Source organism: Pseudomonas sp. yb_2 (genome assembly GCF_043103905.1).
Taxonomy (GTDB): Bacteria; Pseudomonadota; Gammaproteobacteria; order Pseudomonadales; family Pseudomonadaceae; genus Aquipseudomonas; species Aquipseudomonas alloputida.
In genome coordinates this window covers 56731-111312 of the sequence record NZ_JBICKH010000024.1, presented here as the reverse complement: position 1 = coordinate 111312, position 54582 = coordinate 56731, and the positions used below count along the sequence as shown (strand labels likewise).

Annotated in this window: 58 protein-coding genes (2 of these 58 cut by a window edge); 25 read left to right on the top strand and 33 right to left on the bottom strand. The window is 62.0% G+C overall.

Features of this window, described 5'->3' with window-relative positions:
* A protein-coding gene (locus ACF8FB_RS05100) for a BON domain-containing protein (RefSeq protein ID WP_010951529.1) crosses the window boundary here: on the bottom strand, positions 1–161 show its start. It extends 661 nt beyond the left edge of the window; 161 of the gene's 822 nt are visible here — the first part of the coding sequence; its start codon is at positions 159–161; its stop codon lies off the left edge, out of view.
* A gap of 210 nt (positions 162–371) precedes the next feature.
* Here ACF8FB_RS05100 and algB point away from each other — a divergent pair, with 210 nt between their 5' ends.
* Complete coding sequence (gene algB, locus ACF8FB_RS05095; protein WP_010951528.1) at positions 372–1718, top strand: sigma-54-dependent response regulator transcription factor AlgB; 1347 nt, start codon at positions 372–374, stop codon at positions 1716–1718.
* Entirely contained in the window at positions 1715–3496 is a 1782-nt protein-coding gene (locus ACF8FB_RS05090; RefSeq protein ID WP_010951527.1) for a KinB sensor domain-containing domain, read from the top strand. Before algB ends, ACF8FB_RS05090 begins: the two co-directional genes overlap by 4 nt.
* A 14-nt stretch (positions 3497–3510) precedes the next feature.
* On the opposite strand, the gene ACF8FB_RS05085 is transcribed toward ACF8FB_RS05090, so the two are convergent.
* The 7 genes from ACF8FB_RS05085 to ACF8FB_RS05055 all read right to left on the bottom strand — a co-directional run bounded on the left by ACF8FB_RS05085 (position 3511) and on the right by ACF8FB_RS05055 (position 10743).
* Complete coding sequence (locus tag ACF8FB_RS05085) at positions 3511–5109, bottom strand: EAL domain-containing protein (RefSeq protein WP_019437393.1); 1599 nt, start codon at positions 5107–5109, stop codon at positions 3511–3513.
* A 204-nt stretch (positions 5110–5313) separates the two neighbouring features.
* A complete protein-coding gene (locus ACF8FB_RS05080) occupies positions 5314–6102 on the bottom strand; it encodes an N-acetylmuramoyl-L-alanine amidase (RefSeq protein WP_010951525.1) in 789 nt (262 codons plus the stop codon).
* Positions 6103–6175: 73 nt separating this feature from the next.
* Positions 6176–8113 (bottom strand): GGDEF domain-containing protein, encoded by a 1938-nt coding sequence (locus ACF8FB_RS05075; protein WP_010951524.1) that lies wholly within the window; start codon positions 8111–8113, stop codon positions 6176–6178.
* A gap of 27 nt (positions 8114–8140) precedes the next feature.
* Positions 8141–8995, bottom strand: coding sequence for an endonuclease/exonuclease/phosphatase family protein (locus ACF8FB_RS05070; protein WP_003252985.1), 855 nt, complete (start codon positions 8993–8995; stop codon positions 8141–8143).
* 12 nt (positions 8996–9007) lie between these two features.
* On the bottom strand, positions 9008–9640 hold the full coding sequence (gene dsbA, locus ACF8FB_RS05065; RefSeq protein WP_010951523.1) for a thiol:disulfide interchange protein DsbA: 633 nt from the start codon (positions 9638–9640) through the stop codon (positions 9008–9010).
* Positions 9641–9791: 151 nt separating this feature from the next.
* Entirely contained in the window at positions 9792–10409 is a 618-nt protein-coding gene (locus ACF8FB_RS05060; RefSeq protein ID WP_003252989.1) for a cytochrome c, read from the bottom strand.
* Positions 10410–10440: 31 nt separating this feature from the next.
* Positions 10441–10743 carry a cytochrome c5 family protein gene (locus ACF8FB_RS05055; protein WP_003252992.1) on the bottom strand — a complete coding sequence of 101 codons (303 nt, stop codon included), beginning with the start codon at positions 10741–10743 and terminating at the stop codon, positions 10441–10443.
* A gap of 201 nt (positions 10744–10944) precedes the next feature.
* Here ACF8FB_RS05055 and yihA point away from each other — a divergent pair, with 201 nt between their 5' ends.
* A complete protein-coding gene (gene yihA, locus ACF8FB_RS05050; protein WP_010951522.1) occupies positions 10945–11577 on the top strand; it encodes a ribosome biogenesis GTP-binding protein YihA/YsxC in 633 nt (210 codons plus the stop codon).
* A gap of 370 nt (positions 11578–11947) precedes the next feature.
* On the opposite strand, the gene polA is transcribed toward yihA, so the two are convergent.
* Entirely contained in the window at positions 11948–14695 is a 2748-nt protein-coding gene (polA, locus tag ACF8FB_RS05045) for a DNA polymerase I (protein ID WP_392511090.1), read from the bottom strand.
* Between the two features lie 75 nt (positions 14696–14770).
* Between polA and ACF8FB_RS05040 the strand changes: the two genes are divergently transcribed.
* Positions 14771–15058, top strand: a complete 288-nt coding sequence (locus ACF8FB_RS05040; RefSeq protein ID WP_010951520.1) for a DUF2782 domain-containing protein — start codon at positions 14771–14773, stop codon at positions 15056–15058.
* A 69-nt stretch (positions 15059–15127) separates the two neighbouring features.
* Entirely contained in the window at positions 15128–16078 is a 951-nt protein-coding gene (locus ACF8FB_RS05035) for a homoserine kinase (RefSeq protein ID WP_392511089.1), read from the top strand.
* 112 nt (positions 16079–16190) lie between these two features.
* Here ACF8FB_RS05035 and ACF8FB_RS05030 read toward each other — a convergent pair whose 3' ends face one another.
* Positions 16191–17099 (bottom strand): zinc ABC transporter substrate-binding protein, encoded by a 909-nt coding sequence (locus ACF8FB_RS05030; protein ID WP_392511088.1) that lies wholly within the window; start codon positions 17097–17099, stop codon positions 16191–16193.
* A 66-nt stretch (positions 17100–17165) separates the two neighbouring features.
* Here ACF8FB_RS05030 and zur point away from each other — a divergent pair, with 66 nt between their 5' ends.
* The 4 genes from zur (at position 17166) to ACF8FB_RS05010 (ending at position 20030) form a co-directional block, all read left to right on the top strand.
* On the top strand, positions 17166–17651 hold the full coding sequence (zur, locus tag ACF8FB_RS05025; protein WP_003253002.1) for a zinc uptake transcriptional repressor Zur: 486 nt from the start codon (positions 17166–17168) through the stop codon (positions 17649–17651).
* Entirely contained in the window at positions 17648–18421 is a 774-nt protein-coding gene (gene znuC / locus ACF8FB_RS05020) for a zinc ABC transporter ATP-binding protein ZnuC (protein ID WP_003253004.1), read from the top strand. The genes zur and znuC overlap by 4 nt, the downstream gene beginning before the upstream one ends.
* Complete coding sequence (znuB, locus tag ACF8FB_RS05015; RefSeq protein ID WP_392509774.1) at positions 18414–19196, top strand: zinc ABC transporter permease subunit ZnuB; 783 nt, start codon at positions 18414–18416, stop codon at positions 19194–19196. Before znuC ends, znuB begins: the two co-directional genes overlap by 8 nt.
* Positions 19197–19322: 126 nt before the next feature.
* The gene (locus ACF8FB_RS05010; protein ID WP_011953148.1) at positions 19323–20030 is read left to right on the top strand and encodes a PA5502 family lipoprotein; all 708 of its coding nucleotides are present in this window, start codon (positions 19323–19325) and stop codon (positions 20028–20030) included.
* A 60-nt stretch (positions 20031–20090) separates the two neighbouring features.
* Here ACF8FB_RS05010 and katE read toward each other — a convergent pair whose 3' ends face one another.
* Positions 20091–22226 (bottom strand): catalase HPII, encoded by a 2136-nt coding sequence (gene katE, locus ACF8FB_RS05005; RefSeq protein ID WP_392509773.1) that lies wholly within the window; start codon positions 22224–22226, stop codon positions 20091–20093.
* A 227-nt stretch (positions 22227–22453) separates the two neighbouring features.
* Here katE and ACF8FB_RS05000 point away from each other — a divergent pair, with 227 nt between their 5' ends.
* From ACF8FB_RS05000 to ACF8FB_RS04990, 3 genes are all read left to right on the top strand, one after another.
* Entirely contained in the window at positions 22454–23461 is a 1008-nt protein-coding gene (locus ACF8FB_RS05000) for a methionine ABC transporter ATP-binding protein (RefSeq protein ID WP_003253013.1), read from the top strand.
* A complete protein-coding gene (locus tag ACF8FB_RS04995; protein WP_010951513.1) occupies positions 23461–24132 on the top strand; it encodes a methionine ABC transporter permease in 672 nt (223 codons plus the stop codon). Before ACF8FB_RS05000 ends, ACF8FB_RS04995 begins: the two co-directional genes overlap by 1 nt.
* 64 nt (positions 24133–24196) lie before the next feature.
* Positions 24197–24967, top strand: coding sequence for a MetQ/NlpA family ABC transporter substrate-binding protein (locus tag ACF8FB_RS04990; RefSeq protein WP_010951512.1), 771 nt, complete (start codon positions 24197–24199; stop codon positions 24965–24967).
* Between the two features lie 93 nt (positions 24968–25060).
* On the opposite strand, the gene ACF8FB_RS04985 is transcribed toward ACF8FB_RS04990, so the two are convergent.
* Genes ACF8FB_RS04985 through ACF8FB_RS04965 form a run of 5 tightly spaced genes read right to left on the bottom strand, consistent with a single transcriptional unit; the run spans position 25061 to position 28944 of the window.
* Positions 25061–25693: an SCO family protein gene (locus ACF8FB_RS04985; RefSeq protein WP_014861528.1), complete on the bottom strand. Its 633-nt coding sequence runs from the start codon at positions 25691–25693 to the stop codon at positions 25061–25063.
* Positions 25690–26583, bottom strand: a complete 894-nt coding sequence (gene cyoE / locus ACF8FB_RS04980; protein ID WP_392511087.1) for a heme o synthase — start codon at positions 26581–26583, stop codon at positions 25690–25692. The genes ACF8FB_RS04985 and cyoE overlap by 4 nt, the downstream gene beginning before the upstream one ends.
* The gene (locus ACF8FB_RS04975; protein ID WP_104960545.1) at positions 26568–27647 is read right to left on the bottom strand and encodes a heme A synthase; all 1080 of its coding nucleotides are present in this window, start codon (positions 27645–27647) and stop codon (positions 26568–26570) included. The genes cyoE and ACF8FB_RS04975 overlap by 16 nt, the downstream gene beginning before the upstream one ends.
* 9 nt (positions 27648–27656) lie before the next feature.
* On the bottom strand, positions 27657–28238 hold the full coding sequence (locus tag ACF8FB_RS04970) for a hypothetical protein (protein WP_392511086.1): 582 nt from the start codon (positions 28236–28238) through the stop codon (positions 27657–27659).
* Positions 28207–28944, bottom strand: coding sequence for an SURF1 family protein (locus tag ACF8FB_RS04965; RefSeq protein WP_392511085.1), 738 nt, complete (start codon positions 28942–28944; stop codon positions 28207–28209). Before ACF8FB_RS04965 ends, ACF8FB_RS04970 begins: the two co-directional genes overlap by 32 nt.
* 51 nt (positions 28945–28995) lie before the next feature.
* Here ACF8FB_RS04965 and ACF8FB_RS04960 point away from each other — a divergent pair, with 51 nt between their 5' ends.
* Complete coding sequence (locus ACF8FB_RS04960; RefSeq protein ID WP_176683003.1) at positions 28996–29199, top strand: twin transmembrane helix small protein; 204 nt, start codon at positions 28996–28998, stop codon at positions 29197–29199.
* Positions 29200–29231: 32 nt separating this feature from the next.
* On the opposite strand, the gene ACF8FB_RS04955 is transcribed toward ACF8FB_RS04960, so the two are convergent.
* From ACF8FB_RS04955 to coxB, 4 genes are read right to left on the bottom strand one after another with little or no spacing between them, the layout of a single operon-like run.
* Positions 29232–30119, bottom strand: coding sequence for a cytochrome c oxidase subunit 3 (locus tag ACF8FB_RS04955; RefSeq protein WP_392511084.1), 888 nt, complete (start codon positions 30117–30119; stop codon positions 29232–29234).
* 16 nt (positions 30120–30135) lie between these two features.
* Positions 30136–30702: a cytochrome c oxidase assembly protein gene (locus ACF8FB_RS04950; RefSeq protein ID WP_003253035.1), complete on the bottom strand. Its 567-nt coding sequence runs from the start codon at positions 30700–30702 to the stop codon at positions 30136–30138.
* Between the two features lie 9 nt (positions 30703–30711).
* Entirely contained in the window at positions 30712–32301 is a 1590-nt protein-coding gene (ctaD, locus tag ACF8FB_RS04945; RefSeq protein WP_010951506.1) for a cytochrome c oxidase subunit I, read from the bottom strand.
* A 43-nt stretch (positions 32302–32344) separates the two neighbouring features.
* Positions 32345–33472 carry a cytochrome c oxidase subunit II gene (coxB, locus tag ACF8FB_RS04940; protein ID WP_239606954.1) on the bottom strand — a complete coding sequence of 376 codons (1128 nt, stop codon included), beginning with the start codon at positions 33470–33472 and terminating at the stop codon, positions 32345–32347.
* Between the two features lie 369 nt (positions 33473–33841).
* On the opposite strand from coxB, the gene ACF8FB_RS04935 reads away from it, so the two are divergent.
* A complete protein-coding gene (locus ACF8FB_RS04935; protein ID WP_014861534.1) occupies positions 33842–34483 on the top strand; it encodes a hypothetical protein in 642 nt (213 codons plus the stop codon).
* Positions 34484–34630: 147 nt separating this feature from the next.
* Here the strand turns inward: ACF8FB_RS04935 and ACF8FB_RS04930 are convergent, their stop codons facing one another.
* The 5 genes from ACF8FB_RS04930 to prlC all read right to left on the bottom strand — a co-directional run bounded on the left by ACF8FB_RS04930 (position 34631) and on the right by prlC (position 41137).
* A complete protein-coding gene (locus ACF8FB_RS04930) occupies positions 34631–36163 on the bottom strand; it encodes a SulP family inorganic anion transporter (protein ID WP_104960541.1) in 1533 nt (510 codons plus the stop codon).
* A gap of 192 nt (positions 36164–36355) precedes the next feature.
* Positions 36356–37075 carry a carbonic anhydrase gene (locus ACF8FB_RS04925; RefSeq protein WP_003253046.1) on the bottom strand — a complete coding sequence of 240 codons (720 nt, stop codon included), beginning with the start codon at positions 37073–37075 and terminating at the stop codon, positions 36356–36358.
* Positions 37076–37381: 306 nt separating this feature from the next.
* Positions 37382–38440: a PA0069 family radical SAM protein gene (locus tag ACF8FB_RS04920; RefSeq protein ID WP_392511083.1), complete on the bottom strand. Its 1059-nt coding sequence runs from the start codon at positions 38438–38440 to the stop codon at positions 37382–37384.
* Positions 38441–38771: 331 nt separating this feature from the next.
* A complete protein-coding gene (locus ACF8FB_RS04915; RefSeq protein ID WP_392511082.1) occupies positions 38772–39053 on the bottom strand; it encodes a YheV family putative zinc ribbon protein in 282 nt (93 codons plus the stop codon).
* Positions 39050–41137, bottom strand: a complete 2088-nt coding sequence (gene prlC / locus ACF8FB_RS04910; protein WP_119713153.1) for an oligopeptidase A — start codon at positions 41135–41137, stop codon at positions 39050–39052. The genes ACF8FB_RS04915 and prlC overlap by 4 nt, the downstream gene beginning before the upstream one ends.
* A gap of 66 nt (positions 41138–41203) precedes the next feature.
* Here prlC and ACF8FB_RS04905 point away from each other — a divergent pair, with 66 nt between their 5' ends.
* Together ACF8FB_RS04905 and ACF8FB_RS04900 are read left to right on the top strand one after the other, a co-directional pair.
* Complete coding sequence (locus tag ACF8FB_RS04905) at positions 41204–41752, top strand: gamma carbonic anhydrase family protein (RefSeq protein WP_392511081.1); 549 nt, start codon at positions 41204–41206, stop codon at positions 41750–41752.
* Positions 41753–41873: 121 nt separating this feature from the next.
* Entirely contained in the window at positions 41874–42524 is a 651-nt protein-coding gene (locus ACF8FB_RS04900; protein ID WP_014589235.1) for an HAD family hydrolase, read from the top strand.
* A gap of 105 nt (positions 42525–42629) precedes the next feature.
* On the opposite strand, the gene ACF8FB_RS04895 is transcribed toward ACF8FB_RS04900, so the two are convergent.
* The gene (locus ACF8FB_RS04895) at positions 42630–43703 is read right to left on the bottom strand and encodes an aminopeptidase (protein ID WP_392509770.1); all 1074 of its coding nucleotides are present in this window, start codon (positions 43701–43703) and stop codon (positions 42630–42632) included.
* Positions 43704–43788: 85 nt separating this feature from the next.
* Here ACF8FB_RS04895 and ACF8FB_RS04890 point away from each other — a divergent pair, with 85 nt between their 5' ends.
* Both ACF8FB_RS04890 and ACF8FB_RS04885 read left to right on the top strand, forming a co-directional pair.
* Positions 43789–44202, top strand: a complete 414-nt coding sequence (locus tag ACF8FB_RS04890; protein ID WP_020191562.1) for a hypothetical protein — start codon at positions 43789–43791, stop codon at positions 44200–44202.
* A 55-nt stretch (positions 44203–44257) separates the two neighbouring features.
* Complete coding sequence (locus tag ACF8FB_RS04885; RefSeq protein WP_010951495.1) at positions 44258–44671, top strand: lipoprotein; 414 nt, start codon at positions 44258–44260, stop codon at positions 44669–44671.
* A gap of 35 nt (positions 44672–44706) precedes the next feature.
* Here the strand turns inward: ACF8FB_RS04885 and ACF8FB_RS04880 are convergent, their stop codons facing one another.
* Positions 44707–44940 carry a DUF1161 domain-containing protein gene (locus tag ACF8FB_RS04880; RefSeq protein WP_020191563.1) on the bottom strand — a complete coding sequence of 78 codons (234 nt, stop codon included), beginning with the start codon at positions 44938–44940 and terminating at the stop codon, positions 44707–44709.
* A gap of 75 nt (positions 44941–45015) precedes the next feature.
* Positions 45016–45441, bottom strand: coding sequence for an OsmC family protein (locus ACF8FB_RS04875; RefSeq protein ID WP_003253070.1), 426 nt, complete (start codon positions 45439–45441; stop codon positions 45016–45018).
* 152 nt (positions 45442–45593) lie between these two features.
* Between ACF8FB_RS04875 and ACF8FB_RS04870 the strand changes: the two genes are divergently transcribed.
* Positions 45594–46598, top strand: a complete 1005-nt coding sequence (locus ACF8FB_RS04870; protein ID WP_010951493.1) for an LLM class flavin-dependent oxidoreductase — start codon at positions 45594–45596, stop codon at positions 46596–46598.
* A 71-nt stretch (positions 46599–46669) separates the two neighbouring features.
* On the opposite strand, the gene ACF8FB_RS04865 is transcribed toward ACF8FB_RS04870, so the two are convergent.
* On the bottom strand, positions 46670–46891 hold the full coding sequence (locus ACF8FB_RS04865; RefSeq protein ID WP_392511080.1) for a DUF1161 domain-containing protein: 222 nt from the start codon (positions 46889–46891) through the stop codon (positions 46670–46672).
* A 100-nt stretch (positions 46892–46991) separates the two neighbouring features.
* Positions 46992–47207 (bottom strand): dodecin, encoded by a 216-nt coding sequence (locus tag ACF8FB_RS04860; RefSeq protein WP_104960532.1) that lies wholly within the window; start codon positions 47205–47207, stop codon positions 46992–46994.
* Positions 47208–47357: 150 nt separating this feature from the next.
* Here ACF8FB_RS04860 and ACF8FB_RS04855 point away from each other — a divergent pair, with 150 nt between their 5' ends.
* Positions 47358–47681: a YqjD family protein gene (locus ACF8FB_RS04855; protein WP_014589231.1), complete on the top strand. Its 324-nt coding sequence runs from the start codon at positions 47358–47360 to the stop codon at positions 47679–47681.
* On the opposite strand, the gene ACF8FB_RS04850 is transcribed toward ACF8FB_RS04855, so the two are convergent.
* Positions 47678–48574 (bottom strand): LysR family transcriptional regulator, encoded by an 897-nt coding sequence (locus tag ACF8FB_RS04850; RefSeq protein WP_350298403.1) that lies wholly within the window; start codon positions 48572–48574, stop codon positions 47678–47680. The genes ACF8FB_RS04855 and ACF8FB_RS04850 overlap by 4 nt on opposite strands.
* A gap of 110 nt (positions 48575–48684) precedes the next feature.
* Between ACF8FB_RS04850 and trpB the strand changes: the two genes are divergently transcribed.
* Entirely contained in the window at positions 48685–49902 is a 1218-nt protein-coding gene (trpB, locus tag ACF8FB_RS04845) for a tryptophan synthase subunit beta (protein WP_010951489.1), read from the top strand.
* Positions 49899–50708 (top strand): tryptophan synthase subunit alpha, encoded by an 810-nt coding sequence (gene trpA / locus ACF8FB_RS04840; RefSeq protein ID WP_010951488.1) that lies wholly within the window; start codon positions 49899–49901, stop codon positions 50706–50708. The genes trpB and trpA overlap by 4 nt, the downstream gene beginning before the upstream one ends.
* Positions 50709–50828: 120 nt before the next feature.
* On the opposite strand, the gene ACF8FB_RS04835 is transcribed toward trpA, so the two are convergent.
* Positions 50829–51161 (bottom strand): DOPA 4,5-dioxygenase family protein, encoded by a 333-nt coding sequence (locus ACF8FB_RS04835; protein ID WP_020189868.1) that lies wholly within the window; start codon positions 51159–51161, stop codon positions 50829–50831.
* Between the two features lie 52 nt (positions 51162–51213).
* Here ACF8FB_RS04835 and ACF8FB_RS04830 point away from each other — a divergent pair, with 52 nt between their 5' ends.
* On the top strand, positions 51214–51831 hold the full coding sequence (locus tag ACF8FB_RS04830; RefSeq protein ID WP_392460489.1) for an NAD(P)H-binding protein: 618 nt from the start codon (positions 51214–51216) through the stop codon (positions 51829–51831).
* Between the two features lie 122 nt (positions 51832–51953).
* Here the strand turns inward: ACF8FB_RS04830 and ACF8FB_RS04825 are convergent, their stop codons facing one another.
* Complete coding sequence (locus ACF8FB_RS04825; RefSeq protein ID WP_392511079.1) at positions 51954–52853, bottom strand: choline sulfate utilization transcriptional regulator; 900 nt, start codon at positions 52851–52853, stop codon at positions 51954–51956.
* Between the two features lie 108 nt (positions 52854–52961).
* On the opposite strand from ACF8FB_RS04825, the gene betC reads away from it, so the two are divergent.
* Together betC and choX are read left to right on the top strand one after the other, a co-directional pair.
* Positions 52962–54479, top strand: a complete 1518-nt coding sequence (gene betC, locus ACF8FB_RS04820; protein WP_010951483.1) for a choline-sulfatase — start codon at positions 52962–52964, stop codon at positions 54477–54479.
* Positions 54480–54493: 14 nt separating this feature from the next.
* Positions 54494–54582 carry the 5' end (the start) of a choline ABC transporter substrate-binding protein gene (gene choX, locus ACF8FB_RS04815; RefSeq protein ID WP_392511078.1) on the top strand. The gene runs 835 nt beyond the window's last position, so 89 of the gene's 924 nt are visible here — the first part of the coding sequence; it begins with the start codon at positions 54494–54496; the stop codon falls past the right edge of the window.

The following is a 54582-nucleotide window of genomic DNA, read 5'->3' as shown; positions in this document are numbered from 1 at the left end:
ACTTCAACCTTGATGCGAAATGAATCAAGCATGCGGTTCAGTGACAAGGCGGTTTGCAGGGCGCCTTCCAGGCGCGCGTCCTGCACAGGGTCGGCGAATGCCGGGGTAAAGATTGGCAGCAGGGTGGCGGCCAAAACGGCTGTACGCAGGGAAAAGGGCATGACAGCGCCTCCTTCGTGGGCAAAATCTGAAAATCATCGCAACCAATGTGCCAGCGCGTGCCTCTAAGCAAATCATTGAAGAATCACGGCTTGTAGACATCGTTTGGCCACTGGCTAGCATGCAAAGGACAGAATCCTTCAGAATTGACCATGCAACTTGCCCGATTTTTCCCACACTAAATAAAGATCTTTCCCTAAGGAGCACAGGAAATGGAATCAGCCCAGGACAACCAAGGCCGAATTCTGCTGGTGGATGACGAGTCCGCGATCCTGCGCACGTTCCGCTACTGCCTGGAAGACGAGGGCTACAGCGTGGCCACGGCGAACAGCGCCGCCCAGGCAGAAACCCTACTGCAACGCCAGGTGTTCGACCTATGCTTCCTCGATTTGCGCCTGGGTGAAGACAACGGCCTCGACGTGCTGGCACAGATGCGTATCCAGGCCCCGTGGATGCGGGTGGTGATCGTCACCGCGCACTCGGCGATCGACACTGCAGTAGACGCAATCCAGGCCGGCGCTGCAGACTACTTGGTCAAGCCATGCAGCCCCGACCAGTTGCGCCTGGCCACTGCCAAGCAATTGGAGGTGCGCCAGCTTTCTGCACGCCTGGAAGCGCTGGAAGGTGAAATACGCAAACCCAAGGACGGCCTCGACTCCCATAGCCCGGCCATGATGGCGGTGCTTGAAACCGCCCGCCAAGTCGCCATCACTGACGCCAACATCCTCATCCTTGGCGAATCGGGTACCGGCAAGGGCGAGCTGGCACGGGCCATCCATGGTTGGAGCAAGCGTGCACGCAAAGCCTGCGTGACCATCAACTGCCCGTCGCTTAACGCCGAGCTGATGGAAAGCGAGCTATTCGGTCATACCCGCGGCGCCTTCACCGGCGCCAGCGAAAGCACCCTCGGGCGGGTCAGCCAGGCTGACGGGGGCACGCTATTCCTCGACGAGATCGGCGATTTCCCGCTGACCTTGCAGCCCAAACTGTTGCGTTTCATCCAGGACAAGGAATACGAACGCGTCGGCGACCCGGTTACCCGGCGTGCCGATGTACGTATCCTGGCTGCCACCAACCTCAACCTTGAAGAGATGGTGCGCGAAAGCCGCTTTCGCGAAGACCTGCTGTATCGCTTGAACGTGATTACCCTGCACCTGCCCCCGCTGCGCGAGCGCAGTGAAGACATCCTCATCCTGGCCGACCGCTTCCTCGCCCGTTTCGTCAAGGAATACTCCCGGCCCGCCCGCGGTTTCAGTGACGAGGCGCGAACCGCCCTGCTCAACTACCGCTGGCCTGGCAACATTCGTGAACTGCGCAACGTAGTGGAACGGGCCAGCATCATCTGCCCGCAGGAACGCGTGGAGATCAGCCACCTGGGCATGGGTGAACAACCCGCCGGCAGTGCCCCGCGCGTAGGTGCCGCACTTAGCCTGGATGAGCTGGAGCGTGCCCATATCGGTGCCGTACTGGCCGCCAGCGATACCCTCGACCAAGCCGCCAAGACCTTGGGCATCGATGCTTCTACCCTGTACCGCAAGCGCAAGCAGTACAACCTATGAAATGGCCGCCCATGAAGCTGCGTACGCGGCTTTTCCTCAGCATCTCGACGCTCGTCACCGTGGCGTTGCTGGGGCTGCTGCTGGGTCTGGTCAGCATGCTGCAGATGGCTACAGTGCAACAGCGACTGGTGCGCGATACCACCCATGCCCTGGAAGTGGGGCTGAAGTTGCGCCAGAACCTGGGCGAACAGCTGATGCTGATTCTCGATGAAGACACCGCCCCAGAAAGCCTGCGGCTGCTGCAGGACAACTTCCAGGACCTGCTCAACCAAGGGCTGGAACAAGGCGGTGAGCGCACCGGTTTCAGCAAGGCGAGCAGCAATTACCAGGCCTTCCTCCAGACCTATCGCGACAGCGCCACACCCGCTCGCAGCATGGGTGTCGATCAGCCTCTTGGGGCCGCGTTCAATCAGGTGCGCACCGACCTCATCGATTCCCACAAGCAGGCATTGGACCTGATTACCCGTAGCGAGGAACGCACCCGTGACCGCGCATTGCTGGTCAGTGGTGTACTCGGCCTGATGGGGTTGGTGGTGTTGGTACTGGGCTTTATCACCGCGCACAACATCGCCCGGCGTTTCGGCCAGCCGATCGAAGCCTTGGCCAAGGCGGCCGACCAGTTGGGCAAGGGCAATTTCGATGTGACCTTGCCGGTCACCCAGGCCGCCGAGCTCAACCAGCTGACCCGCCGTTTTGGTCTGATGGCCGATGCCTTGCGCAAGCACCAGGCCACCAACGTCGACGAGCTGCTGGCCGGCCAGCAGCGTTTACAGGCGGTACTCGACAGCATCGACGACGGCCTGCTGATCATCGACCGTCAGGGCCGCCTCGAGCACCTCAACCCGGTGGCGCAGCGCCAGCTGGGCTGGAACGACAGCCGCTTGGGCAGCAGCCTGGTCGAAGCCCTGCAGCGCCCCGAGCTTGAGCAACAACTGCGCCAGGTTCTGCGCGGGGGCAGCCTCGACCGCCCACCGGACGACCTGAACATGGAGGTCGATGAAGAATCACGTCTGCTCACCTACAGCCTGACCCCGGTCAGCCACCCGCAGGGACCAATCCTCGGCGCGGTGATGGTGCTGCACGATGTGACCGAGCAAAGGGCCTTCGAGCGGGTGCGCAGCGAATTCGTGCTGCGCGCCTCCCACGAACTGCGTACCCCGGTGACCGGCATGCACATGGCCTTCGGCCTGCTGCGCGAGCGGGTCAAGTTCCCGCCCGAAGCCCGCGAGAACGACCTGCTGGAAACCATCGGCGAAGAAATGCAGCGTCTTACCCAACTGATCAACGACCTGCTCAACTTCTCCCGTTATCAGAGCGGTTTGCAAAAGCTCGAGCTGGCCCCCTGTGCCATCGACGACCTGCTGGACCACGCGCAATCGCGCTTTGCCGAACAGGCCGCGCACAAGCAGATCGAGTTGATCAAGGAACTGGACCCGCCGCTACCGCGTATCCAGGCCGACGTCGCCCAGTTGGACCGAGTGCTGGACAACCTGCTGCACAACGCCATCCGCCATACCGCCAACGGCGGGCGCATCCGCCTGCATGCCAGACGGCATGCAGAACGGGTGATCATCAGCGTCGAGGACAACGGAGAGGGCATTTCCTATGGGCAACAAGCGCGCATCTTCGAGCCTTTCGTGCAGGTAGGTCGCAAGAAAGGCGGCGCTGGGCTGGGGCTCGCGCTGTGCAAGGAAATTGTGCAGCTGCACGGCGGGCGCATGGGCGTGTTTTCGCGGCCGGGGCAGGGGACCCAGTTCTACATGGCGTTGCCGGTCTGATCGCTTCGACGCGCCTACACCCGCCGCGGCAGGTGCCCACGAGTCACCAACTCGGCAAACTGCCGGGCGTTCAGCGGCCGGGCAAACAACCAGCCCTGGCCATAATTGACCCCCTCGCTGTTCAGCAGCACCGCCTGGTCCTCGAACTCGATTCCTTCGGCAATTACCCGCAGGTGCAAGTCATGGGCCATGCGGATGATATGCGGGGCCACACCGCTACTGGCGGCATCGTGGCCCAGAGCGTCGATGAATGCCTTGTCGATTTTCAGGCAGTCCACTGGCAGGGTTTGCAGGTAGGCCAGGCTGCAATAACCGGTACCAAAGTCGTCGATCAGCACCTGGTGCCCCACGGCACGTAGCGCCTGCAGATTGTCACGGGCGACCACCACGTCGATCAGGCCGCGCTCGGTCACCTCGAAGGCAATCTGGCTGGGCGCCACTCGATGCAAGGCCAACAAGCGCGCCGCCACCCGGCCAATACGTGGCACCATCACATCGCAGGCCGCCAGGTTTATCGATATGTATAGCTTGGGGTGCGAGCGCAGTAGCTGTCCGAGCTGTTCAAGCACACGCTGCAGGACAAAGTCGGTGATCTGGCGAATCTGCCCGGTATTCTCCGCCAGCGGAATGAAAAGGTCCGGGCTGGTCAGGGTGCCGTCCGGGCGGCGCCAGCGCACCAAGGCCTCGGCGCCCACACAGCGCCGGCTGTCGAGCTCGATGATTGGCTGGTAGAGCACCTGCAGCTCTCCACGACGCAAGGCATTCTGCAACTCTGAACTCATCGACCGTCGTTGCAGAATCAACTGCAGTACCAACCAACCGATGCAGCAGGCCGCCAGCACGCTACCGGGGAACAGCAACCAGAGCATGCCGTTCATCTTCAACGGCAGACTGGCCCTCGGGGCAATCAGCACCAACTGGTAATCCGGCGACTTGGTCGGCATTCGGTAGATCAGCCGATCACTGAGTTCCAACAGAGACTTGTGGCTGGTCGACCAGGCCGAGGGTGGTGGCCATACCTGTGGCGGGCCGAGCACCGGAATGGCCCGGGCGCCGTTGTCCAGCACCACCACCAGGCTGCCACCTGGGGGCAGGTCCACCACATCGGTCAAATGCCCACGGGAGGTGGAAACCAGAAACTTGCCCCGACCCAGCATCAGTGCTGCCAGGTTCTCGTTCGGCTCGGTGGTGGTGTTAAGCCAGTAGCTGTACGTCGGCCCCTGGATATCTGGCGCCCGCAAGGGAACGAACGCTCGCTCATCACCGCGGTTGGAGCAGGCAACATTGCCATCTACATAAGCCGCTTCATAGATGAACCGCGAGTTCAGGCCAACCTGCTGCAAGGCTGCCAACATTGCCGGGCTGCAGCCGCGCAAGGGTTGGGCCTGCAGCAGATCGACCCCTTCGCGCAGTTGGCCGAACACCTGTTCGAGCCGTTCCAGAAAACGCTCGCCCTGGGCATTCATCTGTTCGCTTTCGCTTTGTTTCATTTGTTGCAGGGCAATGCCGATGCTGGCAGAGAGCAACACCGCGGCGCTGGCCAGCGCTGCCAAAGTGGCCAGCATCCAGGGACGGTAAAAAATTTGGCGCAGCAAGGCGATGAAGGCTGACATCGAAGGCATCCAGTTGATAACCAAGGTATAGCAACGGAATCAATAATCACCCTCACCGTTTGGCGCTTCGCTGCAATCCACCCACGCGCTTTGTAGAAACAGCCTTGTGGCTGCGATGCGACCGCTAAGTCGATACAACTGCGTCGACCCAACTCGCCTCTTCGCAGCGCAAGGCTTTGCAACAAGGACCCCGCCCGCCGTGACTCAACGCATGCGGTTAAGTACCTGCAGCATCGCTGCTGTCTGCGCATCCGGCATACCGTCGAAGCGCTGCGGGCGGAAGCGCATCTGGAAGGCGGCGACCACATGACGTGTGGCGACATCCAGCACGCCGGTCTGCTCGATCTGATAGCCAAACCGTGCCAGCTCCTGCTGGTACCAGCCAACGCTTGGCGGGTTGACGCTGAAGTAGGCTTGCTGCCGTGCCACCGCGTTGGCATCCGGCCAGATACCCAGCCCGGCGTCGGCCAGGCGCTTCCACGGGAACAATGGCCCCGGGTCCAGCTTGCGCAGCGGGGCGATGTCACTATGGCCGATGATATGGCGTGGTTCGATGTTGTTGCGTTTGACAATGTCCTTGAGCAGCGCGATCAGCGCCTGGACCTGCGCCTCGCTGTAAGGGTGCCAGACCCGGCCGTTCGGGGTGTCGGTGAAGCCCGGGTTGACGATCTCGATACCAATGGACGAGGAGTTCAGCCAGGTGCGCCCCTGCCACTGGCTCTCACCGGCATGCCAGGCGCGACGGTTTTCATCTACCAGCTGATACACCGTAGCCGGGCCATCGCCGATCAGGTAATGGCTGCTGACTTCACCATGGGTAAGCAGCGCCAGCGAGCGCTCCAGCGAAGCATTGGTGTAATGCAGGACAACGAACTGGATGCGGTTGTCCTGATTGGCCGAAGGGTGACTGCGGTCGATGCGCAGGCCCGTCGAGCAACCGGCGACAGACAACAGCAAAAAGGAAATCAGGGTTTTTTTAAGCGTGGAAAGCACGTCAGTGGCCTCAGCGTATGAGCGCTACAGTATAACGTGCTCACCTGCGCTGTGCCTGCCGGACAGCGGCTGGCTAACCATGCTCGACGCGATTACGCCCCAGCTCCTTTGCCCGGTACAGCGCTGCATCGGCCCTTTTGAGCACCTGGTCGCTGCGTTCGCCAGAACGGAATGCACCCAGGCCGATGGAGGTGGTGATCACCACCCGTTCTCCCTTGAAGTGGAATGGGCAGGCTTCGACTGTGGCACGCAACACCTCGGCCACTTGCGCAGCGACTGCGGGCGTAGTCTGCGGCAGCAGCATGACGAATTCCTCGCCGCCAAAACGGGCGATGAAATCACGGCCCCGCAGACGCTTGCGCAACTGGTCGGCCACGATCTTGAGGACCTTGTCCCCAGCCAGATGACCATAGTTGTCGTTGATGCGTTTGAAATGGTCCAGATCAAGAATCGCCATCGCCAGATGGCCGCCGTTTTCCTGCCAGTCAAGCATTTCGCGTTCGACTCGCTCGCTCCAGGCCGCACGGTTGGGCAGGCCGGTGAGCGGGTCCAGCAGGGCTTTCTGGCGCTGTTCTTCCAGGTGCTCGCGATAGCCAAGCGCCTCATGCTCCATGCTCGCCACCCGCTCCGACAAGCCTTGCAGGCGACCGGCCAGTTCCTGCTCGCGGCGATCACGCTCGTGCTTGTGCTCGTCCATCGTCACCAGCAAGCCTTCCAGGCGGTTTTCCAGAATGTGCTTGAGGCTGTCTACATCGGCGGCACCTTGCACGCTGCTCTGCAGGCCGTCGACGTGCTCACGCAGTTGGCTATCCAGCTCGCGGGCAGCGGTGCTGTTGTCCGCGTGGCCGGCGCTGGCCTCGTGCAGGTGGCTCTGGAAACCTTCCAGGCGTTCATTGAGCTGCTGCAGGTAGGTTTCGAATTCGTGCTGCCCGCTGTCGGTGATCGCCAGCATGAGTACTGCCAAGTCATCCAGCACCGGGATCAGTTCATACCAGTTCAAGCCGCGAGCAACCCGCTCGCGCATTTCCTGCGCCTGAGCCTTGTGTCGCTCGGGCAGGCTGAGGTCATCGAGCAGACCGATCAGGGTCTGCTCGATGTGCGCGGCAACCTGGCTGTAAGGCGGCTCCACTGCGTAGGGCAGGGCATAGGGGCCGTCTTCACCAAAGGTTTCTTCAAGAGCTTGTAAGGGTTCTGCCTCAGCCAACGACTCGCTGGCGGAAACTTCAGCTTCCGGCAATGGCGTCTTGTCCCTTGGCAACGGGGCTGGCGGCATTTCGGCCGTTTCGATCAGCGCCGGGCCAAATGCCTCCAGCTCAAGCTCGGGCGCTTCGGCCACCTCGGCAGTCGGAACAGCAGGGGCCGGCAACGGTTGTAGCGCATCGACGTCATCGTGCCGCGAGGGCTCGGCACTGCCGGCTGCCTGGGGTACAACCTCGGCAGCAGGTAACGCTACCGGCGCAAGCTCTGCTCCTGCCTGTGCATCTTCCTCGCGGCTTCCAAACAACCGCTGCAGAAAACCGGGTCGGGCTTCTTCACTCGGCTTGCCAAGGGCCGACAGCGCGCGCCCCTGCAAGCCGCTCAACTCGCCCAACAGCGGCGGCAGCTCGCGTGACTGGGCAACCCCGCCCTCGAGCTTCTTCGCCAGTTTTTTCAATGGCCGCGAGATATCGCTGGGCAGGGGCAGGCCTTGCAGTTGGCCAACCAGTGCGGTCAGCGCATCGCTGACCTGGTTCATGCGGGTTTCGCGACGCTGTTCGGAATCCAGTACCGCTTTCTCAAGGCGCGGAATCAAGCCAGCGAGGCCGGCGTCCATGTTGTCGCTGCGAATGACATCGCGCATTTCCTTCATGCACTCGTCTACCACCTTGTCACTGCCTTCAGCAGCCAGGGTGCTGCGCACCAGGCCTCGGCGCAACAGGTCAAGACGGGCATCCCAACGGCGCTCGAGCTTTTCTTGCTGCTCGATGCTTTTAAGGTATTTTTCTTTCCAGCGCTCAGCGTCTTCAGTCATGCCCGGGTCCGCAAACGGTGATGGCAATTAGCTCAAAACCGGCAGCGTATCCACAGTCAATGCATCAGGCAATCGAATCTCGACAGCAACGGGAAGGTGGTCCGAAATTGGCTGCGCCAGCACCTCGACACGCTCCAGCGTGAGGCTTGAACTGAGCAGAATATGATCGAGGCAACGCTGCGGTCGCCAGCTGGGGAAGGTGGCCTCGACTTGTGGGGCGACCAGGCCCAAATCGCGTAGCGGCGAATGCTCCAGCAGGTCAGTGGCATGGGTGTTCATGTCACCCATCAGCACCTGGTGACGGTAACCGCCTATCAGCTCGCGGATATAACCCAGCTGCAGGGCCCGGGTCTTGGCCCCCAATGCCAGGTGCATCATCACCACTATCAGCGCATCTTCGCCTTCGCCAAACCGCACCAGAATCGCGCCACGCCCGGCCGGGCCAGGCAACGGATGGTCTTCGAGCAGTTGCGGCTTCAGGCGGCTGAGCACACCGTTGCTGTGCTGGGCAAAACGCCCAAGGTTGCGGTTGAGCTGCTGGTACCAGTAGGGGAAGGCCCCCAAGTGGGCCAGGTGTTCGACCTGGTTGACGTAGCCCGAGCGCAGGCTGCCACCATCGGCTTCCTGCAGGGCCACCAGATCGAAGTCGCCCAGCAGCCTGCCGATCTTCTGCAGGTTACCGGCACGGCCGTTATGCGGCAGCAGGTGCTGCCAGCTACGCGTCAGGTAATGGCGGTAGCGCTCGGTGCTGATGCCCACCTGGATGTTGAAACTGAGCAGCCGCAGACGGCCATCCTCGGGCAGGCCCGGGGCCTGCAGGTGATGCTCGTTGACCTGCGGCTCGTGCAGGCCAATGCCACGCGTAGCTCTGAAGCGAGGCATGGGTGACGCCGCCTACTTGGCAGCGCGCTCCTTGTCGATCAGCTGGTCGGCGACATTCAGCACGCCTTCCGGTCCGCCGGCAGTCCCCAGGTCGAAGCGGTACTTGCCGTTGACGACCAGGCTCGGTACACCGGTGATCTCATACTTCTTAGCCAATTCCTTGGCCTGTTTGACCTGGCCCTTGATGGCGAACGAGTCGAAGGTGGCGAGGAACTTGTCCTTGTCCACACCTTGAGTGGCGAGGAAGTCGGCCATCTCGTTCTTGTCGGTCAGGCGCTTGTGCTGGTTCTGGATGGCATCGAACACCGCAGCATGAACCTTGTGCTCGACGCCCATGGCTTCGAGGGTCAGGAACATCTGGCCGTGTGCATCCCACGGGCCACCGAACATGGCCGGTACGCGCTTGAAGTTGACGTCCTTCGGCAGCTTTTCAGCCCAAGGGTTGATGGTCGGCTCGAAGTGGTAGCAGTGTGGGCAGCCGTACCAGAACAGCTCGACGACTTCGATCTTGCCAGGCACGGAAACCGGAACAGGGTTGCTCAGCTCGATGTATTCCTTGCCGGCGACAGGCTCGGCAGCCTGAACGGCAGTCATACCGAATACGCTGGCGGCGACCAGCGCAGCGCTGAGAATCAGTTTACGCATGCTTTACTCCTGAGCAGTCATGGGTCGCCACGACGCGACCTGCACTGAGACAGGCCGGGAAGGGCTCGAGTTCTGTAGTGTAACGGCTGCGGACGGAAAAAAGGGCAGCCCGGCCGCCCTTTCATCATTGACCTACAACATTAACCGAAAGTTAATGCAGCCCCTGGATGTAGCTGGCCAACGCTTCGATGTCATGGTTGCTCAGCTTGCCAGCGATGGTGCGCATGGTCATGGCATCGCCATCGTTGGTGCGGTTGCCTTCGCGGAAGTCAGTGAGCTGCTTGGCCACGTACTGCGAGTGTTGCCCGCCCAGGTGCGGGAAGCCGGCCAGGGCGATGCCCGCGCCGTTGGGCGAGTGGCAGCCAGTGCAGGCCGGCATGCCCTTTTCCAGGTCGCCGCCATTGAACAACGCGCGGCCGCGCTCGACCAGCTTGGGATCGGCGGCCCCCACGCTGCCTTTTTGGCTGGAGAAGTAGGCGGCGATATCGGCCAGATCCTGGTCGCTGAATGCGGCCAGCATGCCGGTCATTTCCAGCACGGTACGCTTGCCCGACTTGATATCGTGAAGTTGTTTTTCGAGATAGCGCTGGCCTTGGCCGGCCAGTTTCGGGAAGTTCGGTGCCAGGCTGTTGCCGTCGGGATTGTGGCAGGCGCCACAGACGGCGGTCTTGGCCTGGCCAGCGGCGGCATCGCCTTTGATAGGTTGCGCAGCAGTGGCCGCACCAGCGACACCCAAGGTCAACAGCAGACTCACGACTAGTTTGTTCATCAGCTAATCCAACACGGCTAAGGGTGAAATGTTATGTATCGGGACTGCCGCTCATCCAAAGGATGACCAAACGGTAGTCCTCGGCACTGCAGTCCATGCACAATCCACGCGGCGGCATAGCCTTGAAACCCTGGGTCACGTGCTTCACCAGTACATCCATGCCTTGCGCCAGCCTTGGCTCCCATGCTGCCCGGTCACCCCGTCTGGGTGCCTGTGGCAACTGCCCGGTGTGACAGGCCGCACACGTGCGGTTGTACAACACCTCGGGATCCTGTGTAGCCTGTGCGCTGAAAAACGGCAGGAACATACCGACAGCAAGCAGCCATTTCGCCATGCGGAACGACCTTCAGGGTTGGGGGCCGCGCTGCGTTCTGTTGCGCGAGCTATTGTTCGACACCCCATGCCCGTTCTCCTTCGCTGGGAGAATGAGCACACAAAAACTGGGGCATTATATACTTCCGCCATCCAAACGGAAACGACACCGCTTGCCAGGCTTGGCTCTACAAAGTCAGGCAACACCCACATCGGATATCCCATGCAAGTCAAGAACCCCATCCTCGGCCTCTGCCAGAAAGCCAAATTCGCCCTCAGCGCAGCCAAGGTCGAACAATGCCCGGACGACCAGGGTTACGAGGTGGCTTTTGCCGGCCGTTCCAACGCCGGCAAATCCAGCGCCCTCAATACCCTGACCCATGCCAGCCTGGCGCGTACCTCGAAGACTCCCGGGCGCACCCAGCTGTTGAATTTCTTCAGTCTGGACGATGAACGGCGTTTGGTCGACCTGCCGGGCTATGGTTATGCAAAAGTCCCGATTCCGCTCAAGCAGCACTGGCAGAAACACCTGGAAGCCTACCTGGGCAGCCGTGAGTGCCTGCGTGGCGTGATCCTGATGATGGACGTGCGTCACCCGATGACCGACTTCGACAAGATGATGCTCGACTGGGCCAAGGCCAGCAGCATGCCGATGCACATCCTGCTGACCAAGGCCGACAAGCTGACCCACGGCGCCGGCAAGAACACATTGCTGAAAGTGCAGTCGGAAATCCGCAAGGGCTGGGGGGATGGCGTGACCATCCAGCTGTTCTCGGCACCCAAGCGCCTGGGCGTGGAAGACGCCTACCGTGTGCTGGCGGACTGGATGGAACTGGAAGACAAGCCGGTCGTTTAGTGGTTTGCGCCTGACCCGGGTTTACCCGCGAATGCGGCGGTGTATTCGACATCGCATTCGCGAGTAAACCCGCTCCCGGCAAATTCCGGGCAAAAAAAACCCCGGACTTCGTATGGGGAGGGGGAAGTTCGGGGTCCAAGTCCGGACCGCTAGGGCGGGGTCCAGATATCTGCCAACACTTAACACAACATAGGAGCATCGAAGGGCTTCACCAGCCATTCAGTTACTCTGAGTTCCGCTTCACCGGTTTAGTTCCGAAGCCCATAAAACTATTTGCGATAGTTTCATGAAACTTAAGCACCCCCGGCACTGAGCGGTGCACGGATCCGCGTCACTACGTCGCAGATCCTACACAGTTTTACCTGCTCAATCAGTGAGCTTCGTCCCAATTCGCACCAACGCCTGCTTCGACAAGCAGCGGCACATCCAGCTGCGCGGCCTGGCTCATGTGCTGGCGAATTTCATCTTTCACCTGCTGCACCAGGTCCTCGCGTACTTCAAGCACCAGTTCGTCGTGCACCTGCAGGATCACCCGGGCATCCAGCCCGCTCTCGCTCAACCAGTTATCTACCTTGACCATGGCACGCTTGATGATGTCGGCAGCAGTACCCTGCATCGGGGCGTTGATCGCCGTGCGCTCGGCGCCCTTGCGCAGGGCAGGGTTCTTGGCATTGATGTCTGGCAAGTACAGCCGGCGGCCAAACAGGGTTTCGACAAAGCCTTGCTCGGCCGCCTGGGCGCGGGTGCGCTCCATATAGGCCAGCACGCCCGGGTAGCGGGCAAAGTAGCGGTCGATGTAGTCCTGTGACTGCTTGCGGTCGACGCCAATCTGCTTGGCCAGGCCAAAGGCGCTCATGCCGTAGATCAGGCCGAAGTTGATGGCCTTGGCGCTGCGGCGCTGGTCGGTGGTCACGTCTTCCAGGGCCACACCGAACACTTCGGCTGCTGTGGCGCGGTGCACGTCCAGGTCATTGCGGAAGGCATGCAGCAAGCCTTCGTCCTTGGCCAGGTGGGCCATGATACGCAGCTCGATCTGTGAATAGTCCGCCGCCAGAAGCTTGTAACCCGGACTGGCGATGAACGCCTGGCGGATACGCCGCCCTTCAGCGGTGCGGATCGGGATGTTCTGCAAGTTCGGGTCGCTCGACGACAACCGGCCGGTGGCCGCCACGGCCTGCTGGTAGGACGTGTGGATACGCCCGGTGCGCGGGTTGATCTGCCCCGGTAACTTGTCGGTGTAGGTGCTCTTGAGCTTGCTCAGGCTGCGGTACTGCATCAGCACCTCTGGCAGCGGGTAGCCTTGCAAGGCCAGTTCGTCGAGCACTGCTTCGGCGGTGGATGGCTGGCCCTTGGCGGTCTTGCTCAACACCGGCATGCCCAGCTTGTCGTAAAGGATCGTGCCCAGCTGCTTGGGCGAGCCGAGGTTGAATGTCTCACCGGCGAGCTCGTAGGCACGCAGCTCCAGCTCAGCCATCTTCACGCCCAGCTCACCGCTCTGTACTTTCAACAGCTCGGCATCGACCAGTGCACCCTGGCGCTCGATCCTGGCCAGCACCGGCACCAGCGGCATCTCGATATCCATCAGCACCGGTTGCACGCTCGGCGTCTGTGCCAGGCGGGCCTGCAATGCATGGTGCAGGCGCAGGGTGATGTCGGCGTCCTCGGCGGCGTAGGGGCCGGCCTTGTCCAGGTTGATCTGGTTGAAGGTAAGCTGCTTGGCACCCTTGCCGGCGATGTCCTCGAAGGCGATCGTGGTGTGGTCGAGGTACTTCTGCGCCAGGCTGTCCATGTCATGACGGGTGGCGGTGGAGTTCAGCACGTACGACTCGAGCATGGTGTCGTAGGCCACACCGCGCATCTCGATGGCGGGGGAGCCATTGGCGAGGATGTTGATGTCGTACTTGGCGTTCTGCCCGACCTTGGCCTTGGCCGGGTCCTCCAGCAGTGGTTTCAGCGCCAGCAGCACGGCCTCGCGGTCCAGCTGGACCGGCGCGCCTTCGTAATCGTGGGCCAGCGGCACATAGGCCGCTTCATGCGGCTCGACAGCGAAGGACAGGCCGACCAATTGCGCCTGCTGGGCGTCCAGGCCGGTGGTCTCGGTGTCGAAGGCAAATAGCGGTGCCTGGCGCAGCTTCTCCAGCCAGGCGTCGAAACGGGCCTGGTCGAGAATGGTTTCGTATTTGGCCTCGACCTTGGCCGCAGGCTCCACAGCCGGGGCGACATCATCACCAGCCTTGGCCGCATCGCGCTGCACTTCGGCGACCCAGCTCTTGAACTCCATCTCGGTGTACAACGCCAGCAGCGCCTCGCGGTCAGGTTCACCGCACACCAGCGCCTCGACCTCCACATCCAGCGGCACGTCAACCTTGATGGTGGCCAGTTCGTAGGACAGGAATGCCGCGTCGCGGTGCTCCTCCAGCTTGGCCGGCAAGGTCTTGGCGCCGCGAATGGCCAGCGCTGGCACTTTGTCCAGGTTGGCGTAAAGGTCGCTGAGACCGCCGCCGATGCCGGTCAACAGCCCCACCGCCGTTTTTTCGCCCACGCCCGGCACGCCGGGGATGTTGTCGACCTTGTCACCCATCAGGGCCAGGAAGTCGATAATGTGTTCCGGGCCGACGCCGAATTTCTCGTGCACGCCAGCCACGTCCAGCACGCTTCCGGTCATGGTGTTGACCAAGGTAATGTGACCGTCCACCAGCTGCGCCATGTCCTTGTCACCGGTCGAGATGATCACCGGGCGATCCAGGGCGGCGCTGCTGCGCGCCAGGGTGCCGATCACGTCGTCAGCCTCGACGCCCTCCACGCACAGCAGCGGGTAGCCCAGCGCCTTGACGCTGGCGTGCAGCGGCTCGATCTGGACCCGGAGGTCATCCGGCATGCTGGGGCGGTTGGCCTTGTACTCGGCGAACATGGCATCGCGGAAAGTGCCGCCCTTGGCGTCGAACACCACGGCGAAGAGGCTGTCGGGGTATTGCTTGCGCAGGCTCTTGAGCATGTTCAGCACACCCTTCACCGCGCCGGTCGGCATGCCCTTGGACGTGGTCAGCGGTGGCAGCGCGTGGAAGGCGCGATAAAGGTAGGAGGAACCGTCCACCAGGACGAGGGGCGCTTGGCTCATGAGCAGAATCAACCTTTTCGACGGGTCCGGCGCTAGAATAGCCAGAATCATTGACGACAAAGGGACTAGGTTATCATGCGCACACTCAATCGCCTGTTACTGCTCGGCCTGTTGGCAACCATGCCTGTCGTCACCCTGGCGGCGGACGACGCCCCCTCGGCCGATCCCGAGGTGACCATTCGCACGGAAGGCGATAAAACCATCCAGGAATACCGGCAGAACGGCTTCCTGTATGCGATCAAGATCACGCCGAAAAACGGCAAGCCTTATTTTCTGGTACGCGCTGATGGCACTGATGCCAATTTCATTCGATCCGACCAGCCGGACATGCTGATTCCGTCCTGGAAGATCTTCGAGTGGTAAGCTGACGCGCACCGTTCACATCAACCCGGCACTTCCCGGCGGAAGTGCCCGTATGGGCAATTTTTCATCATGTCAGTCTTCACCCCCGTGACCCGGCCTGAGCTGGAAACCTTTCTGGCGCCGTACGAGCTGGGCCGTCTGCTCGACTTCCAGGGCATTGCCGCCGGTACCGAGAACAGCAATTTCTTCGTCAGCCTCGAACAGGGGGAGTTCGTCCTGACGCTGATCGAGCGTGGGCCCAGCGAGGACATGCCGTTCTTCATCGAGCTGCTCGATACCCTGCACGGTGCCGACATGCCGGTGCCCTATGCCATTCGTGATCGCGACGGCAACGGCCTGCGCGAGCTGTGCGGCAAGCCGGCATTGCTGCAGCCCAGGCTGTCGGGCAAACACATCAAGGCACCCAACAACCAGCACTGCGCCCAGGTCGGCGAACTACTGGCACACATTCACCTGGCCACCCGCGAGCACATCATCGAGCGCCGCACCGACCGCGGCCTGGACTGGATGCTGGCCTCGGGTGCCGAGCTACTGCCACGCCTGACTGCGGAGCAAGCCGCATTGCTGCAGCCAGCGCTGGACGAAATCAGCGCACACAAGGCGCAGATCCTGGCCTTGCCGCGGGCCAACCTGCATGCCGACCTGTTCCGCGACAACGTGATGTTCGAAGGCACCCACCTGACCGGTGTGATCGACTTCTACAATGCCTGCTCCGGGCCGATGCTGTATGACATTGCCATCACCGTGAACGACTGGTGCCTGGATGAGCACGGAGCGGTGGATGTACCACGCGCCCAGGCGCTGCTGGCAGCTTACGCGGCGCTGCGGCCGTTCACTGCAGCCGAAGCCGAGCTGTGGCCGGAAATGTTGCGGGTAGGCTGCGTGCGTTTCTGGCTGTCGCGCCTGATTGCAGCCGAGTCGTTCGCCGGGATGGATGTGATGATCCACGATCCGAGCGAGTTCGAAGTGCGTCTGGCGCAGCGCCAGCAGGTGGCTTTGCACCTGCCGTTCGCGCTGTAGACCGCGTCTGCCTCTTCGCGGGCACGCCCGCTCCCACAGGTACAATGACAAACTCAAGGTTTGAGTATATCCCTGTGGGAGCGGGCGTGCCCGCGAAGGGGCCGGTACAGGCTTACAACTGCTCCAGGCAGCCTGCCAGGTCACCGCCCAGCTTCTCCAGCAAGCGCTCATACCCTTTGCCATCCACCGGATCGGTGCCACCCAAGGCATCCAGCTCGGCCAGGCGCACCGGCAACCCGGCAGTCAGGGTCTCGGCCAATCGCGGCCGCAGTGGCGGCTCGCTGAACACGCAGGTCTTGCCCACTTCCTGAAGACGCTTGCGCATGGCCGCCACATGTTGCGCCCCAGGCTGCACCTCGGATGCCACGCTGAACACGCCCGCGTGCTTCAAGCCATATTCAGCTTCAAAATAGTCGAAGGCTTCGTGGAAGACGAAGTACGGCTTGCTGGCAATACCGGTCACGCGCGCCTTGATACGCCCATCCAACGCATCCAGGCGTTCATCGAAGGCCTTCAGGTTGCTCTGATAGCGAGCCGCATTGGCCGGGTCGACCTGGGCCAGGTCAGCTGCCATTTTTGCCGCGATTACTCGCGCATTGACCGACGATAGCCACAAATGCGCATCCAGGCTGCCTGGGCGGTGATCGTGGTCATGATCGTCATGGTCTGCTTCCTCATGGGAATGGCTGTCCTCGCCAAAGTGGCGCAGCTTCATGCCCGGCAGCGACTGCACAGCCACTGTGGCCTTGCTGCGGCTTCCCAGCACACGCGCAAGGAAGTTCTCCATGTCCGGGCCGATCCAGTACAGCAGGTCGGCATCGCCTACCCGCCGCACGTCGGAGGGACGCAGCGCATAGTGGTGGGGTGAAGCGCCGGGCGGCAGCAGCACGTCAGGGCTGCCAACACCCTCCTGCACGGCAGCGGCAATCTGCTGCAAGGGCTTGATAGTGGTGAGCACACGCACGTCGGCCTGCGCGGATAATGCGATGAAAGCGACAAACAGAGCCAGGAATCGGGACACGGTGGATACTCGAATCTTCAGAAACAGGTAACATAATAACGTCTCTGTCCAGAACCGTCGCTGCCCATGTCCATCACACCGCTGGCCAACCGTCCTCACGACCACTCCCATTGCGTACACAGCGCACTGGCTGAAGCCGACGCCTTGTGCACCCGCCAGGGCCTGCGCCTGACAGCCCTGCGCCGCCGTGTGCTGGAGCTGGTGTGGCAGAGCCACAAGCCACTGGGCGCCTACGACATCCTCGCTGTGCTCAGTGAGCAGGACGGCCGCCGCGCCGCGCCGCCCACGGTGTACCGTGCGCTGGACTTCCTGCTGGAAAACGGCCTGGTACATCGCATCGCATCGCTCAACGCCTTCATCGGCTGCAGCCACCCCGAGCACGTGCACCAAGGCCAGTTCCTGATCTGTCGGGCCTGCCATGTGGCCATCGAGCTCGAGCAGAGCAGCATCAGCGAGGCCATCATCAACAGCGCCAAAGGCGTGGGTTTCACGGTCGAGACCCAGACCGTGGAAGTGGTCGGCCTGTGCGGTAACTGCCGGAGCGCGGCATGAGCGACGCCCTGATTCGCCTGGAGCAGGTCGGCGTCACCTTTGGCGGTGAGGCGGTGCTCGACAGCATCGACCTGTCGGTCGCCCCAGGCCAGATCGTCACCCTGATTGGCCCCAACGGGGCGGGTAAGACGACCTTGGTGCGGGCCGTACTTGGCCTGCTCAAGCCACATCGCGGCAAGGTATGGCGCAAACCCAAGCTGCGCATTGGCTACATGCCGCAGAAAATTCAGGTTGATGCCACACTGCCGCTGTCGGTGCTGCGCTTCCTGCGCCTGGTGCCAGGTGTAGACCGCGCGGCAGCCTTGTCGGCGCTGCAGGAAGTGGGTGCCGAGCAAGTCATCGACAGCCCGATCCAGACTATTTCCGGCGGCGAAATGCAACGCGTGCTGCTGGCCCGCGCCTTGCTGCGCGAACCCCAGTTGCTGGTGCTCGACGAACCGGTACAAGGTGTGGACGTGGTCGGCCAGACCGAGCTTTACAACCTCATCACCCGCCTGCGCGACCGCCACGGCTGCGGCGTACTGATGGTGTCCCACGACCTGCACCTGGTCATGAGCGCTACCGACCAGGTGGTGTGCCTGAACCGCCACGTGTGCTGCTCAGGTCACCCTGAGCAAGTCAGCGGTGATCCGGCGTTCGTCGAGCTGTTCGGCAAGACCGCACCGAGCCTGGCCATCTACCACCACCATCACGACCACAGCCACGACCTGCATGGCTCGGTGGTCGCCCCTGGCACCCATGTTCACGGAGAGCACTGCAAGCATGGCTGATTTTCTTCTCTACGCCTTGCTTGCCGGCTTGTCCCTGGCACTGGTTGCAGGCCCACTGGGCTCCTTCGTGGTATGGCGGCGCATGGCCTACTTTGGCGACACCCTGTCTCACGCCGCGCTGCTCGGTGTGGCCCTGGGCTTTGCCCTGGATGTCAGCCCGGCGCTGGCGGTAACCGTGGGCTGCCTGTTGCTGGCGATTCTGCTGGTGACATTGCAGCAACGCCAGCCGCTGGCCTCCGACACCCTCCTGGGTATCCTGGCCCCCAGCACCTTGTCGCTGGGCCTGGTGGTGCTGAGCTTCATGCACGATGTGCGCATTGACCTGATGGCTTACCTGTTCGGCGATCTGCTGGCCATCAGCACCACCGACCTGGCCTGGATCCTCGGCGGCAGTGCACTGGTCCTGCTGCTGCTCGCTGTGCTGTGGCGGCCGCTGCTGGCGGTTACCGTGCACGAAGAACTGGCTATGGTCGAAGGCCTGCCCGTGGCCGGCCTGCGCTTGGCGCTGATGCTGCTGATCGCAGTGGTTATTGCGGTTGCCATGAAAATTGTTGGCGTGTTGCTGATCACCTCGCTACTGATCATTCCCGCGGCTGCGGCACAGCGTCACGCCCGCTCACCAGAGCAGATGGCCCTGGGTGCCAGCCTGCTGGGTATCACCGCAGTGTGCGGCGGCCTGGCCATGTCCTGGTTCAAGGACACCCCCGCCGGGCCCTCGATCGTGGTCTGCGCCGCGGTGCTATTCTTGCTGAGCCTGGCCCTGCCAAAACGCTGAAACGCAGGGCGTGTGCAGGCACGCCTTGCAACCTTTGCCCGGTAAAGGGTCTGTAAGGCCTATTTTCGAGCGTGCGCACCTGGGTGTAGACTTGCTCGCTTTTTGCGCAAATAGAGAGTCGCAGGAATGAAGCCGTTCGCCTCCCGTTATCTGCTTGTTGCCGCGTTTTCCCTGATCCTGGCTGCCTGTTCCAATGCGCCGGTCGAACAGGCCACCGCACCTGCTCAAGCAGATGCCTGGCAGCAGTTGCAACAGAACATCGCCAGCAATGAGCTGGCTACCGCCGAAGACCAGCTTGCTGCACTGCAGGCCCAGTCGCCGGATGATGCACGCCTGGAGCAATACCAGCGCCAACTGGCCGAAGCTTACCTGCAACGTAGCCAGATCGTTCTGCAGAAGGGCGATGTAAACGCGGCAGCTACCGCCCTGGCCCGCGCCCGGGCACTGATGCCGCAGGCGCCAGCGGTGACCGGCGGGGATGCCGTGACCCAGGCCCGCAAGGCCGAACTGGAAAAGGCTGAAGCTGCGCTGAAAGCCGCCGAAGCCAAGCCCAAGGCACGCATCATCGACCCGACAGCGCCCAGTACCGTGGTGGCCTTGAAGACCACTGACAGCCGGGCGCTGCGCCGCCAACTGGACGACATTGCCGCCGATGTGGTGAGTTACCAGTGCGAAGTGGTATTCCAGGTACCGCGCACCGAGGATGCACCTTGGCTGAAGACCTTGCTGGAAAAACGCGTGCGCAAGATTGACAGTGGGTTTGAGCTGAAGCAGAAGCATCAGATCCAGCGCTCGCTGCCGGCACAGGTGGTGCTGGTCCCGCATCAGCAGTAAACGCTTCGCGGGTAAACCCGCTCCTACATCAGGAGGGGGTTTACCCGCGAAAAGGCCTTATCAGGCAGGAACAGTTTCAGCTGCCGCCTCCCGCTCCCACACCCGGTGGCCTTCAACCGCTTTGACAAAGGCATCCACTGCCTTCTGCTCATCCCCGAGCAGCAGCCCCTTGTCCTCCTTGAGCCCCAACGCTTTCGCCAATTCCTTGGTCAGCACCAGCGCCTTCAGGTGCTTGTAACCCTCCAGCACGAAATGCTTGGCCAATCCGCTAGCCGCCAGCGCATCCGTAGAGGCCTTGCCCGCAGGCACGACAATCCCGTCGAACATGATCGAAGGCATCCCCTCCATCGACGCCGCTACCGGCAGTTGTTTGCCATCCGCCGCCTTCACCGGCGCCGAGGTCGGCCCCAGCAGCATTGGCCGGGCACTGTGCGCTTCCAGGGCCTTGACCAGTTTGTCCACGCTGGCAGCGTCCACGCCATCTGCCACCAGCACAGCAATCTTGCGCCCCTTGATACCCACCGAACCTGGGTGGTTCATCTGGCTCAACGCAGGCGATTGCGCCAGCTGGCTACCCTTCACCTTCACCGTACCCGCTTTCGGCGCAGGGAGGCCCAGGTTGGCCGCAACCGCCGCCGCCAGCTTCAGGTCGATGTTGGCGAGAATTTCATTCACTTCCCGGGCGCGGATATGTTCACGCTCCACTTTGCCCAACTCGAAGCTGTAAGCCTTGATGATGTGCTGTTGCTCGGTCGGGCTCATGCTCTGGAAGAACAGCCGGGCCTGCGAGAAGTGATCGCCGAACGACTCACTGCGCTGGCGAATCTTGTGCGCATCGATACGCTCCTGATAGCTCTCGAAGCCGCCGTCTTGCGCCGCAGGCGGGGTTTCCTTTGGCCAGCCGCCATCAATCGAGTTGGGCTCGTAGGAAGCCCGGCCCTTGTGCACGACGTGCTGGTGCAACGCATCACGCTGGTTGTTGTGGTTCGGCGCTACCGGCCGGTTGATCGGGATCTGGTGGAAGTTCGGCCCACCCAGGCGGCTGATCTGGGTATCGGTGTACGAGAACAGCCGGCCCTGCAGCAGCGGGTCGTTGGTAAAGTCGATACCTGGCACGATATGGCCTGGGCAGAACGCCACCTGTTCGACCTCGGCAAAGAAATTGTCCGGGTTGCGGTTGAGCACCATCTTGCCCAGCGGCGTGACGGGTACCAGTTCCTCCGGGATGATCTTGGTCGGGTCCAACAGGTCGAAGTCGAATTTGTGTTCGTCAGCCTCAGGCACAATCTGCACGCCCAGTTCCCATTCCGGGTAGTCACCGGTTTCGATGGCTTCCCATAGGTCACGGCGCTGGAAGTCGGTGTCCTTGCCCGCCAGTTTCTGGGCTTCGTCCCACAGCAGGGAATGCACGCCCTGGCGTGGTTTCCAATGAAACTTGACGAAGCTGGCCACGCCCTTGGCATTGATCAGGCGGAAGGTATGCACGCCAAAGCCTTCCATCATTCGAAGGCTGCGCGGGATGGCGCGGTCAGACATGGCCCACATGACCATATGAGCCGACTCCGGCACCAGCGAGACGAAATCCCAGAAGGTGTCATGAGCCGAACCGCCGGTCGGTATCTCGTTGTGTGGCTCTGGCTTCACCGCGTGGACAAAATCGGGGAACTTGATGGCATCCTGGATGAAGAACACCGGCATGTTATTGCCGACCAAGTCGAAATTGCCTTCATCTGTATAGAACTTGACGGCAAAGCCCCGCACATCTCGCACCGTATCGCCAGAACCGCGTGGGCCCTGAACCGTCGAGAAGCGGACAAAAACCGGGGTGATCTTTTCCGGATCTTGCAGGAAGCCGGCCTTGGTCAGCTCGGCGTGGTTGCCATAGCTCTGGAAGAACCCGTGTGCCCCGGTACCGCGGGCGTGCACGATGCGCTCGGGGATACGCTCATGGTCGAAGTGGGTGATTTTCTCGCGCATGATGAAGTCTTCAAGCAGCGAAGGTCCGCGATCACCCGCCTTGAGGGAGTTCTGGTTGTCAGCAATGCGCACGCCTTGGTTGGTCCGCAGCGCCTGCCCGGTCGCATCGCTGCGGTCGGCCTCCAGGCTCTGCAGCTTGGCATTGGTGTTGGCCCTGTCGGGGGTCTGGGTACCGGCGGCCTCGCTGTGCTTGGGCGCATCCGTTTTCTTGCTGGGCATGATCGGCTCTCCTCATCAGTCTTAAGGCGTGCCCGTTCAGGGCTTGTCCAAGTAGTGACTGGAGGGCGTTGCCGAGCGTTCAATCAGGATTACCGGTTGTCGCGATATGCCCGATGGATTGGTGCATGACGAAATAAATGCTAAGAACAGCTATGGGAAAAGGCTAAAATGCGCGACCCCAGCTAACCGCTGACCCAAATTTCAATGCGCCCCACAAGGTTCGCTACGTGATCGAGTTCCAACAGGTACATAAAACCTACCGCGTTGCCGGTAGGGAAATCCCCGCACTGAATCCGACCAGCCTGACCATCGAAGATGGCCAGGTGTTCGGCCTGATCGGCCATTCCGGCGCTGGCAAAAGCACCATGCTGCGCCTGATCAACCGCCTGGAAGAACCTTCCGGCGGCACGATCATCGTCGACGGCGAAGACGTCACCGCGTTCAACGCCAGCCAGTTGCGCGGCTTCCGCCAGCAGGTCGGGATGATTTTCCAGCACTTCAACCTGCTGGCCTCCAAGACCGTCGCCGACAACGTCGCCCTGCCACTGGCCCTGGCCGGTGAGCTGTCGCGCAGCGAAATCGACAAGCGCGTCACCGAGCTACTGGCTCGCGTTGGCCTGTCGGACCACGCCAAAAAGTACCCGGCGCAGCTGTCCGGCGGCCAGAAGCAGCGCGTCGGCATCGCCCGCGCCCTGTCCACCAACCCGAAGATCCTGCTATGCGACGAGGCCACCAGTGCCCTCGACCCGCAAACCACGGCCTCGGTCCTGCAACTGCTGGCCGAGATCAACCGTGAACTGAAGCTGACCATTGTGCTGATCACTCACGAGATGGACGTGATCCGCCGTGTCTGCGACCGCGTGGCAGTGATGGACGCCGGTCAGATCGTCGAGCAAGGCTCGGTGGCCGAGGTGTTTCTGCACCCGCAGCACCCCACCACCAAGCGCTTCGTCCAGGAAGACGAGCAGGTCGACGAAGGCGAGCAGCGCGACGACTTTGCCCACGTGCCAGGCCGCATCGTACGCCTGACCTTCCAGGGCGACGCCACCTACGCGCCGCTGCTGGGCACCGTGGCCCGCGAAACCGGTGTGGACTACAGCATCCTCGCCGGGCGTATCGACCGCATCAAGGATGTCCCCTATGGCCAGCTCACTCTCGCCCTGATCGGCGGAGACATGGAAGCGGCGTTCGCCCGCTTCAAGGCAGCTGACGTACATATGGAGGTACTGCGTTGATGGACGCCCTGAATTTCTTTGCCAACGTCGACTGGGCCGAAATCTGGCTGGCCACCGTCGATACCATGATCATGCTGTTCGGCTCGCTGTTCTTCACCGTGCTACTGGGCCTGCCACTGGGCGTGCTGCTGTTCCTCTGCGGGCCAAAGCAGATGTTCGAACAGAAGGGCGTCTATGCGCTGCTGTCGCTGGTGGTCAACATCCTGCGCTCGCTGCCATTCATCATTTTGCTGATCGTGATGATCCCGTTCACCGTGCTGATCACCGGTACCTCGCTGGGCGTTGCAGGCGCCATCCCGCCGCTGGTGGTGGGTGCCACGCCGTTCTTTGCGCGCCTGGTTGAAACCGCCTTGCGTGAAGTGGACCGCGGCATCATCGAAGCCACCCAGTCGATGGGCGCCACCACCCGCCAGATCATCACCAGTGCGCTGCTGCCGGAGGCCCGTCCGGGCATCTTCGCGGCCATAACGGTAACCGCCATCACCCTGGTTTCTTACACTGCCATGGCCGGTGTGGTGGGTGCCGGGGGCCTTGGTGACCTGGCTATCCGCTTCGGTTACCAGCGTTTCCAGACCGATGTGATGGTAGTGACCGTGGTACTGCTGCTGGTACTGGTTCAAGTCCTGCAGAGCGTGGGCGACAAACTGGTCGTGCATTTTTCCCGTAAATAACCCCAATGGGGTCGGCCTGGCCGACCCGTTCGGGGGCCGTCGCGGCCCTCACAAGGAGTGATCAATGAAGAAGCTGCTTGCTGTCGCTGCCGCTGTCGCGGCCTTCTCGGCCCAGGCCGATACCCTTACCGTCGCCGCCACCCCGGTGCCGCACGCCGAGATCCTCAACTTCGTCAAACCACAGCTGGCGAAAGAAGGCGTAGAGCTGAAGGTCAAGGAATTCACCGACTACATCCAACCGAACGTGCAGGTGGCGGAAAAGCGCCTGGACGCCAACTTCTTCCAGCACCAGCCTTACCTGGATGAATTCAACAAGGCCAAGGGCACCAGCCTGGTGAGCGTGGCCGGCGTGCACATCGAGCCACTGGGCGTGTATTCGACCAAGATCAAGAAACTGGACGAGCTGTCCTCCGGCGCCACCGTGGTCATTCCCAACGACGCCACCAACGGCGGCCGCGCCTTGCTGCTGCTGGACAAGGCTGGCGTGATCAAGCTCAAGGACAACAAGAACATCCTGTCGACCGTGAAGGATGTTGCCGAAAACCCGAAAAACGTGAAGTTCCGTGAGCTGGAAGCCGCCACCATCCCGCGTGTGCTGACCCAGGTAGATGCCGCCCTGATCAACACCAACTACGCGCTGGAAGCCAAGCTGAACCCGGAAAAAGACGCGCTGGCCATCGAGGGCAGCGACTCGCCCTACGTGAACATCCTGGTTGCCCGCCCGGACAACAAGGACTCGGACGACATGAAGAAACTGGCGGCTGCACTGCACTCGCCTGAGGTGAAGCAGTTCATCATCGAGAAGTACAAAGGCGCTGTGGTTCCGGCGTTCTGATCCGACCTATCAAGCTCTATTCTTCGCGGGTAAACCCGCCCCTACACACATCGTTGTAGGAGCGGGTTTACCCGCGAAGCTTTTGGGGCTGACTCAATCCCGCTTGACCAGCCCCGGCAACTGCGCCCCCAGCTTCTGGTTGTTGAACGGCGCCCGAATGAACCCACGCTGTCTCCCATCCGGGCCGACAATCGCCAGGTTACCGCTGTGATCCACGGTATACCCCGGCTTGCTGGTATCCGCCGGAATGAACGGAATGCTCAAGGCATTGGCCAGCTTCTGGGTATCCTCGATCGACCCCGCCACGCCGACAAATTCCTTGTCGAAATAGCCCAGATACTGCTTCAGCTGGTTCGGCGTGTCGCGGTTAGGATCCACGCTCACCAACACCACCTGCAGCCGGTCGACGGCATCCTTGGGCAGCTCGCTCTTCACCTGACGCAGCTGGGCCAGAGTGGTCGGGCAGATGTCCGGGCAGTAGGTGTAGCCAAAGAACAGCAGCGACCATTTGCCCTTGAGGTCATCCATCTGCACCGGCTGGCCGTCCTGGTTGGTCATGGTGACATCGGCCACGGCGCGGCTCTGCGGCAGCAGGATGATGCCCGCATCGATCAGCTCGGCAGGGTTGGGCTGGTCACGACCATTAAGCACCTTGTTGACGGTCAGGCCCAGGATCAACGCGACCAGGGCAACGAGGATGAAGACGGTTTTCTGGGTTCGGGTCATAGGTTCAGCAACAGGTAGTGGTCAAGAAGCAACGCAATGAACAGCGCGAACAGGTAGCCGATAGAGTACTTGAAGGTGCCGATCGCCGCGTGCGGCCGGCTGCTACGGTACAACACCCAAGCCCATTGCAGGAAGCGCAGGCCCAAGGCTAGGGCACAGACCAGGTACAGCGGGCCACTCATGTGGATGGCATACGGGAGCAGGCTCACTGCCAGCAGGATCAGGGTGTACAGCAGGATATGCAGTTTGGTGTAGCGCTCGCCGTGGGTCACCGGCAACATCGGGATATCGGCCTTGGCGTATTCCTCCTTGCGGTGGATGGCCAGCGCCCAGAAATGCGGCGGGGTCCAGGCGAAAATGATCAACACAAGCAGCAAGGGTTCGGCGCTGACATGGCCGCTTACCGCCACCCAGCCGAGCAACGGCGGAGCGGCACCGGCCAGACCACCGATGACGATGTTCTGTGGCGTGGCGCGCTTGAGAAAGCCGGTGTAGAGCACCGCATAACCGAGTAATGAGGCCAGGGTCAGCCAGGCGGTGAGGGCGTTGGTGAACACCAGCAGCAGGACCATGCCCAGCAGCGCCAGGGCCAAGGCGAACAACATCGCCGGCAGAGGCTCGACTCGGCCTTGGGCCAAAGGCCGTTTGTGGGTGCGTGCCATCAGCGCATCGATGCGCCGATCCACCACATGATTGACCACTGCCGCGCCACCCGCGCACAGGCCGATGCCCAGGTTGCCGAACAACAGCACGCTCCAGCTGACGCCCGCCCGGGTGGCCAGGAACATGCCCGCCAGCGAGGTGATCAGCATCAGCACCACCACCTTGGGCTTGGTCAGCTCAAGGTAATCGCGCCAGCGGGCCCGTCGTACGCTTAGAAGCGTCGCCACGAGTCGTTCCTCATATGATGGGAAATACCCACCCCGACCACCGGCCGCAGACGCCAGCCATGGCCGACACCCACTCGAACCTTGTCGACCACTCGAATGCGGTAGTTCACCAGCACCATGCTCAGCAGCAGCATCGCCCCGCCGGCATTGTGCGCAACAGCCACCGCCAGCGGCAGGTGGAACACCACGTTGCTGATGCCCAGGCCCACTTGCAAGGCCAGCGCCAGCAGCACCAGCCGCGACAGGCCGGGGAGACCACAGCGGTGCAGCTTCCAGCTGAGCATCAGCAGCACGCAGGTCACCAGCAGCGCGCCCAGCCTGTGGCTGATGTGGATGGCCGTACGCGCATCACTGTCCAACTGCCCGCCAAGGTAATTGGGGCCGACGTGCTGGGTCAGGTGGAAGCCGTTGCTGAAGTCCGCAGCTGGCCACCACTGGCCATGGCAGGTCGGCAGGTCGATGCAGGCCACGGCGGCGTAGTTGGCGCTGACCCAACCGCCCAGGGCGATCTGGCCGATTACCACCAGCAGCGCCAGCGCAGCGATCCGGCGCAGGCTCAGCGGCAGTTTCGGCAAGGGCGCAAAGGCCCGGGACAGACGCAGAGACAACAGGAACAGCAAGCTCAACGTGGTAAAGCCACCCAGCAAGTGCGCCGTGACCACCTGCGGCCATAGTTTCAGGGTGACCGTCCACATACCGAAGGCTGCCTGGGCCAGCACCACACCCAGTAGCAGCATTGGCAGGCGATAAGGCTGCCCATCGCGTGCATGCCGGCGCATTGCCTGGAAAGCGAGCAGGGCGATCACCACGGCCAGGCTACCGGCAAAGTAGCGGTGGACCATCTCGGCCCAGCCCTTGGCAGCTTCCACCGGGTGCTCAGGAAAGTGCAGCTCGGCATGGGCCAACTGCGCTTCACTCTTGGGCACGCTGATAAAGCCATAGCACCCGGGCCAGTCGGGGCAACCGAGGCCGGCGTGGGTCAGGCGGGTATAGGCACCGAGCAGGACGACCAGCAGTGCCAGCAGGGTGGCGAACACAGCAAGGCGAAATCCAGGTCTGGCCATGGCAGGCTCCTAGCCGATATTGGACAGCTTGAGCAGGTGGCGCAGGTCATCCAGCACATGCTTGCCGTTGACCTTGCCGTCGTAGCGCAGCACCAGGTTGCCGTGCGGGTCGACGATCCACAGCTGCGGGCCGGGCTCGGCAACCTTCTGCTGGTAGCGTTGCGCATCCAGCGGGTAGCGCTGCAACTGCGGGTACTCGCGGCCGAGCAGTGCCTGATAGTCGGCACTCAGCGGCTGGGCGGCGGCCAGCGCATGGCTGGCGCGGCTGGCATCACGCCCCAGCCCGACCTGAATCTGCCGAGCCAGGTAAACCAGGCGCTGACAGTCTTCGGTGCAGGCCTGGGGCGCGCTGACCAGCAACTGCCAGCGCTCGTCCTGGCCCGCCACGCCGAGATCGGCACGGCTTTCCCCATTGCCAATCATGGCGCCATGGTAGCTGCGGCCTTCCGGCACCCAGAATTTGAGCTTGTACATGCTGGTGGCCAGAACCATCGGCCCCAGCACCACCAGCAGTATCAGCAAAAGCTGCAAACGCCCACGGGCTCTGGGCTTGCTACGTTCAGACACGTCCAGTGGAGTGGCGGTGGCCATGGCGTTTCTCCTTGTTTTGGTGCCAGCCGAAGTAGAGGTAGAGCAGAACCAGAGCGGTAGCCAGGGCAAACCACTGCACGGCGTAGCCCACGTGTTTTTCGGGGCTCATGGCCACAACCGGCCAGTCCAGGCGATAGCTCGCAGGGCCCGGCTCCAGGCGCAATTCCTGGGCGAAGCCTTCGCGATCAAGCTGTTGCCATAGCTGCGCGGCATCGATAGCGGTCAACAGATGCGGCCATTGCCCGCCGATGGGGTCCGGGTGCAGTTGGAAGGTGCTACCGGGCGCGACATACACAGAGGCATCCAGCGCCAAGGCCTGGGCAGGGGTTTCGAAGTGCACCGGCACCCGGCGGTCCAGCCATGGCAGCCAGCCACGATTGATCAGCAACCACAGGCCGCTGGCTTGGTCGTGGAAGGGCTGCAGCAGCTCGACACCGGCTTTGCCGTCGCGCATGCGGTTGTCCAGCAGCACGCTGTGCTCGGCGTCGAAGCGGCCATACAGGTGCACGCGGCGGAAGGCGTTGTCTTCTTTCGAGAAGAGCTGGGCGGTGGCTATCGGCGCTTCAATCCGCCGTTCTGCATAGGTGGCCAGCAGCACGCGCTTTTCCTCGGCACGGCCGAGTTGCCAGCAACCAAGCGTAATCAGTCCCGGCAGCAGTGCAATCACCGCCAGCGTCGGTACCCAGCCTGGGCGAAACGGCCTCACGAGCGCCTCGCTATACTTATCCACATCACCGCATCCCCCCGGAGTGACGTCATGCTCAAGGCCGCGATTGTCCTGATGCTGTTGGCCACGATTGCCAGCCTGTTCAGTGGCCTGGTGTTTCTGGTCAAGGATGATGAAAACTCGACCCGTCTGCTAAAGGCCCTGACTGTACGGGTGACCCTGGCAGCCCTGACCATAGGCCTGGTCGCCTGGGGCTTGATCAGCGGTCAATTGGTCTCCCAAGCCCCTTTCTGAAGTTCTCACCCGCCCCTACAGGGTTTTCGTATTCACAACACATAGACAAAGATGAACAACCCCACCCACACCACATCGACGAAGTGCCAGTACCAACTGGCCGCCTCGAAGCCGAAGTGTTTTTCCGGGTTGAAATGCCCGCGCAGAATGCGCACGTACATCACAATCAGAATGATCGTGCCCAATGTCACGTGGGCACCGTGGAAGCCGGTCAGCATGAAAAACGTCGCACCGTAGATTCCTGAGCCCAGTGTCAGCCCCAGCTTGGTATAGGCCTCGTAGTACTCGAAGGCCTGCAGCGCGATAAAACTGATGCCCAGGACAATGGTCAGCGCCATCCAGAATTTCAGCGGGCCGCGGTGGTCACGGCGCAAGGCGTGGTGGGCAATGGTGATTGTCACACTGGAACTGACCAGCAGGATGGTGTTGATCAGCGGCAGGTGCCACGGGTCGATCACCTCCTTGGGGGGAGGGAACAGCTTGGGGTCGGGGGTGTGCAGCAGCGGCCAGGTGAATTCGAAGGTTGGCCACAGCATGTGCGTAACACCTTTGGCCCCTTCGCCACCCAGCCACGGCCCCGCCAGTACGCGCACGTAGAACAGCGCACCGAAGAAGGCCAGGAAGAACATCACTTCGGAGAAGATGAACCAGCTCATGCCCCAGCGGAACGAGCGGTCCAGTTGCGGGCTGTACAACCCGGCGCGGCTCTCCTTGACCACTGCCCCAAACCAGCCGAACAGCATGTAGGCCAGAAACAACGCACCCACGAAGAAAATCAGCGGCCCGTGGGAATCCGGGTGGCCCGCCTTCATGTCGTTGAACCAGGTGCCCAGGCCGAATACCGTGATGAACATGCCGATGGTGGCGATGATCGGCCATTTGCTCTGCGCCGGAACATAGTAGTGCTCATGACTTGCCATTGCTGTTCTCCTTCCCTTAACGGGCGCCCTGGACGTCCTGCGCCGCAACGTGCGCGACCGGCGGGTGGCGAGCGGTGATGTCGAACAAGGTGTAGGCCAGTGTCAGGTGCTTCACGCTGGCCGGCAGGTCGCGGTCGACGATGAAGCGCACCGGCATCTCGATGCGTTCGCCGGGCTGCAGCACCTGCTGGGTAAAGCAGAAGCACTCGGTCTTGTGGAAGTAGGCCGCGGCCTCGGCCGGGGTAATGCTGGGTATTGCCTGCGCACTCATCGGCCGGTCGGTCGGGTTGTGGGCAATGAAGATCATCTGGTTCACCGCCCCCGGGTTGACCTCCAGCTGGTCGGCAGTGGAGTAGAAGTCCCAGACCATGTCGCTGGCATTGGTCGACATGAACTGCACCCGCACAGCACGCGTCGGGTCACTGACCTGGCTACCTTCGTATTGGCCGCCGGTCTTGCCGTTGATACCGAAGGCTTTGCACATGACGTCGTAGATCGGCACCAGCGCGAAGCCGAAGGCGAACATCACCACCGTCAGCATCAACAGGCGCGTTACCAGGCGTTTCACCGACAGGCCGTTCATGGCGGGTTCCTATTTCACTTCCGGGGGTGTCTGGAAGGTGTGGTAGGGCGCAGGCGAGGGTATCGACCACTCAAGGCCCTCGGCGCCATCCCAGGGTTTGGCCGGTGCCGGCGCGCCACCGCGGATGCACTTGATGACAATGAACAGGAAGAAGATCTGCGTGGCGCCGAACATGAACGCGCCGATCGACGACACCATGTTGAAATCGGCGAACTGCAGGTTGTAGTCGGGGATGCGCCGTGGCATGCCGGCCAAGCCTACGAAGTGCATGGGGAAGAAGGCCATGTTCATGCCGACGAACGACAGCCAGAAGTGCAGTTTGCCGAGGGTTTCGTCGTACATGTGGCCGGTCCATTTCGGCAGCCAGTAGTAGGCCGAGGCAAAGATGCCGAAAATTGCACCAGGCACCAGTACGTAGTGGAAATGCGCCACCACGAAGTAAGTGTCGTGGTACTGGAAGTCTGCCGGGGCGATCGCCAGCATCAACCCGGAGAAACCCCCGATGGTGAACAGGATGACAAAGGCGATGGCGAACAGCATCGGCGTTTCGAAGGTGAGCGAACCTTCCCACATGGTGCTGACCCAGTTGAATACCTTCACCCCGGTGGGCACGGCAATCAGCATGGTGGCGTACATGAAGAACAACTCGCCGACCACCGGGATACCGACCACAAACATATGGTGGGCCCAGACGATGAATGACAGGAAGGCAATGGCGCCGGTGGCATACACCATCGAGGTATAACCGAACAGCGGCTTGCGCGAGAACGCCGGGATGATCGAGCTGACCGCACCGAAGGCGGGCAGGATCATGATGTAAACCTCAGGGTGGCCGAAGAACCAGAACACATGCTGGAACAGCACCGGGTCACCGCCACCTGCGGCACTGAAAAAGCTGGTACCGAAGTGGATATCCATCAGCATCATGGTTACCACGCCGGCCAGTACTGGCATCACCGCAATCAGCAGGAACGCGGTGATCAGCCAGGTCCAGACGAACAGCGGCATTTTCATCAGCGTCATGCCGGGGGCACGCAGGTTGAGGATGGTGGCAATCACGTTGATCGCCCCCATGATCGAGCTGATACCCATCAGGTGGATGGCGAAGATGAAGAAGGTGACGCTGGCTGGCGCATAGGTGGTGGAAAGCGGTGCGTAGAAGGTCCAGCCAAAGTTCGGCCCTCCGCCCGGGCTGAACAGGGTCGATACCAGCAGCAGGAAGGCCGCCGGCAGCAGCCAGAAGCTGAAGTTGTTCATCCGTGGCAGTGCCATGTCGGGCGCGCCGATCATCAGCGGAATCATCCAGTTGGCCAGGCCGACGAAGGCCGGCATCACCGCGCCGAACACCATGATCAGGCCATGCATGGTGGTCATCTGGTTGAAGAACGCCGGTTCCACGATCTGCAAACCCGGCTGGAATAGCTCAGCGCGGATCACCATGGCAAACGAGCCACCGAGCAGGAACATGATGAAACTGAACCACAGGTACATCGTGCCGATGTCTTTATGGTTGGTGGTCAGCACCCAGCGCATCAGGCCCTTGGCCGGGCCGTGCGCATGGTCGTGGCCGTGGGCGTGGTCGTCGATCACTGCACTCATGTCCTGTCTCCTGCAATCCATTGATTGCCGCGAGTAACCCGGTTCACTTGGCTTCTGCCTGCTTCAGCGCCAGCACGTCCTTCGGCGTCACCATGTCGCCTTTGTTGTTGCCCCAGGCATTGCGCTCGTAGGTGACCACAGCAGCGATGTCGACTTCCGACAGCTGCTTGCCGAAAGCGGCCATGGCCGTGCCGGGCTTGCCATGGAAGACAATGCTCAGGTGGCCTTCCTTCGGCCCGGTGGCAATCTTCGAGCCTTTGAGCGCCGGGAACATTGGCGGCAGGCCCTGGCCTTCGGCCTGGTGACAGGCCACGCAGGTGGTGTGGTAGACCTTGTCGCCGCGCTCCACCAGCTCTTCCAGGGTCCATTCCTTGCTGGTCAGCTCCTTGAGCTTGGCGGCTTCAGCCTTGCGCTCGCCAAGCCAGGTGTCGTAATCCGCCTTGGACTTGACCTCGACCACCACCGGCATGAAGCCGTGGTCCTTGCCGCACAGCTCGGTGCACTGGCCGCGGTAGATGCCTGGCTTTTCGATCCGGGTCCAGGCTTCGTTGACAAAGCCTGGGATGGCGTCGCGTTTGACCGCGAAGGCCGGCACCCACCAGGAGTGGATCACATCGGCAGCAGTGACCAGGAAGCGCACTTTCGCGCCCACCGGCAGCACCAGCGGCTGGTCGACTTCCAGCAGGTAGTGCTCATCCTTTGGCGCCTTGTTGTGGATCTGGTCGGTGGGGGTGGCCAGGTTGCTGAAGAACTCCACGTCCTGGCCCAGGTACTTGTAGTGCCATTTCCACTGGTACCCCGTGACCTGGATGTCGATGTCCGAATCGCTGGCATCGTAGATGTCGATCAGCGTCTTGGTGGCCGGGATGGCCATGGCCACCAGGATCAGGAAGGGAACTACCGTCCAGAGGATTTCCACCCAGGTGTGCTCGTGGAAATGCGCAGCCTGCTGGCCGGTGGAGCGGCGGTGGATGACCATTGACCAGAACATCGCGCCAAACACCACGATGCCAATGATCACGCAGATCCAGAAGATGGTCATGTGCAGGTCGAAGACGGCGTTGGAGACTTCCGTCGCCCCTGGGTGCATGTTCACGGTCCAGGCGGCGTTTGCCTGGCCAAAAACCGACCACAACAGGAGGCCCATCCAGACATGTGGATGTCGCATCATTGCGGGTTCCCCTTCTAATTCTTGTTGTCCCGGAGGCATGGCCTGCGGCAAGAGGGAACGGCGGTCAAGACTGCATGGCTTCGACGACCGAGCCCCTGCTAAAAGCAGTCGGGCCTCATCAACGAATCACGTTCAACGGGAGTATAGACAGCGACCAATGGCACGCAATGAAGCCTGTGAAATGAACTTCATGAAATGACCGAATGGCCGGAAAACCGCGTGCTTGACAGGGCATGGCGTAATAATGGCACGTCGATATGCCTGATAGCGCACACGTTTGCGAGGCTTATAACAAATACGTCTTAGGTATTCTGTATACCGAGCTAATTTAGTGTCTTCCGTTTGAAACGTAATGTCCCTGGAGTTGTCATGAACATCGCTGCTGTACGCGAGCAGGTAAGCCAAGCCCATCAACATGAAGGCCAGACCGGCCAATTGAAACAGCGTCTCGAGCTGCAACTGCCCCACCTGCACCCCTCGATCCAACTGCCTGAGCAGGACGCCCAGGGTACTTTGGCGCGCTTCGTCAGCGCCTACATCGATCAGGTTCCGGAATTGCTGGAGGCCGCCCACGAGGTCGCCCGCGAAGCCGGGATCGAATCGCAGATCAAACCTGTACTGAAAATTGCCGAAGCCTACTTCCTGCAGCCGCCCAGCGTGATGCAAGGGCATGTAGGCCTGGACTGCCTTCTGGATGAAGCCTACCTGGCGCACCGCCTGGTGGAAGAGGTGAATGACTTGTACATCCGCCACTTCCAGCAGCCGTTGATCCCGGTCGACACCACGGTCGCCAACCTGATTGCCCACCAGTTGATTGGCGAAAGCTTTGCCAACCAGCTGGATGAGGTGGTGCACCACTCGGTCGACGAAATGCTTAATGATGAGAGCTTTGCCGTTGAATCGGTGGAGGCTTATCGAGAGAAGCTGAGCAGCCCGGCAACTGGCGCGGCGTGGAAGCGCTGGCCGTGCCTGTCGCGCCAACTGGGTGTCGAGCTGGGTCAGCCGGCCTGATATACCTGTCAAGGCCTAGGTGCATCGGTGGTTCGGCGCAGGCCGTCGTAGGAGCGGGTTCACCCGCGAAAGGGCCGGCCCTGCTGGCCAATCTCCACCCGCCGATCACCGTTGCCGCCGCTACCGTATTCGCGGGTAAACCCGCTCCTACGCCCCAACCCCCGCCGTCGTCCGCAACCGCCCCTCGATCCGACGCTTCAGGCGCCGCTGCTCGATCAACAAGCGCGAACCATTGGCAGAATTACTGCGGCTCCAGTCCTCCAGCAACTCAAGGCACGAGTGGTCGATATAGCTCAGGTTCCCCAGCGGCACATGCAGCGTGGTGCCCGCCGGTACAGTATCCAGCACCTGGGTCAGCGCCGGCACCTTCAGGAAGGTCGCCGCGCCACTGAGGCGCAGCTCCATGTGCCCATCCTTGGCTAGGCTCACCAGGTTGATCTTCAGCCGCGCCGCCTTGAACGCCAGCTTCAGCAAGGTCAGGGCAAAGCCCAGCAGTACACCGGTCAGCAGGTCGGTAAAGATAATCGCCAGCGCAGTCGCCGCGTAGGTAAACATCGGCATGCGCCCATAACGGCCCAGCCCGCGGAACGCCTTGAAGTCGACCAGTTTGACCCCGGTAAACACCAACACCCCCGCCAAGCTCGCCACCGGTATCTGCTGCAGCACGCTGCTCAGCGCCACCACGAAGGCCAGCAACCACAAGCCATGGAAGATTGCCGACGCCCGGGTTTGCGCCCCCGCCTGGACGTTGGCCGAGCTGCGCACGATTACCCCGGTCATCGGCAGCGCACCCAGCACCCCGCACAGCATGTTGCCGATGCCCTGGGCCGACAGTTCGCGGTCGAAGTCCGAACGCTGGCCGCTGTGCATGCGGTCCACTGCTGCGGCCGACAGCAAGGTTTCGGCGCTGGCAATGAACGCCAGGGCAAAGGCGGCGACCAGCAGGGTAGGGTCGGCCAGTTGCAACAGGTCCTCCGGACGAAGCCAGTCGATGGCCTCGGACAGGTCGGCCGGTACCTGCACGCGGTTCACCGGCAAGGCCAGCCACATGCTGATAGCGGTCATGCTGGCCACGCCGAGTAATGCACCCGGCACGAAACGCAGCCGCTGCGGCCGCAAGCGCTCCCAGCCCCACATGATGGCGATGGTCCCCAGGCCCAGCGCACCGGCCATCCAGCCGGCGCCGGTGCTCTCCTGTGGCAGGGCAGCCGACAAAGTTGCCGGGAACGCCAGCAGGTTCTGCAGGCCCGACGGTTGCGGTGCGGTGTCGAACATCACATGCACCTGCGAAAGCACGATCAACACGCCAATCCCGGCGAGCATGCCGTAAACCACCGCCGGCGCGGTCACGCGGAACCAGCAGCCCAGGCGCAAGCGACCGGCAAGCAACTGCAACAGGCCGGCCAGCAACAGGATTGGCCCGAGCATGGCCATGCCGTGCTGGCGTACCAGCTCGAACACCAGTACCGCCAGACCGGCAGCAGGGCCGCTGACCTGTAGCGGCGATCCAGCAAGGAAACCGACGACAATACCGCCGATAATCCCAGTAATCAGGCCTTTTGCCGGCGGCATGCCAGAAGCGATCGCAATGCCCATGCACAACGGCAAGGCCACCAGGAAGACCACCACCGACGCCAGCAACTCACGCGGCAGGGCCGCTTTCAACTGTGTAATGTTCACCGTGTTTCTCCTTTCTCTAGTCGCACGGCCATTCCCCTGGCCGTGGGCACGTTTGCCCCTGACAAGCGCGCAGGCGCGGGCCGCCAGCGAGCACGCCGGCAGGGCAGTCAGGGAATTCAAGGCAGCCGAAGGCCGCGCCACACCCCTGAAGGGTGCAGCCGGCTATCAAGGTTCTAGCGGCGGACGGGTCGCTTAGTAGCGGCCTCTCGGAGTGGCGCAGGGAACGGGTTCACCCGCGGCCAAGGGCAGGAAGCTGTCGCTGGCGGCGTCGTAGGCTTCGATCTTGCTGGTCTCGATGTCGTACACCCAACCATGAATGAACAGCTCACCGGCTGCCAGGCGCGAAGCCACCGAAGGATGGGTGCGCAAGTGATGCAGCTGGGCGATGACGTTCTCTTTGGTCAGCACTTGCATCGTCTCGTGTTCGCTGCCGCAGGAGCAGTTGTTCTCGACCACGGTGCGGGCCACTTCAGCGTGGCGCAACCAGGCGCCAACAGTAGGCATCTTGGTCAGCGACTGCGGGTTCAGTACCGCACGCATGGCGCCACAGTCGGAGTGGCCACAGATGATGATGTGGTGCACTTTAAGCGCCATTACGGCGTACTCGATGGCGCTGGAAACGCCCCCGTTCATCTGGCCATAAGGCGGTACCACGTTACCCACGTTACGGGTCACGAACAGGTCGCCTGGCGAGCTCTGGGTGATCAGCTCGGGAACGATGCGCGAGTCGGCACAGGTGATGAACATGGCGCGTGGGGTTTGCGCGGTGGCGAGCTTCTTGAACAGCTCTTGCTGATCAGGGAAAACATCATGGTGAAAGCGCAGGAAGCCGTCGACGATGTGCTTGAGGGCAGCATCGGCGCTTTCCGCGGGGACCTGCGGTACGACCTTGGATGGGTCCTTGACGGGCATGATTCATCCTCTTGACGGTGTGTAGGTAAATCCATTTTACCGGTGAAAGATTCAGGCTATGCAGGGTTTTAGATGACACGCACGGGCCATAGATCACAGTCGGTGTGGACTTGTTACCTACGCTAGCGGGGAAAACTTAACTGAAACTTAATTCGAAGGCTCTAGAACGGGCGTTCCAGATGAAAAAGGCGGGAACTGGATAATAGCAAAAAAACATCAGTTGCCAATATGTATTAGCGCAATTATTGGTTGTTATTAGTTGCGTTGTGAGCAATGCGCAGCCCCCTGTGGGGGGTGGGGTTCATGTCAGAACAGCGCCATCTGCCCACCCGGTGGGCAAAACGCCGAGCAATCCAGCGCCTGCGCCTCGCGCCCTTCGAAATCCAGCCGTTTCATTGCCTTGGCAAAGCGCTGCGCCAGCAACTCGGCAAATACTCCTTCACCACGCATGCGCACGCCGAACCGGCTGTCATACAGCTCGCCACCGCGGCTCTGGCGGATCAGGCTCAACACATGCGCCGCCCGCTGCGGGTAATGGTCCTGTAGCCACTGCTCGAACAGCGGCGCCACTTCCAGCGGCAGGCGCAGCATCATGTAGGCCGCACTCTGTGCGCCAGCCTCCTTGGCCGCCTCCAGCAGGCGTTCCAGTTCACTGTCGTTGATCATCGGAATCATCGGCGAACACAAAACACCCACCGGTACGCCCGCTTCACGCAATACCCGGATGGCCCTCAACCTCGCACCGGGTGAGGCTGCTCGGGGTTCGAGCACCCGTTTGAGGCCGTCGTCCAGCGTGGTCAGGCTGATCATCACCCGTGCCAGGCGCTGGCGGGCCATCTCGGCCAGCAGGTCGAGGTCGCGCAGCACCAGTGAACCCTTGGTGACAATGGTCACCGGGTGACGAAAACGCAGTAACACTTCGAGCAAGCGCCGGGTCAGTAACTGTTCGCGCTCGATCGGCTGGTACGGGTCGGTGTTGGAGCCCAGATTGATCGGCGCGCACACGTAGCCCGGTTTGCTCAATTGCTGTGCCAGCACCTCGGCGGCGTTGGTCTTGGCAATCAGTTTGGTCTCGAAATCCAGGCCGGGAGAAAGGTCCCAGTAGGCGTGTGAGGGGCGGGCATAGCAGTAGATGCAGCCATGCTCGCAGCCACGGTAAGGGTTGATGGAACGATCGAAAGGGAGGTCGGGTGAAGTGTTGCGGCTGATCACCGACTTGGCTGTCTCGATCCGCACCTCGGTACCCTGGGTTTGCGGCACTTCCTGGTACCAGCCATCATCTTCCGACACCGAATGACCAGGGGCAAAGCGGTTGTGTGGATTGTGCGCCGTGCCACGGCCCTTTTGCGGTACTGGAGGAATCATGGCTCACCCGAATACTGTATTAATATACAGTATCGTGCACACCGGGATCTTACCAGCACCTCTGGTCTGACTACTTCAGGCCATGCCAGCGCACATACGCTGCCTGGCTCGATTGCCGCCCATCCCAGACAGACAGCGCTTAGGGCTGCAGCACTGCACCAAACAACGTCTGCGCCAATTGCTGCAACGCACTGACAACAGAATTCAGCGGGAAGTAATCGCGCAGCGCTTCGGCAGGAAAGTCGCTGCACGATGCACACCGCAGGTACTCGAAATCCCAGGGTACCTGTCCATGCCAGCCCGGGCATTGCACCCGGGCGGCATGACCGTATTACTCAGCCGGCTTTTTCAGCTTCGGATTTGGGAAGAACTGCACGGTCTGCACCTTGGCCGGCGGGGCTTTCGGCGCCAGGTGGTTGACCCGCGTGCCCAGTTCCTTCGGCACCGACAAGCCCTGCTCGTTGAGGGTGTCGGTAAAGCCGCAGGCCACACACTCGCGGTGCGGTACGCCGTCTTCGTTCCACATCATCAGCTTGTCGGGCTCGCTGCACGCCGGGCACACGGCACCGGCAATGAAGCGCTTCTTGGTCTTGTTCACAGCTACCTCACTCATGCTGCAGCGTCCTCGGTGAGACCACTGTGGCGCAGCAATGCATCGATGGAAGGCTCACGGCCACGGAAGTCGACGAACAGCTCCATCGGCTCGCGCGAACCACCACGGGCCAGGATCGCCTCGCGGAAGGCACGGCCGGTCTCGGCGTTCAGCACGCCTTCTTCCTCGAAGCGCGAGAAGGCGTCAGCCGACAGCACTTCGGCCCACTTGTAGCTGTAGTAGCCCGCCGCGTAACCGCCCGCGAATATGTGCGCAAAGCTGTTGGGGAAGCGGTTGTAAGCCGGCGGGCGCATGACCGACACCTCGTCACGCACACCTTCGAGCACCTCCAATACGCTGCGGCCGTCGCCATGGCTGGCGTGCAGCTCGAAATCGAACAGCGAGAACTCCAGCTGGCGCACCATCATCATGCCCGACTGGAAGTTTTTCGCGGCCAGCATCTTGTCCAGCAGGTCCTGGGGCAGGGCGGCGCCGGTTTCGTAGTGACCAGAAATCAGTGCCAGGCCTTCCGGCTCCCAGCACCAGTTTTCCATGAACTGGCTGGGCAGCTCGACCGCATCCCAGGCCACGCCGTTGATGCCGGACACGCCGGCATGCTCGATGCGGGTCAGCATGTGGTGCAGGCCGTGACCGAATTCGTGGAACAGGGTGGTGACTTCATCGTGGGTCAGCAGCGCGGGCTTGCCGGGCGCGGCCGGGGTGAAGTTGCACACCAGGTTGGCCACCGGGCTTTGCAGCTGGCCGCCGGCGGTGCGGCGACGGTCACGGGCGCCGTCCATCCAGGCGCCGCCACGCTTGTTGGCGCGGGCGTACAGGTCGAAGAAGAAACGGCCAACGTGCTGACCGTTTTCCTTGATCTCGAACAGGCGTACGTCCGGGTGCCAGCTGTCGAAGCCTTTGAGCTCGGCGATTTCGATGCCGTACAGGCGCTGCACGATGCTGAACAGGCCGCCCAGCACCTTGTCGATCGGGAAGTAGGCGCGCAGGGCTTCCTGCGACACGCTGTAGCGCTGCTCGCGCAGCTTCTCGCCAAAGTAGCCGGCGTCCCAGCTGGCCAGCTCGGGGCAGCCTTGTTCGGCAGCGTAGGCCTTGAGCTGTTGCAGATCCTGGGCGGCGAACGGCTTGGAACGCTTGGCCAAGTCACGCAGGAAGCTCAGCACCTGGTCGCTGGACTCAGCCATCTTGGTGGCCAGGCTCAGCTCGGCGTAGTTCTTGTAGCCCAGCAGTTCGGCCAGCTCCTGGCGCAGGTCGAGGATTTCGCGCATCACCGGGCCATTGTCGAACTGGCCGGCATTCGGGCCCTGGTCGGAGGCGCGGGTGCAGTAGGCGGCGTATAGCTCTTCGCGCAGGGCGCGGTCGCTGGCGTAGGTCATCACCGCGTAGTAGCTGGGGAATTCAAGGGTGATCAACCAGCCGTCCAGGCCCTTGGCCTGGGCTGCAGCGGCCATCTGCGCCTTGGCCGAATCGGTCAGGCCGGCCAGCGCAGCTTCGTCGGTAACATGCTTGGTCCAGGCCTGGGTGGCGTCAAGCAGCTGATTGGAGAAACGGCTGCCCAGCTCGCTGAGCTTGCTCTGCACTTCGGCGTAACGCTGCTGCTTGTCCGCCGGCAGGTCGATACCCGACAAGCGGAAGTCACGCAAGGCGTGCTCGAGGATAGTCTTTTGCGCCACGTCGAAACCGGCAGCCTCAGGGCTGTCGATCAGCGCCTGGTAGGCTTCGAACAGCGCGCGGTTCTGGCCCAGTTCGGTAGAGTAGGCGCTCAACGCCGGCAGGCACGACTCGTAGGCCTCACGCAACTCGGCACTGTTGCACACCGCATTGAGGTGGCTGACCGGGCTCCAGGCGGCGCCCAGGCGGTCGTTCAGTTCGTCCATGGCCAGCACCAGGCCGGCCCATGTAGGGTTCTTGCCCTGCTTTTCGAGGATCTCGGCAATGGCTTTACGGTTGTCGGCCAGGATCGCTTCGATCGCCGGCAACACGTGTTCGGCACGAATTTGCGAGAAGGGCGGCAGATCGTGGGATTGCAGAAGCGGGTTGTTCGCAGTCACGGTTTGGATACCTTGGCAGAAGAAACACTGCCCCATCTTAATTACAATCGACGCCGACCGCAGCAGGCAGCCTGCCTATCGGCACAGATGAGAGACGCTATCATGGCCATTCGCAGCTTCCAGCAACACACTCCGAAAGTTGGGCCCAGGGCCTTCGTCGACCGTTCGGCGGTGGTGCTGGGCGACGTGGAGATCGGTGAAGACAGTTCGGTCTGGCCGTTGACCGTGGTGCGCGGCGACATGCACCGCATCCGCATTGGCGCGCGCACCAGCGTGCAGGACGGCAGCGTGCTGCACATTACCCACGCCGGGCCTTTCAACCCGGACGGTTTCCCGCTGATCATCGGCGACGAAGTGACCATCGGGCACAAGGTGATGCTGCATGGCTGCACCCTGGGCAACCGTATCCTGGTGGGTATGGGCAGCACCATCATGGATGGTGCCATCGTCGAGGACGAAGTAATCATTGGCGCTGGCAGCCTGGTGCCGCCGGGCAAACGCCTGGTCAGTGGCTACCTGTACATGGGCAGTCCGGCGAAACAGGCCCGGCTGCTGAACGACAAGGAGCGCGCATTTTTCTCCTACAGCGCCGGCAACTACGTGAAGCTCAAGGACCAGCACCTGGCCGAAGGCTACGATCAACCTGAATGACCGCATTCGCGGGCATGCCCGCCCCCGCAGGTTGAGTGGCCCCTTCAAGGCCTGCGCTTTACCTGTGGGAGCGGGCATGCCCGCGAAGAAGGCCACGCAGCACTCAAGTGGAACCCTGTACATGCACCAGCAAAACATCCTCTTCGACCTCGACGGCACCCTGACCGACCCACGCCTGGGCATCACTCGCTCGATCCAGTACGCCCTGGCCAAGCTGGGCATCGACGAACCGGACCTGGCCCGCCTCGAACACTTCATCGGCCCACCCCTGCTGCAGGCTTTCATGCAGTTCTACAGCTTCGACGAAGCCAAGGCCTGGGATGCGGTGAACTTCTACCGCGAGCGCTTCCGCGTGACCGGTCTTTACGAAAACCTCGTGTTCGAAGGTGTGCCGGAGTTGCTTGAGGCCCTGAACGGGCAGGGCCGCACGCTGTACATTGCCACCTCCAAACCATGGGAGTTCGCCCGCGAAATCGCTCGGCACTTTGCGTTCGATCATCACTTCAAGGTGATCTACGGCAGTGAACTGGACGGCACGCGCACCAACAAGGTCGAGCTGATTCGCCATTTGCTGGATGAAGAAGGGCTGGACCCGGCGCAAACCCTGATGATCGGGGACCGCAAGCATGACCTGATCGGCGCGCGCAGCAACGGGCTGCAGGCCGTCGCGGTGGGGTACGGGTTTGGCAGCCGGGAAGAGCTGATGGCAGAAGAACCCGCTTTCCACTTCGCCACGGTAGCCGATTTGCACCAGGCTTTTAGCAAGGCTTGAGGGCCAGCAGGGCTGCTCTGCAGCCGGCCCTCCCACATTGATCGGCGTCCGCAGGGCCTTTGTGGGCCTTGTGGCGCGAGGGGCCGCAAAAGCGGCCCAAAAATCTCAACGGCTAACCATCAGACGCTGCAGCGCCGCTTTCCTTGCTTCAATCGGCAACCGCCCCAAATGCTCGACCCGCGCGTAGAACCGAACCCAATTTCCACCCACCTCACGAAACAGCGCCGCAAACGCCGGCACCCACTGGTCATATAGCCCGAACGGCAACAACTTGGCATTACTCATCGGCCCATACATCCAGGCGTCATAGCGCTTGTCACCGCCCCACTGGCCATCACGCACCTGCCGGTATTCACGCCTCAAACGCTCAAACTCGGCCTGCTTGGCCCGGCGCTTGTGTGCATCATCCAACGGCCCCGCATAAATCGCCTGCAATCGCTCCCGGCTGGCCAACACCAGGCGGATAAACTGGTCGCGCTGCTTTCCCTGATCCCCGCCAACCGCCGCCAGCCCACGCGCCACACGCCATTGCCGCGTGCCTTCCTGCTCGACGAACGAGGCAAACGACTCATTGAACTCGGTATCGTCCAGCACATAGAAGCGCTGGTGGGCCAATTCATGAAAGATCAACGTAGCCAGGCGCTCATCGCCCCAGCCCACCATCGACGACAAAATCGGGTCATCGAACCAACCCAGGGTCGAATAAGCTTCCACGCCGCCCACGTACACATCCAGGCCATCCTGACGCATCAACGCCGCCGCTCCTCGCGCCGCGCCTTGCTGGTAGTAGCCGCGGTACGCTACGCACCCGGCAATCGGAAAGCAGTGCGTTACCGGTTGCAACGACAACTCGGGCGTGGCGAACACATTCCACACCACGTAGGGGCGTCCAAGGTCGGCGTATACCCGATAGCTGCGGTTGTCTGGCAGTTTCAATTGCTGGCTGGCAAACAGCCGCGCCTGTTCGGCCTGTTGCAGGTGCGCGCGCAAGGGTGCAGGGGTAGCAGGGTCGGCCAATACCTGCTCTACAGGCTGCCGCGCCCGCAGCAACTGCCACTGGCCCTGCGCCAGCTGCCCGTAGTAGGCGACATTGCTGCAACCGTTCAGCAGGAACGCCGCAAACAGCGGAACCAAACGGGTGAAAATGCGGTCGAGTGCCCCAAGGCCTGAGCGCTGCATAAGAAAAAGTCGAAGCATCCGGGACTGTCTGACTCGCTCAAGACCATTTCGCTCCAAGACTATCTCGCCAATGGGGAGTTTCGCCATGCGTGCATTATTGGTCGCCGGCTCAGTGTTGTTGATCTCTGCCTGTTCAACATTGCCAGACCCAGACCCGAACCAGGCCTGGATCGACCTCACCCGCTACGACAATACCTCGCTGGATGCCGTGCAGGTCGATGAGCGTGACTGGGCTGACAGCCGCTATTTCGAGGTTCAACCCGGCAGCCACGAACTGACCGTGCGCTATCAGTTTCCGGTTAACCCCAGCAATATCGGCCCCGTCGATGAGCCACTGTGGCGCGATTGCCAGGTCAAGCTGACCTTCAAGGACTTCAGCGCCGGGCAGCGTTATCAGCTGCAGGCTGGCAGCATTGGCTTCCGCCCTTGGATAAAACTCTACGACCACCAGCAAAAACTGCTGGGTCAAGGGCTGCCGGCGGGTTGTCAGCGCACCTGAACCGCACAAACGGCGCTATGCTTGTTACTTGTAAATCGCAAGTGGGAGTTTTGCCATGCGCCAGCCCATGATGCTGATCGCCCTCAGTACACTGGGGGCTTGCGCCAGCCCCTTGCCGCCCGTCGACCCCAAGCAGGCCTGGGTCGATCTGTACACCATGACCCCCGGTCGGGTGATCATGGCCGACCGCCTCGACGGCAAGCGCCTGGACGATGGCCGGTACTTTCAGGTGACACCGGGCAAGCATGAACTGGTGGTGCGCTTCGATTATGAAATCTACTCGGGCGGCCTCATGTCACAACCCAGGGACCGAACCTGCTACCTGACCGTCCGCTTTGACAACTTCAAGGCCGGCGAGCGCTATCGCCTGGAAGCGCGGGCGCCGGTGATGGAGCCGCAGGTGCTGCTGTATGACGCCAACCGCAAGGTGGTGGTGAACGAGCCTAGCGAAGTGTTCTGCATCCCGTGAGTGTGGGGCTGCTTCGCAGCCCGGGGCCCTGATGCTTATCGATCGTTCTTTTGATAGATGATCTTCTTCGTCCCACCATCGCAGGTCCCGACGACCATGTTCTGGTCCTTGACCTCGCTGTTGGGCACGATCTCCAGCGTGTAGGACGAAACCCCTTGGGCCTGGATCTTGGCCTCGATCTCGGCTTTCAGCTCCTCGCATGGCTTGACGGCCGCCAGCGCAGACGTGGCGACAAGGGAAGCCAACACAGCGATAGCTACGCGAATCATGGAACGGCTCCTGGAAAGGGCAGTGGCGCTGCCGACGTTCTTTAGACTACAGCAAACCACTACCGTTGCACCGTTTCACCCCACCAGCGCCGCATCCAGGCTGATCTTTGCATTCAAAACCTTGGACACCGGGCAGCCTTCCTTCGCCTTGTTGGCAATCTCCAGGAACTGAGCCTCGCTGGCCCCGGGTACCTTGGCCCTAAGCACCAGATGCACCGCGGTAATGGCAAAACCGTCAGCTTGCTTGTCGAGCGTCACCTCTGCAGCCGTGTCGATCCGCTCTGCGGTAAGCCCCGCCTCGCCGAGCATCATGGATAGCGCCATCGAGAAACAACCGGCATGGGCCGCGCCAATCAGCTCCTCCGGGTTGGTGCCGGGTGTGCCCTCGAAACGTGTGTTGAAGCCATAAGGGTTCTGCTTGAGTGCGCCGCTTTCGGTAGAAAGCAGACCTTTTCCATCCTTCAGGCCACCTTGCCAGATCGCCGATGCTGTCTTTTTCATGATGCCTCCTGGTCACTTGGTTGCTTACCTAGGGTTCAGAGGCCTGCCGCCTGCCGCAAGTTCAGAGCAATATGCTTGCAGGCATTGAATCCAACGAACGCGCCCATACAGAGTCAAAAAGGCCTCTGGCCAACCACTTTTGCGGAGGCTCCATGACGCAGCTGCGTGACCTGAAGATTTCCACCCTGGACCTGGTGCCCGTACGCGCCGACGCTGGCCCCGCGCAATCGCTGCGCAACTCGCTGGACCTGGCGCAGCATGTCGAGCGCTTTGGCTATAACCGCTTCTGGGTAGCCGAGCACCACAACATGGACGGCATCGCCAGTTCGGCGACTGCGGTGCTGATCGGCTACCTGGCCGGGGGAACCTCACGTATTCGCGTGGGCTCTGGCGGGGTGATGCTGCCCAACCATGCGCCACTGGTGATCGCCGAGCAGTTCGGCACCTTGGCCAGCCTGTATCCGGGGCGTATCGACCTTGGCCTGGGCCGTGCACCGGGTTCGGACCAGATGACGGCCTATGCCCTGCGACGCGACCGCGCTGGCGGCCCGGACGACTTCCCGGACGATGTCGAGGAGCTTTCGCGCTACCTCGGGCCACGCACTGATGATCAAAAAGTGATCGCCGTACCGGGGTACGACACCGACGTGCCGATGTGGTTGCTGGGATCCAGCCTGTTCAGTGCCCAGCTGGCGGGCATGCGCGGCATGCCCTACGCCTTCGCCTCGCATTTCGCGCCACGCTACATGCACGAGGCCATTCGCGTGTACCGCAACCATTTCAAGCCCTCGACCACGCTGGACAAGCCGTATGTGATGCTGGGCATTCCCATGGTGGTGGCGCAGACCGACGAGAAGGCCGAATACCTGGCCACCTCGGTCTACCAGCGCATCCTGGCGCTGATTCGCGGACAGAGCCTGATGCAGAAGCCACCCGTGGAAAGCATGGATGGGCTGTGGTTGCCCCATGAGCGAGAGACGGTGGGCAGCTTCCTGGGGCTGGCCATGATCGGCAGCCCGCGGAAGGTAAAGGCCAAGGTAGAAGTGCTGCTGGAACAGACGGGTGCGGATGAGCTGATCTTTACCTGTGACCTGTATGAGCATGCGGACCGCATTCGGTCATATGAGCTGATGGCGCAGGCCCTCAAGACCGAGTGACCCTCGTCGCGGGCTCGCCCGCTCCCATAGGTTGACTTGGGAGCGAGCAAGCCCGCGAATGAGCAAACACATTAGCCGCGGCGGTAAACAATCTCCTTGGTACCGGCCTCGCAGCTACCAATCACCTTGCCCGCCGGCTCGCCTTTTTTTACGACCTCCAGCTTGTAGCCAGTAACCCCTTTGGCATCCAGCTTGGCCGCAATTTCCGCCTTCAGTTCCTCGCACGGTTTGCCCGCTGCCAGCGCACCACCGGCCAGGGTCATCAGGCCCAGCGCCAGAATCAGTTTGTTCATCACTCGCGTTCCTTGTGCAGATGAAATCAGAAGGGGCCCCATCAAGGCGCCCCTTTTCTGAATACCTCATCACGCCGGGATCATACAACCCGACGTTGTTTCAGCTATTGGCGATACGGAAGCCGACCTTCAGCGTGACCTGGAAGTGCGCCGCTTTGTTGTCGCGGATATGGCCGCGGGTATCGACCACTTCGAACCATTCCAGGTGCTTGATGCTTTTAGCGGCTTCGGCCAAAGCATTGTTGATCGCCTCTTCGATACTGGTGGGCGAAGACCCGACCAGTTCGATTTTCTTGTAGGTGTGATGATCGGTCATGAGTGCTCTCCATGGTTGACAGTGAGATTCAGCCTAGCAGCGCAGGCCTGGTTTACCTGCGAGCGGTCACTGTCAGCGAAAGTTCGATCGCACTTTCACGCAGCCCAAGGGTCGCAATCCTTACAGCCCATACTGCAAAGGAGAGTCAACATGCACCGCAACTCGCTGCGTAAAACATCCCTGGAAAGCATGGAAGCGGAGATCGAGAGCCTTCTGAAAAGCTTGGAAAACCTCAAGCATGATGCGTCGGAAGAGTCCCAGAAGTCGGTGAAGGCAATCCGCAGCAACGCTGAAAGCGCACTGCGTCATTCGCGCAGCCTACTGAGCGATGCGTACGAGGAAGTGAAGCAGCGCACCCGCCAGACCGGCAAAGCCACCCGGGACTACGCCCAGGAACACCCCTACACCACCGCCGGTGTGGCCATTGGTGCGCTGGGCCTGCTGGCGGCCTACCTGATATGCAAGCGAAACTAAGCGCTCTGCCGCGCAAGTTCCGCCCTTAACCACTGCGCCAACTGCTCGGCGCGCCCGTCTGCGGCGCGCCGTGGCACCCACAATGCCAGCGCCGCCTGGGTAGGTGAAAAGCCCCAAGGCGCACTCAATCGGCCCGCCCGCAGGTCATCGGCGACCAGCGGCTGCGGTGCTATCGCCACGCCCAATCCGGCCACGGCAGCCTCCAGCAGGTAATACAGGTGCTCGAAGGCCTGGCCATAGTGAATGGCCGCCGGCTCCAGGCCCTGTTGCACCGCCCAGGTCGGCCAGGCTTGTGGGCGTGACGTGGTGTGCAGCAAGGCTTCGCCCAGCAGTGCCTTGGCGGGCGCGCCCTGCAAGCGCTGGAAACCTGCGAAATGCGGGCTGAGCACCGGCCCGATGCATTCCTCGGCCAGCACATGCACCTGCATGTCCGCTGGCCACGGTGGCTCGGCATACACCAGCAACGCATCCAGCCCGGGCCGCCGCGGGTCAAGGTCGCCCTCACCCGCCGACAGGTGCAAGCGCAGCTCAGGCAAATCCGCCTGCAACCGCCCCAGCCGCGGAATAAACCACCGCGCCAGCAGGCTGCCCGAGCAGCCCAGCACGAATGGCGCCTCGCTCACATCACGGCTGAGCTCGGAACACACGCTGCGCAGCCGGTCGAAGGCCTCACCGCTGGCATCGCGCAGACGCATACCGGCATCTGTGAGTTTGATGCCACGCCCGTCCTTGACGAACAGGGCTACGCCCAGATGCTCCTCAAGCACCTTGATCTGCCGGCTGACAGCGCCGTGGGTGACGTGCAGCGCTTCCGCCGCCTGGCTGACACTGTTCAGCCTGGCTGTAGCCTCGAAGGCGCGCAGGGCATTGAGGGGAGGGAGGTCGTGGGCCATTTTACCTGTGAGTTTTTCTGACAAGTTTACGCAATCTTATCGGTTTTCAGCCGAGCTTGCCGTGGTTAGAGTAAAGCCCATCACTCATTCACTACGCCTTGGAGCGCCCCATGACCCAGTCCCAATACCGCCCCGGCCCCGACGCCAATGGCCTGTTCGGCTCGTTCGGCGGCCGCTACGTGGCCGAAACCCTGATGCCACTGGTGCTGGACCTGGCCCGCGAATACGAAGCGGCCAAGGCAGACCCCAAGTTCCTTGAAGAGCTGGCTTACTTTCAGCGCGACTACATCGGCCGCCCCAACCCGCTGTACTTCGCCGAGCGCCTGACCGAGCATTGCGGCGGGGCGAAGATTTTCTTCAAGCGTGAAGAGCTCAACCATACCGGCGCGCACAAGGTGAACAACTGCATCGGCCAGGTGCTGCTGGCCAAGCGCATGGGCAAAAAGCGCCTGATCGCCGAAACCGGTGCCGGCATGCACGGTGTCGCCACCGCCACTGTCGCCGCGCGCTTCGGCCTGCCTTGCGTGATCTACATGGGTGCCACCGACATCGAGCGCCAGCAGGCGAACGTGTTCCGCATGAAGCTGCTGGGCGCCGAGATCGTGCCGGTTACCGCCGGCACCGGTACCCTGAAAGACGCCATGAACGAAGCCCTGCGTGACTGGGTTACCAACGTCGAAGACACCTTCTACCTGATCGGCACCGTGGCTGGCCCACACCCGTACCCCGCCATGGTGCGCGACTTCCAGTCGATCATCGGCAAAGAGACCCGTGCCCAGTTGCAAGAGAAGGAAGGCCGTCTGCCAGACAGCCTGGTTGCCTGCGTCGGCGGCGGCTCCAATGCCATGGGCCTGTTCCATGAGTTCCTCGAAGAGCCGAGCGTGCAGATCATCGGCGTTGAAGCCGGTGGCCACGGCGTACACACCGACAAGCATGCCGCCAGCCTGAACGGCGGCGTACCGGGCGTGTTGCACGGCAACCGCACCTACCTGCTGCAGGACCAAGACGGCCAGATCACCGATGCCCACTCGATTTCCGCAGGCCTGGACTACCCGGGCATCGGCCCGGAGCACGCCTATCTGCATGAGGTGAAGCGCGTCGAGTACGTCAGCATCACCGATGACGAAGCATTGGATGCGTTCCACGCAACCTGCCGTCTGGAAGGCATCATTCCAGCCCTGGAAAGCTCCCACGCCTTGGCCGAAGCGATCAAGCGCGCACCGAAGCTGCCCAAGGACCACCTGATGGTCGTGTGCCTGTCGGGCCGCGGCGACAAAGATATGCAAACCGTCATGAACCACATGGCCGCCCAGGAGAAACAGGCATGAGCCGTCTTGAACAACGCTTCGCCGAGCTGAAGGCCGAAGGCCGCTCGGCACTGGTCACCTTCGTCACAGCTGGCGACCCGGGCTACGACGCCTCGTTGCAGATCCTCAAGGGCCTGCCGGCTGCTGGCGCCGACGTGATCGAGCTGGGCATGCCGTTCACCGACCCGATGGCCGATGGCGTGGCCATCCAGCTGGCCACCCTGCGCGCCCTTGAAGCTGGCCAGACCTTGGTCAAGACCCTGCAGATGGTTCGCGAATTCCGTGTGGATAACCAGACCACGCCGATCGTGCTGATGGGTTACTACAACCCTATCCACCGCTTTGGCGTGGACACGTTCGTGACTCAAGCCAAGGAAGCGGGCGTCGATGGCCTGATCATCGTCGACCTTCCGCCAGAGCACGACGCCGAACTGGCTACCCCGGCCCAGGCCGCAGGCATCGACTTCATCCGCCTGACCACCCCGACCACCGACGACGCGCGCCTGCCGCGCGTGCTGGAGCGCAGCTCCGGGTTCGTCTACTACGTGTCGGTGGCTGGTGTGACCGGTGCCGGTTCGGCGACCACCGAGCATGTGACCGAAGCCATTGCCCGCCTGCGCCGGCATACCGATCTGCCGATCAGCGTTGGCTTCGGCATTCGCACGCCGGAACAGGCTGCGAACATTGCCCGCTTGGCGGATGGTGTGGTGGTGGGCTCGGCACTGGTCGACAAGATCGCCCAGGCCAAAAGCGCCGATCAGGCGGTGACCGATGTATTGAGCCTGTGCTCGGCATTGGCTGAAGGGGTGCGTGGCGCACGCCGCTAAACCGCGTCGTCTGCTTCGCGGGTAAACCCGCTCCTACGGGGCCAGCGCCACCCTCTGGCTCTGCGATATCGTTGTAGGAGCGGGTTCACCCGCGAAGAGGCCAGCACAGGCAACCCCCGCCTAGCCCCCAAAAACCGATAGATTCAATGGCCGCACGGCCCCCATCCAGATCGCATGATCCCGGTGATCCGCCAGTTCATCCCCGGTTTCCGGATGCATGAATACCACCAGGCCCTTGCGGTACAGCGCCAACCAAGGCAAAACCACCCCCACCACTTCCGGCCCGAACGCCAGCTGGCAACTCCAGTCTGGATGCGGCCCAACCGGTTTCTGGTGCATGCGCCCCATGGTCACGGGGAACAGCCGCGCCGCCTCCTCGCACAGTTCGCGGGCCTGCTCCATGGTGGCTGCGTCGTAATAAACGTGGGCGTGGTAACCCTTGATCCTCTGCACGATAACTCCTGATTGCGGTCCAACCATCACCACCTGCAACGGGAGTGATGCAGTGAAAAACGCCGAAACCCCAGTGTTCAAACTGGTCCTGTTCGGGCCTGAAAGCAGCCTGGGCAATGCCCTGATGGTCGAGCTGCTGTCGCGCCAGCACGAAGTCATCGCCGTGGTCGACGACCTCAACCGCCATTCGCCGCGCCCGGGCCTGCACTTCAAGATAGGGGGGCTGGGTGATGCCCACCAGGCGGAGCAGGGCGCAGCGGGCGGCTCGGCGGTGATCGCCCTGTTACCAGCGCTGGCGCCGGGTGACCTGCCGGGGCAGGCACGCTTGAGCGAGGCGCTGGTGGCGGGGCTTGCGCGTACGACTATACGCCGGCTGCTGCTTGTGGGCGATTTCGATGTGCTGGATGAGCCGAGCAAGTACAGCGAGGTGGAGCGGGAATGCGTGGCCCAGGTGGTTGATGGGTTGCAGCGCAGTGCCTTGCACTGGACGCTGATCAATGCACCGCAGGAACTGGCCGGGTTGGGCATGGAGCATTTTCGCAGTACCGAAGGCACGCTGGAGCCTGGGCTGGCTGAGCCGTTGCGGCGCTTGGCCAGGATCGCAGCGGGGATGGTGGACATGCTGGAGCTGGACTTGCACCGGGGCGAGCACCTGAACTTCGTGGTCTAAATTGCCGGGGGCTGCTGCGCAGCCCATCGCGACGCAAGGCCGCTCCCACATGGGCCGGCGTGTGCAGTGCCACTGTGGGAACGGCCTTGTGTCGCGATGGGCCGCAAAGCGGCCCCAAAATCTCAAAGGCTGCGCTCCTGCTCCAACCAATCCACAAACCGCTCGATCAACGCCCCACGCCGCTTGCGCGGCGGTAAGACTACGTAATAGCCGCGTTCCGAGCGCAAACTCCCCTCCAGCGGCCGGCACAGCAACCCTTGCTCCACCAACCTGTCCACCAGGTGCGCCCAGCCAATCGCCACCCCTTGCCCGGCAATCGCTGCCTGAATCAGCAAGGTATAGTTATCAAACCGCAGCTGCCCCGCCGGCGGTGAGCTTTCCACACCAAACCCACGAAATACCCCCGCCCAGTCAAACCAGCGGCTGGCCTGCTCGCCCTTCAAATGCAGCAGCGGCAATCGTTGCAAAGCCACAGCTGACAAGGCTTTGCCATGAATCAGATGGGGGCTGCACACCGGGAACACTTCCTCATCGAATAGCCAGCGGCTTTCTCCTTGGTGAAAGCGTCCATCGCCAAACAGCACCGCCACATCAATGTCCGGGCGCAACATGCCCTGGCTGCGCTCACCCGTCACCAGGCTCACATCCACCTGTGGATAAGCCTCATGAAAGCGCTGCAGCCTTGGCATCAGCCAGAACGCCGCAAAGGCAAAGTCGGTGGCGACCTGCAGCACTTCGCGCTGGCCGCGCCCGCCGGCCTGGGCAATACCGTCATCCATGGACTGCAGCCCCTGATGCACCTGTTCGAACAGCAACTGGCCAGCCTCGGTCAGCTCGATGCCCCGGTAAATGCGGTCAAACAGGCGCGTGCCCAACTGTGCCTCCAGGCGCTTCACCTGCTGGCTCACTGCCGGCTGCGTGGTACCCAACTCCAGCGCCGCAGCGGTAAAGCCACGCAGGCGCGCAGCAGCCTCGAATACGCGCAAGGTATCCAGCGACAACCCGGCAAGGTGCTCAAACATAAGCTTGGCTAATCCCAGTCATTGCCCGCCATGGGCTTTACCCATGTTATCCACAGTCGCATCTTGGTAGGCAAGCGGTTCGCATAACCCTCAACGATGGAAGCCACCATGACGCGTCCGAATATCCTGTTCATCATGGCCGACCAGATGGCCGCGCCCTTGCTGCCGATCTACGGCCCTTCGCCCATCAAGATGCCGCACCTCGGCCGTCTGGCCGAGCAAGCCGTGGTGTTCGACTCGGCCTACTGCAACAGCCCACTGTGCGCGCCATCACGCTTCACCCTGGTCAGCGGTCAGTTGCCCAGCCGCATTGGCGCCTACGACAACGCGGCCGACTTCCCTGCCGATGTGCCGACCTACGCCCATTACCTGCGTCGCCTGGGCTACCGCACCGCGCTGTCGGGCAAGATGCACTTCTGCGGCCCGGACCAGTTGCACGGCTATGAAGAACGCCTGACCAGCGACATCTACCCGGCCGACTACGGTTGGGCGGTGAACTGGGACGAACCCGATGTGCGTCCAAGCTGGTACCACAACATGTCCTCGGTGCTGCAGGCCGGTCCGTGCGTGCGCACCAATCAGCTGGATTTCGACGAGGAGGTGGTGTTCAAGGCGCGCCAGTACCTGTACGACCATGTGCGCGAAAACGATGGCCGGCCATTTTGCCTGACCGTTTCGATGACCCACCCGCATGACCCCTACACCATTGCCAAACGCTACTGGGACCGCTACGAAGGTGTGGATATCCCCATGCCCCGTGCCGAGTTCAGCCAGGCAGAACTCGACCCGCATTCACAGCGCCTGCTGAAGGTCTACGACCTTTGGAACAAGCCACTGCCTGTGGACAAGGTTCGCGATGCCCGCCGCGCCTACTTCGGCGCGTGCAGCTATATCGATGACAACATCGGCCAATTGCTGCAGACCCTGGAGGAATGCAACCTGGCCGATGACACACTGATCGTGTTTTCCGGCGACCACGGCGACATGCTTGGCGAGCGTGGCCTCTGGTACAAAATGCACTGGTTCGAAATGTCGGCGCGGGTGCCGCTGCTGATCCACGCGCCGAAGCGCTTCGCGGCGGGCCGGGTCACTGCCTCGGTGTCGACCTGCGACCTGTTGCCAACCTTGGTCGAACTGGCTGGCGGCGCTGTGGATAAAGACCTGCAGCTGGACGGCCGCTCACTTCTGGGCCATCTGCAAGGGCAGGGCGGTCACGACGAGGTGATCGGCGAGTATATGGCCGAAGGCACCGTCGGCCCGCTGATGATGATTCGCCGCGGGCCCTACAAGTTCGTGTACAGCGAAGACGACCCATGCCTACTCTATGACCTGAGCCGCGACCCGCACGAGCGGGAGAACCTCACCGGCAGCCCGGACCACCAGGTGCTGCTGCAGGCATTTGTCGATGAAGCGCAACAGCGCTGGGACATCACCAGCCTGCGCCAGCAGGTACTGGCCAGCCAGCGCCGCCGCCGGCTGGTGGCCGAAGCGCTGGCCATCGGCAAGCTGAAAAGCTGGGACCACCAACCACTGGTGGACGCCAGCCAACAGTACATGCGCAACCACATCGATCTCGATGACCTCGAACGCAAGGCACGTTATCCACAGCCCGCCCCCCTGGATTGAGAAGAGAGGCCGCCATGCACAAGTTCTCCGCCGCCGTGTTCGCCCTGGCCCTGAGTGCCACCACGGCCCACGCCGCAGACAGCGATGCGCAATGCAGTACCGT

What these genes read in the sequence shown, in the direction of transcription:
- ACF8FB_RS04850 (WP_350298403.1), bottom strand. Translation starts at nt 48,574, where the DNA reads ATGGCCCACGACCTCCCTCCCCTCAATGCCCTGCGCGCCTTCGAGGCT.
- ACF8FB_RS04880 (WP_020191563.1), bottom strand. Translation starts at nt 44,940, where the DNA reads ATGATTCGCGTAGCTATCGCTGTGTTGGCTTCCCTTGTCGCCACGTCT.
- algB (WP_010951528.1), top strand. Translation starts at nt 372, where the DNA reads ATGGAATCAGCCCAGGACAACCAAGGCCGAATTCTGCTGGTGGATGAC.
- ctaD (WP_010951506.1), bottom strand. Translation starts at nt 32,301, where the DNA reads ATGAGTGCAGTGATCGACGACCACGCCCACGGCCACGACCATGCGCAC.
- ACF8FB_RS04970 (WP_392511086.1), bottom strand. Translation starts at nt 28,238, where the DNA reads ATGGCCACCGCCACTCCACTGGACGTGTCTGAACGTAGCAAGCCCAGA.
- prlC (WP_119713153.1), bottom strand. Translation starts at nt 41,137, where the DNA reads ATGGGGCAGTGTTTCTTCTGCCAAGGTATCCAAACCGTGACTGCGAAC.
- ACF8FB_RS05040 (WP_010951520.1), top strand. Translation starts at nt 14,771, where the DNA reads ATGCGCACACTCAATCGCCTGTTACTGCTCGGCCTGTTGGCAACCATG.
- ACF8FB_RS04875 (WP_003253070.1), bottom strand. Translation starts at nt 45,441, where the DNA reads ATGAAAAAGACAGCATCGGCGATCTGGCAAGGTGGCCTGAAGGATGGA.
- ACF8FB_RS05085 (WP_019437393.1), bottom strand. Translation starts at nt 5,109, where the DNA reads ATGTCAGCCTTCATCGCCTTGCTGCGCCAAATTTTTTACCGTCCCTGG.
- ACF8FB_RS05090 (WP_010951527.1), top strand. Translation starts at nt 1,715, where the DNA reads ATGAAATGGCCGCCCATGAAGCTGCGTACGCGGCTTTTCCTCAGCATC.
- ACF8FB_RS04865 (WP_392511080.1), bottom strand. Translation starts at nt 46,891, where the DNA reads ATGAACAAACTGATTCTGGCGCTGGGCCTGATGACCCTGGCCGGTGGT.
- zur (WP_003253002.1), top strand. Translation starts at nt 17,166, where the DNA reads ATGTCCATCACACCGCTGGCCAACCGTCCTCACGACCACTCCCATTGC.
- znuB (WP_392509774.1), top strand. Translation starts at nt 18,414, where the DNA reads ATGGCTGATTTTCTTCTCTACGCCTTGCTTGCCGGCTTGTCCCTGGCA.
- polA (WP_392511090.1), bottom strand. Translation starts at nt 14,695, where the DNA reads ATGAGCCAAGCGCCCCTCGTCCTGGTGGACGGTTCCTCCTACCTTTAT.
- ACF8FB_RS05060 (WP_003252989.1), bottom strand. Translation starts at nt 10,409, where the DNA reads ATGAACAAACTAGTCGTGAGTCTGCTGTTGACCTTGGGTGTCGCTGGT.
- ACF8FB_RS04870 (WP_010951493.1), top strand. Translation starts at nt 45,594, where the DNA reads ATGACGCAGCTGCGTGACCTGAAGATTTCCACCCTGGACCTGGTGCCC.
- ACF8FB_RS04955 (WP_392511084.1), bottom strand. Translation starts at nt 30,119, where the DNA reads ATGGCAAGTCATGAGCACTACTATGTTCCGGCGCAGAGCAAATGGCCG.
- ACF8FB_RS04960 (WP_176683003.1), top strand. Translation starts at nt 28,996, where the DNA reads ATGCTCAAGGCCGCGATTGTCCTGATGCTGTTGGCCACGATTGCCAGC.
- ACF8FB_RS04925 (WP_003253046.1), bottom strand. Translation starts at nt 37,075, where the DNA reads ATGCCCGTCAAGGACCCATCCAAGGTCGTACCGCAGGTCCCCGCGGAA.
- ACF8FB_RS04860 (WP_104960532.1), bottom strand. Translation starts at nt 47,207, where the DNA reads ATGACCGATCATCACACCTACAAGAAAATCGAACTGGTCGGGTCTTCG.
- trpA (WP_010951488.1), top strand. Translation starts at nt 49,899, where the DNA reads ATGAGCCGTCTTGAACAACGCTTCGCCGAGCTGAAGGCCGAAGGCCGC.
- ACF8FB_RS04950 (WP_003253035.1), bottom strand. Translation starts at nt 30,702, where the DNA reads ATGAACGGCCTGTCGGTGAAACGCCTGGTAACGCGCCTGTTGATGCTG.
- ACF8FB_RS04935 (WP_014861534.1), top strand. Translation starts at nt 33,842, where the DNA reads ATGAACATCGCTGCTGTACGCGAGCAGGTAAGCCAAGCCCATCAACAT.
- katE (WP_392509773.1), bottom strand. Translation starts at nt 22,226, where the DNA reads ATGCCCAGCAAGAAAACGGATGCGCCCAAGCACAGCGAGGCCGCCGGT.
- ACF8FB_RS05035 (WP_392511089.1), top strand. Translation starts at nt 15,128, where the DNA reads ATGTCAGTCTTCACCCCCGTGACCCGGCCTGAGCTGGAAACCTTTCTG.
- ACF8FB_RS04995 (WP_010951513.1), top strand. Translation starts at nt 23,461, where the DNA reads ATGGACGCCCTGAATTTCTTTGCCAACGTCGACTGGGCCGAAATCTGG.
- ACF8FB_RS04890 (WP_020191562.1), top strand. Translation starts at nt 43,789, where the DNA reads ATGCGTGCATTATTGGTCGCCGGCTCAGTGTTGTTGATCTCTGCCTGT.
- betC (WP_010951483.1), top strand. Translation starts at nt 52,962, where the DNA reads ATGACGCGTCCGAATATCCTGTTCATCATGGCCGACCAGATGGCCGCG.
- ACF8FB_RS05070 (WP_003252985.1), bottom strand. Translation starts at nt 8,995, where the DNA reads ATGCCTCGCTTCAGAGCTACGCGTGGCATTGGCCTGCACGAGCCGCAG.
- ACF8FB_RS04920 (WP_392511083.1), bottom strand. Translation starts at nt 38,440, where the DNA reads ATGATTCCTCCAGTACCGCAAAAGGGCCGTGGCACGGCGCACAATCCA.
- ACF8FB_RS05010 (WP_011953148.1), top strand. Translation starts at nt 19,323, where the DNA reads ATGAAGCCGTTCGCCTCCCGTTATCTGCTTGTTGCCGCGTTTTCCCTG.
- ACF8FB_RS04885 (WP_010951495.1), top strand. Translation starts at nt 44,258, where the DNA reads ATGCGCCAGCCCATGATGCTGATCGCCCTCAGTACACTGGGGGCTTGC.
- ACF8FB_RS04855 (WP_014589231.1), top strand. Translation starts at nt 47,358, where the DNA reads ATGCACCGCAACTCGCTGCGTAAAACATCCCTGGAAAGCATGGAAGCG.
- dsbA (WP_010951523.1), bottom strand. Translation starts at nt 9,640, where the DNA reads ATGCGTAAACTGATTCTCAGCGCTGCGCTGGTCGCCGCCAGCGTATTC.
- ACF8FB_RS04990 (WP_010951512.1), top strand. Translation starts at nt 24,197, where the DNA reads ATGAAGAAGCTGCTTGCTGTCGCTGCCGCTGTCGCGGCCTTCTCGGCC.
- ACF8FB_RS05055 (WP_003252992.1), bottom strand. Translation starts at nt 10,743, where the DNA reads ATGGCGAAATGGCTGCTTGCTGTCGGTATGTTCCTGCCGTTTTTCAGC.
- ACF8FB_RS04905 (WP_392511081.1), top strand. Translation starts at nt 41,204, where the DNA reads ATGGCCATTCGCAGCTTCCAGCAACACACTCCGAAAGTTGGGCCCAGG.
- yihA (WP_010951522.1), top strand. Translation starts at nt 10,945, where the DNA reads ATGCAAGTCAAGAACCCCATCCTCGGCCTCTGCCAGAAAGCCAAATTC.
- znuC (WP_003253004.1), top strand. Translation starts at nt 17,648, where the DNA reads ATGAGCGACGCCCTGATTCGCCTGGAGCAGGTCGGCGTCACCTTTGGC.
- coxB (WP_239606954.1), bottom strand. Translation starts at nt 33,472, where the DNA reads ATGATGCGACATCCACATGTCTGGATGGGCCTCCTGTTGTGGTCGGTT.
- trpB (WP_010951489.1), top strand. Translation starts at nt 48,685, where the DNA reads ATGACCCAGTCCCAATACCGCCCCGGCCCCGACGCCAATGGCCTGTTC.
- ACF8FB_RS05075 (WP_010951524.1), bottom strand. Translation starts at nt 8,113, where the DNA reads ATGACTGAAGACGCTGAGCGCTGGAAAGAAAAATACCTTAAAAGCATC.
- ACF8FB_RS04895 (WP_392509770.1), bottom strand. Translation starts at nt 43,703, where the DNA reads ATGCAGCGCTCAGGCCTTGGGGCACTCGACCGCATTTTCACCCGTTTG.
- ACF8FB_RS04975 (WP_104960545.1), bottom strand. Translation starts at nt 27,647, where the DNA reads ATGGCCAGACCTGGATTTCGCCTTGCTGTGTTCGCCACCCTGCTGGCA.
- ACF8FB_RS04900 (WP_014589235.1), top strand. Translation starts at nt 41,874, where the DNA reads ATGCACCAGCAAAACATCCTCTTCGACCTCGACGGCACCCTGACCGAC.
- ACF8FB_RS04825 (WP_392511079.1), bottom strand. Translation starts at nt 52,853, where the DNA reads ATGTTTGAGCACCTTGCCGGGTTGTCGCTGGATACCTTGCGCGTATTC.
- ACF8FB_RS04985 (WP_014861528.1), bottom strand. Translation starts at nt 25,693, where the DNA reads ATGACCCGAACCCAGAAAACCGTCTTCATCCTCGTTGCCCTGGTCGCG.
- ACF8FB_RS04915 (WP_392511082.1), bottom strand. Translation starts at nt 39,053, where the DNA reads ATGAGTGAGGTAGCTGTGAACAAGACCAAGAAGCGCTTCATTGCCGGT.